58 protein-coding genes and 1 pseudogene (2 of these 59 cut by a window edge) are annotated in these 57,671 nt (G+C 40.2%); 45 read left to right on the forward strand and 14 right to left on the reverse strand.

Going from position 1 to position 57,671, the window contains the following annotated elements; genetic code table 11:
• The 18 genes from A3I9_RS0100595 to A3I9_RS0100680 all read left to right on the forward strand — a co-directional run.
• Positions 1–522: the final stretch of a glycoside hydrolase family 1 protein gene (locus A3I9_RS0100595; protein WP_018377140.1), read on the forward strand. The gene continues 855 nt to the left of window position 1, outside the view; 522 of the gene's 1,377 nt are visible here — the last part of the coding sequence; its start codon lies beyond the left edge, outside the window; the stop codon is at positions 520–522.
• Between the two features lie 13 nt (positions 523–535).
• Positions 536–1,648: a DUF871 domain-containing protein gene (locus A3I9_RS0100600; RefSeq protein WP_018377141.1), complete on the forward strand. Its 1,113-nt coding sequence runs from the start codon at positions 536–538 to the stop codon at positions 1,646–1,648.
• Positions 1,635–3,626: a BglG family transcription antiterminator gene (locus A3I9_RS0100605; protein ID WP_018377142.1), complete on the forward strand. Its 1,992-nt coding sequence runs from the start codon at positions 1,635–1,637 to the stop codon at positions 3,624–3,626. Before A3I9_RS0100600 ends, A3I9_RS0100605 begins: the two co-directional genes overlap by 14 nt.
• 14 nt (positions 3,627–3,640) lie before the next feature.
• The gene (locus A3I9_RS0100610; protein WP_026217270.1) at positions 3,641–3,952 is read left to right on the forward strand and encodes a PTS sugar transporter subunit IIB; all 312 of its coding nucleotides are present in this window, start codon (positions 3,641–3,643) and stop codon (positions 3,950–3,952) included.
• 8 nt (positions 3,953–3,960) lie between these two features.
• Positions 3,961–4,284: a PTS lactose/cellobiose transporter subunit IIA gene (locus A3I9_RS0100615; protein WP_018377144.1), complete on the forward strand. Its 324-nt coding sequence runs from the start codon at positions 3,961–3,963 to the stop codon at positions 4,282–4,284.
• A gap of 1 nt (position 4,285) precedes the next feature.
• Positions 4,286–4,723, forward strand: coding sequence for a DUF3284 domain-containing protein (locus A3I9_RS0100620; protein ID WP_018377145.1), 438 nt, complete (start codon positions 4,286–4,288; stop codon positions 4,721–4,723).
• A gap of 18 nt (positions 4,724–4,741) precedes the next feature.
• On the forward strand, positions 4,742–6,118 hold the full coding sequence (locus tag A3I9_RS0100625) for a PTS sugar transporter subunit IIC (RefSeq protein ID WP_018377146.1): 1,377 nt from the start codon (positions 4,742–4,744) through the stop codon (positions 6,116–6,118).
• Between the two features lie 13 nt (positions 6,119–6,131).
• Positions 6,132–6,296, forward strand: coding sequence for a hypothetical protein (locus A3I9_RS13315; protein ID WP_018377147.1), 165 nt, complete (start codon positions 6,132–6,134; stop codon positions 6,294–6,296).
• An 85-nt stretch (positions 6,297–6,381) separates the two neighbouring features.
• The gene (locus tag A3I9_RS0100635) at positions 6,382–7,407 is read left to right on the forward strand and encodes a Gfo/Idh/MocA family oxidoreductase (RefSeq protein WP_018377148.1); all 1,026 of its coding nucleotides are present in this window, start codon (positions 6,382–6,384) and stop codon (positions 7,405–7,407) included.
• A 156-nt stretch (positions 7,408–7,563) separates the two neighbouring features.
• Positions 7,564–9,690, forward strand: coding sequence for a Tex family protein (locus tag A3I9_RS0100640; protein ID WP_018377149.1), 2,127 nt, complete (start codon positions 7,564–7,566; stop codon positions 9,688–9,690).
• Positions 9,677–10,111 (forward strand): SprT family protein, encoded by a 435-nt coding sequence (locus A3I9_RS0100645; protein WP_018377150.1) that lies wholly within the window; start codon positions 9,677–9,679, stop codon positions 10,109–10,111. Before A3I9_RS0100640 ends, A3I9_RS0100645 begins: the two co-directional genes overlap by 14 nt.
• A 67-nt stretch (positions 10,112–10,178) precedes the next feature.
• Complete coding sequence (locus A3I9_RS0100650; RefSeq protein ID WP_245538918.1) at positions 10,179–10,949, forward strand: hypothetical protein; 771 nt, start codon at positions 10,179–10,181, stop codon at positions 10,947–10,949.
• Positions 10,933–11,202 carry a PspC domain-containing protein gene (locus tag A3I9_RS0100655; RefSeq protein WP_018377152.1) on the forward strand — a complete coding sequence of 90 codons (270 nt, stop codon included), beginning with the start codon at positions 10,933–10,935 and terminating at the stop codon, positions 11,200–11,202. Before A3I9_RS0100650 ends, A3I9_RS0100655 begins: the two co-directional genes overlap by 17 nt.
• A complete protein-coding gene (locus A3I9_RS0100660; protein ID WP_018377153.1) occupies positions 11,202–11,708 on the forward strand; it encodes an NUDIX hydrolase in 507 nt (168 codons plus the stop codon). The genes A3I9_RS0100655 and A3I9_RS0100660 overlap by 1 nt, the downstream gene beginning before the upstream one ends.
• An 86-nt stretch (positions 11,709–11,794) precedes the next feature.
• Positions 11,795–12,736, forward strand: coding sequence for an HPr(Ser) kinase/phosphatase (gene hprK, locus A3I9_RS0100665; RefSeq protein ID WP_018377154.1), 942 nt, complete (start codon positions 11,795–11,797; stop codon positions 12,734–12,736).
• Entirely contained in the window at positions 12,733–13,512 is a 780-nt protein-coding gene (gene lgt, locus A3I9_RS0100670; protein ID WP_018377155.1) for a prolipoprotein diacylglyceryl transferase, read from the forward strand. The genes hprK and lgt overlap by 4 nt, the downstream gene beginning before the upstream one ends.
• A 14-nt stretch (positions 13,513–13,526) precedes the next feature.
• Positions 13,527–13,928 carry a DUF948 domain-containing protein gene (locus tag A3I9_RS0100675; protein WP_018377156.1) on the forward strand — a complete coding sequence of 134 codons (402 nt, stop codon included), beginning with the start codon at positions 13,527–13,529 and terminating at the stop codon, positions 13,926–13,928.
• A 1-nt stretch (position 13,929) separates the two neighbouring features.
• On the forward strand, positions 13,930–14,364 hold the full coding sequence (locus tag A3I9_RS0100680; protein WP_018377157.1) for a YtxH domain-containing protein: 435 nt from the start codon (positions 13,930–13,932) through the stop codon (positions 14,362–14,364).
• Between the two features lie 169 nt (positions 14,365–14,533).
• Here A3I9_RS0100680 and A3I9_RS0100690 read toward each other — a convergent pair whose 3' ends face one another.
• Entirely contained in the window at positions 14,534–14,848 is a 315-nt protein-coding gene (locus A3I9_RS0100690; RefSeq protein ID WP_018377159.1) for a DUF3270 domain-containing protein, read from the reverse strand.
• Between the two features lie 159 nt (positions 14,849–15,007).
• On the opposite strand from A3I9_RS0100690, the gene A3I9_RS0100695 reads away from it, so the two are divergent.
• Positions 15,008–15,937, forward strand: coding sequence for a peptidase U32 family protein (locus A3I9_RS0100695; RefSeq protein ID WP_018377160.1), 930 nt, complete (start codon positions 15,008–15,010; stop codon positions 15,935–15,937).
• A 219-nt stretch (positions 15,938–16,156) separates the two neighbouring features.
• The gene (locus A3I9_RS0100700; protein ID WP_018377161.1) at positions 16,157–17,443 is read left to right on the forward strand and encodes a peptidase U32 family protein; all 1,287 of its coding nucleotides are present in this window, start codon (positions 16,157–16,159) and stop codon (positions 17,441–17,443) included.
• Between the two features lie 251 nt (positions 17,444–17,694).
• Here the strand turns inward: A3I9_RS0100700 and A3I9_RS0100705 are convergent, their stop codons facing one another.
• Entirely contained in the window at positions 17,695–18,015 is a 321-nt protein-coding gene (locus A3I9_RS0100705; protein WP_018377162.1) for a hypothetical protein, read from the reverse strand.
• A gap of 89 nt (positions 18,016–18,104) precedes the next feature.
• Between A3I9_RS0100705 and A3I9_RS0100710 the strand changes: the two genes are divergently transcribed.
• Positions 18,105–18,320, forward strand: coding sequence for a YdbC family protein (locus A3I9_RS0100710; RefSeq protein WP_018377163.1), 216 nt, complete (start codon positions 18,105–18,107; stop codon positions 18,318–18,320).
• A gap of 31 nt (positions 18,321–18,351) precedes the next feature.
• On the opposite strand, the gene A3I9_RS0100715 is transcribed toward A3I9_RS0100710, so the two are convergent.
• The gene (locus tag A3I9_RS0100715; RefSeq protein WP_042361575.1) at positions 18,352–18,834 is read right to left on the reverse strand and encodes a biotin transporter BioY; all 483 of its coding nucleotides are present in this window, start codon (positions 18,832–18,834) and stop codon (positions 18,352–18,354) included.
• 139 nt (positions 18,835–18,973) lie between these two features.
• On the opposite strand from A3I9_RS0100715, the gene A3I9_RS0100720 reads away from it, so the two are divergent.
• Entirely contained in the window at positions 18,974–19,555 is a 582-nt protein-coding gene (locus A3I9_RS0100720; protein ID WP_245538919.1) for a GDSL-type esterase/lipase family protein, read from the forward strand.
• Between the two features lie 194 nt (positions 19,556–19,749).
• On the opposite strand, the gene gorA is transcribed toward A3I9_RS0100720, so the two are convergent.
• Positions 19,750–21,099: a glutathione-disulfide reductase gene (gene gorA / locus A3I9_RS0100725; RefSeq protein ID WP_018377166.1), complete on the reverse strand. Its 1,350-nt coding sequence runs from the start codon at positions 21,097–21,099 to the stop codon at positions 19,750–19,752.
• A gap of 246 nt (positions 21,100–21,345) precedes the next feature.
• Here gorA and A3I9_RS0100730 point away from each other — a divergent pair, with 246 nt between their 5' ends.
• The 4 genes from A3I9_RS0100730 to A3I9_RS0100745 are packed head-to-tail and all read left to right on the forward strand — an operon-like array spanning position 21,346 to position 24,874.
• Entirely contained in the window at positions 21,346–22,506 is a 1,161-nt protein-coding gene (locus tag A3I9_RS0100730) for an efflux RND transporter periplasmic adaptor subunit (RefSeq protein ID WP_018377167.1), read from the forward strand.
• Positions 22,487–23,182: an ABC transporter ATP-binding protein gene (locus A3I9_RS0100735; protein ID WP_018377168.1), complete on the forward strand. Its 696-nt coding sequence runs from the start codon at positions 22,487–22,489 to the stop codon at positions 23,180–23,182. The genes A3I9_RS0100730 and A3I9_RS0100735 overlap by 20 nt, the downstream gene beginning before the upstream one ends.
• Complete coding sequence (locus A3I9_RS0100740; RefSeq protein ID WP_018377169.1) at positions 23,183–24,436, forward strand: ABC transporter permease; 1,254 nt, start codon at positions 23,183–23,185, stop codon at positions 24,434–24,436.
• 39 nt (positions 24,437–24,475) lie between these two features.
• Positions 24,476–24,874: a hypothetical protein gene (locus A3I9_RS0100745; RefSeq protein WP_018377170.1), complete on the forward strand. Its 399-nt coding sequence runs from the start codon at positions 24,476–24,478 to the stop codon at positions 24,872–24,874.
• A 39-nt stretch (positions 24,875–24,913) separates the two neighbouring features.
• On the opposite strand, the gene A3I9_RS0100750 is transcribed toward A3I9_RS0100745, so the two are convergent.
• Positions 24,914–25,408 (reverse strand): DUF2798 domain-containing protein, encoded by a 495-nt coding sequence (locus tag A3I9_RS0100750; RefSeq protein WP_018377171.1) that lies wholly within the window; start codon positions 25,406–25,408, stop codon positions 24,914–24,916.
• A 192-nt stretch (positions 25,409–25,600) separates the two neighbouring features.
• Between A3I9_RS0100750 and A3I9_RS0100755 the strand changes: the two genes are divergently transcribed.
• Positions 25,601–26,650: an LLM class flavin-dependent oxidoreductase gene (locus tag A3I9_RS0100755; protein ID WP_018377172.1), complete on the forward strand. Its 1,050-nt coding sequence runs from the start codon at positions 25,601–25,603 to the stop codon at positions 26,648–26,650.
• Between the two features lie 141 nt (positions 26,651–26,791).
• Here the strand turns inward: A3I9_RS0100755 and A3I9_RS0100760 are convergent, their stop codons facing one another.
• A complete protein-coding gene (locus A3I9_RS0100760; RefSeq protein WP_018377173.1) occupies positions 26,792–27,412 on the reverse strand; it encodes a TetR/AcrR family transcriptional regulator in 621 nt (206 codons plus the stop codon).
• A gap of 636 nt (positions 27,413–28,048) precedes the next feature.
• Here A3I9_RS0100760 and A3I9_RS0100765 point away from each other — a divergent pair.
• From A3I9_RS0100765 to A3I9_RS0100790, 6 genes and pseudogenes are all read left to right on the forward strand, one after another.
• Positions 28,049–28,735: an XRE family transcriptional regulator gene (locus tag A3I9_RS0100765; RefSeq protein ID WP_018377174.1), complete on the forward strand. Its 687-nt coding sequence runs from the start codon at positions 28,049–28,051 to the stop codon at positions 28,733–28,735.
• A gap of 1 nt (position 28,736) precedes the next feature.
• Positions 28,737–30,152: a Y-family DNA polymerase gene (locus A3I9_RS0100770; RefSeq protein WP_018377175.1), complete on the forward strand. Its 1,416-nt coding sequence runs from the start codon at positions 28,737–28,739 to the stop codon at positions 30,150–30,152.
• The gene (locus tag A3I9_RS0100775) at positions 30,149–30,526 is read left to right on the forward strand and encodes a hypothetical protein (protein WP_026217271.1); all 378 of its coding nucleotides are present in this window, start codon (positions 30,149–30,151) and stop codon (positions 30,524–30,526) included. Before A3I9_RS0100770 ends, A3I9_RS0100775 begins: the two co-directional genes overlap by 4 nt.
• Positions 30,504–30,777, forward strand: a pseudogene (locus A3I9_RS12315) (DUF5960 family protein); the annotation flags it as partial. The gene A3I9_RS0100775 and the pseudogene A3I9_RS12315, both read left to right, overlap by 23 nt.
• 133 nt (positions 30,778–30,910) lie before the next feature.
• Positions 30,911–31,216 (forward strand): type II toxin-antitoxin system RelB/DinJ family antitoxin, encoded by a 306-nt coding sequence (locus A3I9_RS0100785; RefSeq protein WP_018377177.1) that lies wholly within the window; start codon positions 30,911–30,913, stop codon positions 31,214–31,216.
• Positions 31,213–31,542: a type II toxin-antitoxin system RelE/ParE family toxin gene (locus A3I9_RS0100790; protein ID WP_018377178.1), complete on the forward strand. Its 330-nt coding sequence runs from the start codon at positions 31,213–31,215 to the stop codon at positions 31,540–31,542. The genes A3I9_RS0100785 and A3I9_RS0100790 overlap by 4 nt, the downstream gene beginning before the upstream one ends.
• Positions 31,543–31,881: 339 nt before the next feature.
• Here A3I9_RS0100790 and lysS read toward each other — a convergent pair whose 3' ends face one another.
• The 4 genes from lysS to A3I9_RS0100810 all read right to left on the reverse strand — a co-directional run bounded on the left by lysS (position 31,882) and on the right by A3I9_RS0100810 (position 35,739).
• A complete protein-coding gene (lysS, locus tag A3I9_RS0100795) occupies positions 31,882–33,372 on the reverse strand; it encodes a lysine--tRNA ligase (protein ID WP_018377179.1) in 1,491 nt (496 codons plus the stop codon).
• A 109-nt stretch (positions 33,373–33,481) separates the two neighbouring features.
• Positions 33,482–33,955, reverse strand: coding sequence for an aminoacyl-tRNA deacylase (locus A3I9_RS0100800; RefSeq protein WP_018377180.1), 474 nt, complete (start codon positions 33,953–33,955; stop codon positions 33,482–33,484).
• Positions 33,952–34,794, reverse strand: coding sequence for a DUF368 domain-containing protein (locus tag A3I9_RS0100805; protein WP_018377181.1), 843 nt, complete (start codon positions 34,792–34,794; stop codon positions 33,952–33,954). Before A3I9_RS0100805 ends, A3I9_RS0100800 begins: the two co-directional genes overlap by 4 nt.
• A gap of 90 nt (positions 34,795–34,884) precedes the next feature.
• Entirely contained in the window at positions 34,885–35,739 is an 855-nt protein-coding gene (locus A3I9_RS0100810; protein ID WP_026217272.1) for a glycoside hydrolase family 25 protein, read from the reverse strand.
• A gap of 119 nt (positions 35,740–35,858) precedes the next feature.
• Between A3I9_RS0100810 and A3I9_RS0100815 the strand changes: the two genes are divergently transcribed.
• The 10 genes from A3I9_RS0100815 (at position 35,859) to A3I9_RS0100860 (ending at position 51,061) form a co-directional block, all read left to right on the forward strand.
• Entirely contained in the window at positions 35,859–36,371 is a 513-nt protein-coding gene (locus A3I9_RS0100815) for a hypothetical protein (protein ID WP_018377183.1), read from the forward strand.
• Positions 36,340–36,723: a DUF4430 domain-containing protein gene (locus A3I9_RS0100820; protein WP_245538920.1), complete on the forward strand. Its 384-nt coding sequence runs from the start codon at positions 36,340–36,342 to the stop codon at positions 36,721–36,723. The genes A3I9_RS0100815 and A3I9_RS0100820 overlap by 32 nt, the downstream gene beginning before the upstream one ends.
• Positions 36,724–36,838: 115 nt before the next feature.
• Complete coding sequence (gene ftsW / locus A3I9_RS0100825; protein ID WP_018377185.1) at positions 36,839–38,050, forward strand: cell division peptidoglycan polymerase FtsW; 1,212 nt, start codon at positions 36,839–36,841, stop codon at positions 38,048–38,050.
• Between the two features lie 25 nt (positions 38,051–38,075).
• The gene (gene ppc, locus A3I9_RS0100830; protein ID WP_018377186.1) at positions 38,076–40,907 is read left to right on the forward strand and encodes a phosphoenolpyruvate carboxylase; all 2,832 of its coding nucleotides are present in this window, start codon (positions 38,076–38,078) and stop codon (positions 40,905–40,907) included.
• Between the two features lie 362 nt (positions 40,908–41,269).
• The gene (locus A3I9_RS0100835; protein WP_018377187.1) at positions 41,270–41,770 is read left to right on the forward strand and encodes an RNA polymerase sigma factor; all 501 of its coding nucleotides are present in this window, start codon (positions 41,270–41,272) and stop codon (positions 41,768–41,770) included.
• Positions 41,754–42,839 carry an anti sigma factor C-terminal domain-containing protein gene (locus A3I9_RS0100840; protein WP_018377188.1) on the forward strand — a complete coding sequence of 362 codons (1,086 nt, stop codon included), beginning with the start codon at positions 41,754–41,756 and terminating at the stop codon, positions 42,837–42,839. The genes A3I9_RS0100835 and A3I9_RS0100840 overlap by 17 nt, the downstream gene beginning before the upstream one ends.
• 127 nt (positions 42,840–42,966) lie before the next feature.
• Positions 42,967–44,163, forward strand: a complete 1,197-nt coding sequence (gene tuf / locus A3I9_RS0100845) for an elongation factor Tu (RefSeq protein ID WP_018377189.1) — start codon at positions 42,967–42,969, stop codon at positions 44,161–44,163.
• Positions 44,164–44,441: 278 nt separating this feature from the next.
• On the forward strand, positions 44,442–46,670 hold the full coding sequence (locus A3I9_RS12950) for a GBS Bsp-like repeat-containing protein (RefSeq protein WP_018377190.1): 2,229 nt from the start codon (positions 44,442–44,444) through the stop codon (positions 46,668–46,670).
• Between the two features lie 82 nt (positions 46,671–46,752).
• Positions 46,753–47,505: a triose-phosphate isomerase gene (tpiA, locus tag A3I9_RS0100855; protein WP_018377191.1), complete on the forward strand. Its 753-nt coding sequence runs from the start codon at positions 46,753–46,755 to the stop codon at positions 47,503–47,505.
• A gap of 82 nt (positions 47,506–47,587) precedes the next feature.
• Complete coding sequence (locus tag A3I9_RS0100860; RefSeq protein WP_018377192.1) at positions 47,588–51,061, forward strand: GBS Bsp-like repeat-containing protein; 3,474 nt, start codon at positions 47,588–47,590, stop codon at positions 51,059–51,061.
• A 29-nt stretch (positions 51,062–51,090) separates the two neighbouring features.
• Here the strand turns inward: A3I9_RS0100860 and A3I9_RS0100865 are convergent, their stop codons facing one another.
• Genes A3I9_RS0100865 through A3I9_RS0100880 form a run of 4 tightly spaced genes read right to left on the reverse strand, consistent with a single transcriptional unit; the run spans position 51,091 to position 55,652 of the window.
• Complete coding sequence (locus A3I9_RS0100865; RefSeq protein WP_018377193.1) at positions 51,091–52,326, reverse strand: aminoacyltransferase; 1,236 nt, start codon at positions 52,324–52,326, stop codon at positions 51,091–51,093.
• A complete protein-coding gene (locus A3I9_RS0100870) occupies positions 52,323–53,540 on the reverse strand; it encodes an aminoacyltransferase (RefSeq protein ID WP_018377194.1) in 1,218 nt (405 codons plus the stop codon). Before A3I9_RS0100870 ends, A3I9_RS0100865 begins: the two co-directional genes overlap by 4 nt.
• Positions 53,540–54,349 (reverse strand): sugar-phosphatase, encoded by an 810-nt coding sequence (gene yidA / locus A3I9_RS0100875; RefSeq protein ID WP_018377195.1) that lies wholly within the window; start codon positions 54,347–54,349, stop codon positions 53,540–53,542. Before yidA ends, A3I9_RS0100870 begins: the two co-directional genes overlap by 1 nt.
• Positions 54,339–55,652: an HD domain-containing protein gene (locus A3I9_RS0100880; RefSeq protein WP_018377196.1), complete on the reverse strand. Its 1,314-nt coding sequence runs from the start codon at positions 55,650–55,652 to the stop codon at positions 54,339–54,341. Before A3I9_RS0100880 ends, yidA begins: the two co-directional genes overlap by 11 nt.
• 128 nt (positions 55,653–55,780) lie before the next feature.
• Between A3I9_RS0100880 and A3I9_RS0100885 the strand changes: the two genes are divergently transcribed.
• Positions 55,781–56,179, forward strand: a complete 399-nt coding sequence (locus tag A3I9_RS0100885) for a YwiB family protein (RefSeq protein ID WP_018377197.1) — start codon at positions 55,781–55,783, stop codon at positions 56,177–56,179.
• Between the two features lie 249 nt (positions 56,180–56,428).
• A protein-coding gene (locus tag A3I9_RS0100890) for a cation-translocating P-type ATPase (RefSeq protein WP_018377198.1) crosses the window boundary here: on the forward strand, positions 56,429–57,671 show its 5' portion. It continues 1,445 nt past the right edge of the window; only the first 1,243 of its 2,688 coding nucleotides appear in the window; the start codon lies at positions 56,429–56,431; its stop codon lies off the right edge, out of view.

Genomic DNA, 57,671 nt, shown 5'->3' on the forward strand with positions numbered 1-57,671 from the left:
AATACGGTCGATTATCTCGGTGTGAATTATTATCAGCCTTTACGTGTTGCAGCACCGAAGCATCAAGCACATCCAGACTCACCATTCTTCCCAGAGTTTTATTATGACCACTATGAAATGCCTGGTCGTAAAATGAATCCTCATCGTGGTTGGGAAATCTATGAGAGAGGAATTTATGATATTGCTAAAAACCTCGAAAAAGAATATAGCAATATTGAGTGGATTCTCACCGAGAATGGTATGGGTGTCGAAGGTGAAGAAAAGTTCCGTCAAGATGGCATCATTCAAGATGACTATCGAATTGAGTTTATCAAAGGACATCTAAGTGAATTGCACAAGGCAATTGAAGAAGGTGCGAATTGTCAGGGATATTTACTGTGGACCTTTATAGATTGTTGGTCTTGGCTTAATAGTTATAAAAATCGCTATGGCTTGGTTGAGTTGGATTTGGAAACTCAAGAACGTCGTATTAAAAAATCAGGAAAATGGTTTAAAGCACTTAGTCAGAACAATGGTTTTTAGAAGAAGGTGAAAAATGTCAAGATTAGGTTTCTCTTTGTACCCTGAAGGTCACGATTTTGAGGAAATAAAGGCTTATATTGACCGTTTTCGCCCCTACCAATGTCAACGCGTCTTTCTGAGTCTGCTACAAATTTCACCAGATGATATTGATACGCTAATGTTCTATCGTCAGATTGCTCAATACTGTCAAAGTCTAGGCTTGGAAGTATTTGCAGATTTGAACCCTAGCTTTATTCAAGCTCTTGGTTGGGAAGCGAACTTAATGGAAGAGGCACATCGCTTTGGTGTGAGAGGAATACGGCTTGACGAATCATTTGACGATGCGCAGATTGCAGCTTTAACTCATCATCCACTTGGGATAAAAATAGAACTTAATATGAGTACGGAACCGACATTGTTGAGACGTTTAGTTGGCTTAGGTGCAGATTTATCACGCATTACTGCTTGCCATAATTTTTACCCTCATCAATTCACGGGTTTATCAACTTCTTACTTTCTTGAAATCAGCCGAGCTTATCGGGAGTTTGATGTTGAAACAGCAGCTTTTATCAATGCACAGAGCGCAACGACTGGCCCTTGGCCTGTTTCTGAAGGGTTGTGTACACTGGAAGAACATCGCTCAAAAAGTTTGAATGCGCAATATAAATGGTTGCTTGCAACAGGGTTGATTGACCACATTATTATTGCCAATCAATTCGTTTCATCAACTGAATTGACAAGTATAAGTCAAACTGATGCATTGGAATTTGATGTTCAGCTTACTGAAGAGGTCACAGAGGTGGAGCGTGCAATCCTTGCTGAAAATCATGTTTATCGTGGAGACATTTCTGAGTATGTAATTCGTTCAACGGGTCATCGTAGTCAATATGCCACTGCAAAAATTTCCCCAAGAAGGCAGGATAAGCTAGTCCACCGTGGTGCTATTTTGATTGATAATCAACTTTATACTCGCTACTGTGGGGAATTGCAACTAGCGTTAAGAGATTTTCAGATAGGAGAAAAAACTAATATTGTTGGTCGTATCGTAGATGAAGATTTGGCCTTACTTAATTTGTTGCAACCGTGGCAAGGTTTTCGTCTCAATATTGTGACTGCGTCGGATAGGAGGGACCATGTTAACGAGTAAAGAGTGGAAGATTCTGCAAGTACTCTATGAACATCAATCTACCTATCACACTAGTCAGGCATTGGCTGAACAACTCGGTGTATCAGACCGAACGGTCAGAAAATATTTGAAAAATATCGGAGAGCAAATCCAAGAATATGGTGCTGAACTTGAGATGAAGCACGGCCATGGCTATAAGCTTATTCTTAAAGAACCAGCTTCTTTTTTAAAGATGCTTCAGCAATTGACAGCTAATAAGTCGAATTTGAATGACCTACCTGCTATTTCAGAAAACGATGATAGGATACATTACGTCTTACAACAGCTTTTCTTTGAAAAAGAAAATACAACTACACATGATTTAATGCAGAGGCTTTATGTAAGTCGTACAACAATTTCCAATCTTTTAAGCGATGTTCGCCAACGTTTACTTTCGTATGATTTATACCTGGAAAGGGCTGATGACGGAAAATACTATGTGAGTGGGAAAGAGCAAGACAAGCGACACTTTATTGTGGATTATTTCATATCAGAAGAGTTCATGCTCCCGCTATTAACTAACGTTAAATTTCAACCCTTGACAGAGGAGGCTGATATTCCCAAAATTGCACATATTGTTCTTGAAGCATGTAAAACAGGGCATTTGCAGATTTCAGACTTTGTTTTAACAAATTTAATTATTCATATTGCCTTGACATTGCATCGAATTCGTTCAGGACATGTTATCAGTGATTATCCAGAGGATAGTTCAATATGTGCACTGCAAGAATATCAAATTGCACAGACGATTTTGAAACGATTGTCGCAAGAAACAGGGCTTTCGTTTCCTGCGAGTGAAACCTATAATGTGGCGTTGCATCTATTAACGAAATCGCAGTCAGAAGGCAAAGTTTCTAAGTCAATGGAACAGATTACGAAAGAAGTACAGGAGATTATCAAGGTCATTGATGTTGAAATGGGAAGTCAGTTATCCTATGACCAAGTCTTGCTAAAAAGTTTAATTGCACACTTAGAACCTTTATTTTTGAGATTAAAATATGGCGTCCGTATGGAAAACCCTTTAACAGATGAAATTAAGATAAATTATCCAAATTTTTTTGAGATGACGAAACACTATTTTAGTCAGCTTAAAAATCTTAAAGATCATGTCCTTGAAGACGACGAATGGGCCTACATCGCCTTACATTTAATTGCAGCTTTCGAGAGGCAGAGGCAGCATCAGCAAATCAAGGTTTTGGTTGTCTGCGCAACAGGTTTTGGAAGCGCTCAAGTTTTAAAAAATAGATTGACTTATAATTTTGGTCATAGAATCAGCATTCTTGACTGTATTAGTTACCATGAATTAACTAATATAGATATGGAAGATATTGATCTTATCATTTCCTCTATTGACCTCAAGGATTTATTTTTCAAAGTTCCGGTTGTCACTGTAAATGTTTTTCTCAATGATGCTGATATTGCTAAGATTAGTCAAGCTATAGGAGAGGTTACGACAACCTATCATCATTATCATTCTAATGACGATAAGGTAGATGGTGAAGTAGAAAACCATTTTGATGCTTGCTTCACAGCAGAGAAGTTCCTAGTTTGTCAAGAACCCCTTGATAAAGCTTCGCTGATCAAGATGATGATTGCTTGCTTGGAAAGTGTTGATGATAATATTAGTCAGACGGATGTTTATCATCAAATTACAGAAAGAGAACTTCTAAACTCAACAGCCTTTAGTGAGAAAATGGCTTTTCCACATGTCATGCAGGCAATTGGAGAGCAAGAAGAAGTAGTAGTTGCAGTAACAAGTACACCTGTCACTTGGGATGAACAACATGACCAGATTCAAATTGTAGTGCTACTATCGCCATCTAAATATCAGAATACGCATTTAAGATGGCTTTCACCACGATTAGCCAAACTAGCAGATTGTCCCGAGTTGCAGGAAGAACTTATCAAAAAACCTAGCTTTGTACAATTTCAAAAAGTATTCAAAAAATTATTAAAATAAAAAGGAGAAATCCCATGAAAAGAATAATGTTAGTATGTAATGCAGGTATGTCCACCAGCATGCTTGTTACTAAAATGCAAGCAGCTGCAGAAGAACTTGGTCAAGAATTTGACATTTATGCTGTGCCTGTTTCAGAAGCAGATCGCGAATTAGAAACTAAGGAAATTGACATAGTTTTACTTGGTCCACAAGTTAAATTTTTATTGAACGATTTTAAGGCAAAATGTGAGCCTAAGATTAAAGTAGATGCTATTAATATGATGGACTACGGTGTGATGAATGGTAAAAATGTTTTGATGACCGCCATTTCTATGCTGAATGAATAGGTGGTTTTATGGACGAACAATTTTTAGAAACAGTCATGGGGCTTATCATGCACGGTGGTGATGCCAAAGGGAAGGCTGTTGAAGCAATTGCTGCTGCAAAGAAATTTGATTTTGAGGGCGCAGAAGCCAAGCTCACAGAAGCACAAGCAGCTCTTGGTCTAGCTCATAAGTCTCAGACTTCTCTCTTAGCAAAAGAAGCAGGTGGTCAGTCAGTGCCTCTCAGTTTATTGATGGTACACGGACAAGACCACCTGATGAACGCCATTACTTTTATTGACATGGCAAAAGAGGTTGTAGAAGTTTATCGACAACTAGAAACAATGAGGCAGTAGTATGGAAGTCTCTAATGTTTATAATGCACACGCATCTACAGTTTTCGATTTTTTAATCAAATTGTTTATTGAAGATTTTAAACAAAACACTTCTAAGGATATTGAACCGGAGCAAATCGTACCTGGTTTGAAGTACACAAAGGTTTTCAAGACACATCATCAAGTACAAGTTGAAGTCTTAGAAGTATCTGCACCTCATATTTATAAAGTTCAAATCACATCTTCACGTGGTCGTCAAGTGATTCACTATGACTTGAAAGAAATATCAGAGGGACAGTTGCAGATAGTTTATCGTGAATTAAATGAGCCAAGTGGTTTCTTTGGCACATGGAATTACAAAATTTTACGCTTTTTCCTTAAGAAGCGTCTAGAAAGGCGGATGTTATTACAAATAGATAAACTTGTAGAATTTTCAACAACGGATACATCAATTCAATAAAATAGGAGTTTATGACTTATGTCAAGTGTATCAGATAAATTTATGGCATTTGCAGGAAAAATGGGGTCGCAGAAGCACTTAGTTGCTGTACGTGACTCATTCATCGCAATGATGCCACTTACAATGGCAGGCTCTATCGCAGTCTTGCTGAATGTATTTTTTAGGGATATCCCTACAAACTTAGGTTGGGAAGGCTTTGCGAAAGTAGCCGCACCACTGATTCAAATCAATGGTTATGTATATTTTGGGACGATTGCAATTTCAGCGCTCATCTTTGCGTTTTCAATCGGTTACAACCTTTCTCAAACCTATAAAGTCAACCCAATTGCGGGAGGACTTGTCTCATTTGCTTCATTTGTATCCATCATTCCCCAAACTGTAAAAGTATCAACAGCGATTGCAGGTGCAGATAAGGGGCTTGTTGATGGGCTAATGAAATTGGGCTTGCAAGTGACAGGTAATGGTGATGCTTTAGCGCTTCAAACTTCATATGATGGGGCGATTACAACAGCATATGCTGGTGCAACAGGTTTGTTCACTGCATTGATTATTGGTTTCTTGTCAACCATGATTTACTGTGGTTTGATGAATAAAAACATTATCATTAAAATGCCTGATTCAGTTCCACCGGCAGTTAATAAAGCATTTGCATCCATTATTCCAGGAACAGTTGCTATTTATGCATCTGCTATCGTGGGTTACGTTGCAGTTGCTTTAACAAACCAGTCCCTAAATGATTTGATTTCATCATATATTCAAAAACCTTTGATGGGTCTCTCTCAAGGTGTGTTTAGTGTTGTTATCTTATCTTTCTTGGTGCAGTTGTTCTGGTTCTTCGGTTTGCATGGACACAATGTTTTAGCACCAATCATGGATGGTATTTATGCTCCAGCTTTACTTGAAAATACAGATGTATGGCAAAAGACACACGATATTAGCCAGTTACCTTGGACTTGGACACGTGGATCATTTGATGCCTTTGCACAAATGGGTGGTTCAGGTGTTACCATTGCCTTGATTATTGCAATCTTTATTTTCTCAAAACGTGATGATTATAAAACAGTCGCAAAATTATCTGCCCCAATGGGTATCTTTAACATCAACGAACCGATTACTTTTGGTATCCCAATGGTATTAAATCCAATTTTTGTAGTGCCATGGCTCATTGTACCGCCAGTATGTGCAGCAATTGCCTATGGCGCAACATCGGCAGGTCTCATTCCACCAGTCTTCTTGTCGGTTCCATGGATTACACCTCCGGGCTTGTATGCTTTCCTTGCAACAGGTAATAACTTGATGGCAGGTTTGGTATCGCTCTTTAACGTGTTTGTCGCTTTCTTGATTTGGACACCATTTGTCATTTCAGCTAATAAAATTAAAACAGTTGCAGAATAGGAGGACTTAAGATATGTTTAATAAAGGTAAAGGTGGAGAATGGTATCTCTTTCTCATTGCACTGGGCTTGTTCTTTGTGATGATGGCTCCTACCATGCGTTACCCTTATGTAAACATTATCGGTGGCCTACTTGTTGCTGGTTTTGGTTTTAGACAACTGTTAAAAGGACGTAAGTAACTATAGAATCTCCACTTCATCTTAGTAGGTGGAGATTTTTTATATCGTGCTATAATAGAATTGAAAAAGTATGAGGAGGACCGTTATGTTAACTATTGCATTTATCGGAAATGGAAAAAGCACCAATCGTTATCACTTACCTTTTGTTCAAAAATTGCCAGATAAAATTAAAGTCAAAACGATTTATTCTCGCTCTGAAACACCTTGGAAGAAAAGGAGTGATGTTATTTACACCAATCACCTTGAAGATGTTTTAGTTGACCCAGAGATAGATTTAGTTGTCGTGACAACTCCAGCTAGCGCACATTATACGCTTGCAAAGCAAGTCCTAGAAGCAGGCAAGCATGCCTTGGTGGAAAAACCTTTTACAGAGACTTTAACAGAAGCAGAAGAACTTTTTAAACTTGCAGCCTCTAAAAATTTGATAATTCAAGCCTACCAAAATAGGCGATATGATTCAGACTTTCTAACAGTTCAGCGTGTTATTGAAAGTGGAAAACTCGGTGACTTGCTTGAAGTAGAGATGCACTATGATTACTTTCGACCAGAAGTGCCTGAGCAGGTTACAAACTTTAGCAAAGATACGAGTTATCTGTATGGTCATGCTTGTCATACTATCGATCAGGTGGTCTCTTATTTTGGTTTGCCTGACCATTATCATTTAGAAGTTAGAGCTCTTTTGGGTCAAGGAAGAATGAATGATTATTTTGACCTTGATTTTTTCTACGACAAGTTAAAAGTATCTATCAAATCAAGTTATTTCAGAATCAAACCTCGCCCATCTTTTGTTTTGTATGGAAAAAAAGGGATGTTTATCAAAGAAACAAAGGACAGGCAAGAAGAACATTTGAAACTTTTTTACATGCCAGACCATACAGATTTTGGACTTGATTTACCCGAACACTATGGAACCTTAACCTATATGGATGAGTTGGGGCATTATCATGAAGAAAAGGTTATCTCGGAAGTTGGTGATTACAGTCGCGTTTATGAAAGTTTGTATCATGCGATTATGAATGGAAAGCCCAAAGTAATAAAAGACGAAGAAACTCTTTTTCAACTCAAAGTACTCGAAGAGGGGGTTCAACAAATGAAAGAATCGAGATACTAAAAGGAGAAATTGGTACCGTAAAGTTGTGATTATCAAAATCAACATCAATTTATGGAGTAATGCCATTGTTACGACAGATATCACCTGACAAGTTCCAGAACTGAAAAAATTTAAAAAGCCTTACAATCCCTGTAGGACTGTGCTATAATAAGATTTATGGATAAGAAATATACAAAAATCGTTCAAGATTTGGGCGTTAGTTTAAAGCAGATTGATACGGTCTTGTCTTTGACAGCAGAAGGCAATACCATTCCTTTTATTGCCCGTTACCGTAAGGAAGCAACTGGAAACCTAGATGAAGTTATCATCAAATCCATTATTGATTTAGATAAGTCTTTGACAGCTCTTGCTGAGCGTAAGGAAGCAGTTCTAGCAAAGATTGAAGAACAGGGCAAATTGACCGACCAACTTCGTCAAGCCATTGAAGAAGCTGAAAAGTTAGCCGATGTGGAAGAACTCTATCTTCCTTATAAGGAAAAACGTCGTACCAAGGGGACAATTGCTCGAGAAGCAGGTCTTTTTCCTTTGGCTCGTCTCATTTTGCAAAATGTCCCTGACTTAAAAGCTCAGGCAGAAAGCTTTATCTGCGAAGGCTTTGATACGGCAGAAGCCTGTCTAGCAGGTGCAGTGGATATTTTGACAGAAGCCATTTCAGAGGATATCAAACTCCGTGCATGGACCTACCATGAAATTATGAGCAACTCAACCATTCTATCCAGTCTCAAAGATGAAACAGCAGACGAGAAGCAAATTTTCCAAATCTATTATGATTTCTCTGAAAAAGTGGCAAAAATGCAAGGCTATCGCACCCTTGCCCTTAACCGTGGGGAGTCGCTAGGGGCTCTCAAGGTTTCTTTTGAGCACAATTTGGATAAAATCATTCGCTTCTTTGAAGTGCGTTTTCCACAGAAAAATACTTACATTGCAGAAGCTATTAACCAAGCAGTAAAGAAAAAAATCATTCCAGCTATGGAACGTCGTGTGCGGTCTGAATTGACAGACAGTGCAGAAGAAGGGGCTATCGCTCTCTTTTCAGACAATCTCCGCAATCTGCTCCTCGTACCACCTCTTCGTGGAAAAATGGTCTTGGGCTTTGACCCTGCCTTTCGGACAGGAGCTAAGTTAGCAGTAGTAGATGAGACAGGAAAACTCTTGACCACACAGGTCATTCATCCTGTTAAGCCAGCATCTGCCAGTCAGATTGCTCAAGCTAAATTGGATTTAGCAGATCTCATTCGTCAGTACAATGTCGAAATCATTGCCATTGGAAATGGTACAGCCAGCCGTGAGTCAGAAAGTTTTGTGGCTGACATCTTGCAGGATTTCCCAGAAGTGAGCTATGTTATTGTCAATGAAAGTGGGGCATCTGTCTATTCGGCTTCTGAGTTGGCCCGTCATGAATTTCCAGATTTGACCGTTGAAAAGCGCTCTGCTATTTCCATCGCCCGTCGTCTCCAAGATCCGTTGGCTGAATTGGTTAAAATTGATCCTAAATCTATCGGTGTCGGTCAATATCAGCACGATGTTAACCAGAAAAAGCTTTCTGAAGGCTTGGACTTTGTAGTTGATACGGTGGTCAACCAAGTCGGTGTCAATGTCAATACAGCCAGTCCGTCTCTACTTTCACATGTGGCTGGACTCAATAAAACCATTTCTGAAAATATCGTGAAATACCGTGAAGAAAATGGAGCTCTGACCTCTCGTGAGCAGTTGAAAAAAGTACCACGCTTGGGTGATAAAGCTTTCGAGCAGGCAGCTGGTTTCTTGCGCATTCCTGATGCAGAAAACTTCCTTGACAATACAGGAGTCCACCCAGAATCTTATTCAGCAGTTGAGACATTATTTGAACTACTTGGGGTTTCGAATGTCGCAGAGGCATCTAGCCAGCTCCAATCGCTCAACATTACAGAAACAGCTGAAAGAATTGGTGTTGGTCCAGAAACCTTGAAAGATATTGTAGCTGACCTGTTGAAACCAGGGCGCGATTTGCGAGATGAGTTTGCAGCTCCTGTTCTCCGTCAAGATGTCTTGGATTTCAAAGATTTACAGATTGGTCAGAAATTAGAGGGTGTTGTCAGAAATGTAGTGGACTTCGGTGCCTTTGTTGATATTGGTATCCACGAAGATGGTCTTATCCACATCTCCAATATGAGTGAGAACTTCATCAAGCATCCAAGCCAAGTGGTATCGGTTGGGGACTTGGTGACGGTCTGGGTGCATAAGCTGGATACTGCGCGTGAGAAGGTCAATCTGACCTTGGTGGCCCCTCGTGAATCTCACTGAGTATGTTAAACAAGTCTCATTAGAGGACTTCGGAAAAGAGTTTCAGCACCAAGCTGTTTGGAATCCACGTCTTCGATCGACCGGTGGGCGTTTCTTTCCCAAGGACGGTCATTTGGACTTCAATCCCAAACTCTATGAAGAACACGGATTAGAGATCTTCAGAAAGATTGTCCGCTATGAGCTCTGCCATTACCATCTTTATTTTGAGAAAAAAGGCTATAAGCATGGTGACCGTGATTTTAAGATGTTACTCAAGCAAGTGGGTGGGCTTCGCTATGCGCCAAGCTCAAGAGAAACGGGGAACTTCCTTACGTATCAGTGTCAATCTTGTCGACAACTCTACTACAGAAAACGCCGTATTCATCTTGAAAAATATCGCTGTGGCAAGTGCCGGGGTAGATTAGTATTACTAAGTAGTTAGAAATCAGTCCTTGGGCTGATTTCTTTTTGTCGAAACATGGTATACTAGAGTTACGAATAGAGGTGAGATGATGGTATCAGAAAAACAAAAGCGTTTGTTAGAATTATATGAAAAAGGAGTATTGACCAAGGAAGAAGCCAAGGCCTGTTTTATGGAATTAGAAGAAGAGTCAGACTTTCTTTTTGTAGAAGAAAAGGAGCGCCTCTCGTTTACTCTACCAAGTTTCAAGGTTTTTTCATCTAATAAATTAAAACAGAATTTTCGCTTTTCGGATATTGAATCGATGAATATTCGGTTGAGAGAAGGTAAAGTCAGCTTTCAAAAAAATAAAGGCGCAGAAATCCTCTTTTCAATTCTCTATCCTCAAAAACCCGAGGGTGAAGAATTACCTCAAATCTATGTCGAAAAAAAGGCGCTGCATTTCGCCTCAGCTATCCCTTGTCAATTGACTGTCTTATTACCAGAACGGTGGATGTCTGTGTTGGATTTGGACATTGGTCAGGCTGATACCCGCTTGGACTACCTTCCATTTGAAGATGTTTCTGTGCATAGTCATTCTGATAAAAAACAACAGGATATCCGAGTGACTTCTTATCAGGGATTTTCACAACATCTTCATTTCGAAGTGATGCAGGCTCCGATTCATATGGTGATGTCCAAGCACCAGGGATTAAAGGGACGATTTGAAAGCAATCAAGGAACCGTTGAAATCAATCGAAAAAAGAAGACGAGCCCTTGTGTGTGTGAAAAAGCAGGTGACAAGATTGTGTATTTACAAATTCAAACTGAGTCAAGTCCTCTGATTATGAAAGGAATAAAGAATGTACGGATTTTATAGAACAAAAAGAAATCGTTTATTGACAGGAGTGCTTGCAGGGGTAGCTGATCGTTTTGATTGGGATACGCGAATTGTTCGTGGTATCTTTTTGGCTATCGTCATTCTCACCAAGGTTGGTTTATTAGCGATTGCCCTCTATGTTTTAGCTGCTGTTTTTCTTCCTTATAAGGAAGATGTGGATGCAGAACGTTATGGCACAGGTCCTCGTAAACGAAAAGAGGCAGAAAAAGTTGAAAAGGAATGGTTCTTTTAATGGGACCTGAAATTTGGAATGCTTTTGATAAAAATAGGCAGCTGCTTTCTGACCAGATTTTGGAACGGGACAAGTTTCCCGCTGCTTATCCCGAAGAGCTTTACCATTTAGCTGTTAATGTCTGGGTTAAGCACCGAGATGGTGATTGGCTCTTGATGAAACATTCTGCCGAAAAACAGCATTTTCCAAATGTCTATGAAGTAGGTGCAGGTGGATCGGTTTTCTATGGGGAGACTTCTCAAGAGGCTGCAAAGCGAGAATTAATGGAAGAAACAGGACTGGTAGCCACTAGCATAGACTATTTGTTTTCCTTTACAGAAGAAGAGCATCGCACCCACTTTGATGCGTATTTGGCACTGATAGACGGTGATAAGGCGCAAATTATCTATCAGATGGAAGAAACGGATGCTCATATATGGGTGAAAGAGGCTGATTTACCAAATTTTTTGGCTACTCATCCAGTCTTTGAAAATCAAAAACAACAAGTCCTGGCTTACTGCCGATAAAAAAGCGAGCAATCGCTTTTTTTCGTACCTCAAAAGTAAACGGTTTTATGTTATAATAAGGGTATTAGAAAGTACGAGGTGGCTGCATGACAGTTTTTGTCAAAGATTTAATTGATCATGTTCGAGTGGAATGTGTTTATTGTACGGAAGAACTACTTCAAAAGGAGATTACGACAGCTGATATTACACGTCCAGGCTTAGAGATGACAGGATATTTTGATTATTACTCGCCAGAGCGAATTCAGCTGATTGGGATGAAGGAATGGTCCTATTTGATGTCGATGACATCGCACAATCGTTACCAAGTCCTATTGCAAATGTTTCAACCAGAAACACCAGTTGTGATTGTGGCCCGAGGCTTAGCCATTCCTGAAGAAATGCACAGAGCTGCCAAAGAGAATAAGACAGCTATTTTTCAAAGTCAATCTGCAACGAGTCGACTATCAGGGGAAATTTCTTCTTATTTGGATTCCCGTTTAGCACAACGTACTAGTGTTCATGGTGTCCTGATGGATATTTATGGCATGGGTGTTTTGATTCAAGGGGATTCTGGCATCGGGAAGAGCGAAACTGGTCTTGAATTGGTTAAGCGTGGGCACCGTATTGTTGCGGACGACCGTGTAGATGTTTTTGCCAAAGATGATGTGACGCTGTGGGGCGAGCCTGCTGAGATTTTACGTCATTTATTGGAGATTCGCGGTGTTGGAATCATTGATATTATGAGTCTCTACGGAGCCAGTGCAGTGAAAGAATCATCACAGGTTCAACTAGCCATCTATCTGGAAAATTATGAGAACGGTAAGATATTTGACCGACTAGGAAATGGTGGTGATACAGTTGAATTTGCTGGTATTGAAATTCCACAAATTCGTATTCCAGTTAAAACAGGTCGAAATATTTCGGTGGTCATCGAAGCGGCTGCTATGAACTATCGTGCGAAGCAAATGGGCTTTGACGCAACCAAAGATTTTGAAAATCGGCTGGCCCGTCTCATTGAAAATAATAAGGAAGCAGAGGGAATCGAATGATTGATCCGATTGCTTTTCAGCTAGGGCCCTTTGTGATCCGTTGGTATGCCCTTTGTATCGTAGCAGGGCTAGCTTTAGCTGTTTATTTAGCTTCTAAGGAAGCTCCACGTAAGCGCATCTTACCAGATGATATTCTAGATTTTATTTTAATTGCATTTCCGATTGCGATTATTGGTGCCCGTCTTTACTATGTCATTTTCTCTTGGGATAGTTACAAGGACAACCCCATAGAGATTTTTGCGATTTGGCATGGCGGAATTGCCATTTACGGTGGCCTTCTAGCCGGACTTTTGGTACTAATTTTCTTTACTCGGCATCGCTTTATCGAAACATGGGACTTTTTAGATGTAGCTGCTCCCTCCGTCATGATTGCACAGGCGATTGGTCGATGGGGAAATTTTTTCAATCAGGAAGCTTTTGGTGCTAAAGTTAGCCAATTGAATTATCTTCCTTCCTTCATCCGTGAGCAGATGTTTATTGATGGCAGTTACCGTGTTCCTACCTTCCTCTATGAGTCTGTTTGGAATTTACTTGGTTTTATTCTGATTTGTATGCTTAGACGACGCCCTCGTTTCTTAAAACGGGGTGAAGTGACTATTTTTTATCTTATTTGGTATGGAGTGGGACGATTTATCATTGAGGGAATGCGCACAGATAGCTTGATGTTTGCGGGATTGCGTGTATCACAATGGTTATCGGTATTATTGATTTTAATTGGAATTGGTCTATTTATTTATCACAGGAAGCAAAAAGACTTCCCTTATTATCAATCCTAAGAAAGGGGATATGCATGTCACTTGAATTATTTCTATTGGTGATTGCTATTGCGGTCATTGCAGTTGCAGTTTATCTTGTTCTGTTTTTGAAAAAGGTCACAACCGTAGCAGAAGAAGCACAACAAACGCTGAAAGTTTTGACCAGCGATGTGAATGTTACGCTTCATCAAACCAATGAATTGTTGGCTAAAACGAACATTTTGGTGGAAGACGTGAATGGCAAGGTCACAACCTTAGATCCATTCTTCTCAGCGGTTGCGGATCTGTCCGTTTCAGTTTCTGATCTCAATGCCTCGGCGCGTGACTTTACAGTGAAAGCAAAAAGTGCTGGAAAAAGTACAGCAAAAGCTGGTAGCGCATTGACAGTCTTGAATCTATTATCATCTATCCTAAAAAAGGGAAAGAAAGGAGCATAATATGGCTAAAAAATTAGGTGTGTTTACAAGTGTTCTTCTAGGGGTTGCAGGAGGAACAGCTGCAGCTGTTTTCTTAGCAACTGAGACGGGTAAAACTGTTAAGGATAAGGTTTCTAAGTTAGTAAAAGATTATCAAGATAATCATGAAGAAATCAATGCAAATTTGATGAATAAAGCACAGGACTTGAAAGATCAAACTGTGGGAAAATATGAAGATGTGAAAGGACAACTGGAATCTGGCGAGCTGACTCTTGACGACTTGCTTCGTTCAGGTAAAGAAAAGGTTCAAACTTTTGCTGAGCAGATTAAGGAAAAAATGCAAGAAACAACTGTAGAACCAGCTGACTTCCAAGAAGATGGTCAAAAAGACGCGACTATTATCGAAGTCCCTGAGGAAGATGTTGTCGTACAAGATGATATTGAAATTGATTTGTAATACCTCTGAGCAAAGTTAACGTAACTTCTATAGCAAAAGAACAGTGAGATGTCTGCATCAGAAGACTACACTGTTCTTTTTAATGGTATGAGACTTGTTCGAGTTGAGAAACTCTGGTCCCCTCAAGAGTTAAAAAGTATCCGCTTACAAACACTAAAAAAAGAAACGCTTATTTAAAGCGTCTCTTTGGTTTCATTCGAACATAATGATTTCTCATTGCAATTTGAATCACTCTTAACCCGATAAAACCAGTCGCAGTACCTAAGATAAAGGCTAGAAAAACTGGAATTTTCATTGAGAGATAGACATAAGTTGTCATGACGGTCAGAATACTGAAAATTGCAATGTTTAGGAAAAACAATAAATCCCTAAGTCGATTTTCATGGGGTTTTCTTGCTTGATACGCTTGATAAGTGGCCTGTTTCTCTTTCGGGATATACTCTTCGTAGTCATATTGTTTAGGCCGATAGTCTCTAAGTGCCATACGGTCTCCTCTTTCTGCCTATCAAGGATATCATAATAATGATAGGGTTGTGTAACAGAAGTATTACAAAACCATTACAAAAAAAAATGAGAAAAGTCAGAACATTAAAGTTCTGACTAGCACTTAAAAAGAAAGAATTATTTTGGTATAATAAACGTTATGGATAAAATAATCATAACAGCTACAGCTGAAAGTATCGAACAAGTGAAACAATTATTAGAAGCAGGGGTTGACCGTATCTATGTCGGTGAAGCAGACCATGCCCTCCGAATTCCACATCAATTTTCCTATGATGAATTGCGTGAGATTGCACAATTGGTCCATGGAGCAGGTAAGGAGCTGACTGTTGCAGCTAATGCTCTGATGCATCAGGAAATGATGGATAACATCAAGCCCTTTATGGAATTGATGCAAGAAATCAAAGTAGATTATCTTGTTGTTGGGGATACTGGTGTGATTTATATTAACAAACGAGATGGCTATCATTTTAAACTGATTTATGATACATCTGTGTTTGTTACCTCGAGTCGTCAAATCAATTTTTGGAAGGATCATGGGGCAGTGGAGGCAGTATTAGCCCGCGAAATTCCTTCTGAAGAGTTATTTGAAATTGCTGAAAATTTGGAAATTCCTGCCGAAATCTTAGTATACGGTGCCTCTGTTATTCATCATTCCAAACGTTCGCTTTTGCAAAATTATTATAATTTTACGAAGGCTGACGAAACAGATAAATCCAAAGATCGTGGTCTCTTCTTGGCAGAGCCAAGTGATCCAGATAGCCACTACTCCATTTTTGAAGACAAACATGGCACCCATATCTTTATCAATAACGATATTGATATGATGACCAAGTTGCAGGAATTGTATGATCACGGCTATCACAACTGGAAATTGGATGGCATTTTCTGTCCAGGAGATAACTTTGTTGCGATTGCTCGTCTATTCGTTCAGGCACGTGATCTCATAGCAAAAGGGGAATTTAGCTATGACCAAGCCTTTCTCTTCGATGAGCAGGTGCGCAAACTTCACCCAGTGCAGCGTGGCTTGGATACCGGTTTTTACGAATTTGCTCGTAATAAGGTCAAATAATAGATAAATAGGATGAAGAGTGAGTTTACTATTTCAGGGCTTCATCTTGATTGAAGAAAGCATTTCTCTTGTAACGAGGCAAATCAAAGACCAAGATAACATCTTAAAAGGGTTATTTCTTGTAAGATATGCAAGTTGCGAAAGTCAATGCTTGATGCTTGTTTTTGTATCATTGAAAAAAATATGAACTACTATCTTGAAAATAGAGGAAATTGAATTATGTCAAAAACATTGAAACGTCCAGAGGTGCTATCACCTGCGGGGACTCTTGAAAAATTAAAAGTCGCTGTAGATTACGGTGCAGATGCTGTATTTGTAGGTGGTCAGGCTTACGGTCTGCGTAGTCGTGCTGGAAACTTCTCTATGGAAGAAATGAAGGAGGGCATTGACTATGCCCATGCGCGTGGTGCCAAGGTTTATGTGGCGGCCAATATGGTTACTCATGAAGGCAATGAACAGGGTGCTGGTGCTTGGTTCCGTGAGTTGCGCGATTTAGGCTTAGATGCAGTTATTGTTTCAGACCCTGCACTTATCGTAATCTGTGCAACAGAAGCACCTGGTTTGGAAATTCACTTGTCAACTCAGGCCTCTTCAACCAACTACGAAACGTTTGAATTTTGGAAAGAGTTAGGATTGACCCGTGTCGTCCTCGCACGTGAAGTGACCATGGCTGAACTAGCTGAAATTCGCAAACGCACCAGTGTAGAAATTGAAGCTTTTGTACATGGTGCTATGTGTATTTCCTACTCAGGTCGCTGTGTACTCTCTAATCATATGAGTCATCGTGATGCCAACCGTGGAGGTTGTTCACAATCTTGTCGTTGGAAATACAATCTCTATGATTTACCGTTTGGCGAAGAGCGACGTTCCATTAAAGGACAAATTCCCGAAGAATTCTCCATGTCAGCGGTGGATATGTGCATGATTGACCATATTCCAGATATGATTGAAAATGGGGTGGACAGCCTAAAAATTGAAGGCCGCATGAAATCTGTCCACTACGTATCAACGGTAACGAATTGTTACAAAGCTGCAGTAGATGCTTACTTGGAAAGTCCAGCAAAATTTGAAGCAATTAAGCAAGATTTAATTGATGAATTGTGGAAAGTTGCCCAACGCGAGTTGGCGACAGGTTTCTACTACAGTCCACCAACGGAAAACGAGCAGTTATTTGGCGCACGTCGTAAAATTCCTGAATATAAATTTATCGGAGAAGTGGTTGCCTTTGACCAAGTAACAATGACTGCGACGATTCGCCAACGAAACGTGATCAACGAAGGTAATGAAGTAGAATTTTATGGACCAGGTTTCCGTCATTTTGAAACGACCATTCAAGATTTGACGGATTCAAATGGTGTTGCGGTTGAACGTGCAAACAAACCAATGGAGCTTTTGACCATTACAGTGCCACAGGAAGTCTTTCCAGGTGATATGATTCGCGCTTGTAAATCAGGATTGATTAACCTTTACAAGGAAGATGGTGCCTCTATTACAGTACGGGCATAATGAACTGAGGCTAGAACAAAAAGATTTTTAGTTTAGAAAATCTATACCAATAAATCTACTTTTCTAATAAAATGTACATAAAAACGAACAAAGAGACTCTTTAAATATATAAGAGATAACCTTTGTTCGTTTTTTGTTTTATTGTTCAGAGTTTTGTCCCAGCCTCAGGCTACTAGTTGGATTAGTCACTATGACGAAATTTACAAAAACTAAAATAAGCTACCTCTAAAAGATGGAGATAGCTCTATGTATTATGTTTTTTGTGATTTGGTAATGGCATCAGGAACGAGTGATATTTTTTGAATGTCCTCTAGACGGATAATGGCACTTAGATTTTTTTTGAAATTTTTGATAACAAGCTGCTGTCGTTTATCATCCCATTTAAGAATTTCTCCTGTAATGCTTTTTTGTCTAGAATAAATAACATGGATAGCTGCTTTTTTATATAAAGCTAATTGAAGAGTAGCAAGAATATCTGCATTGGTATGATCCTCGTCAAGGATTGGTTGATGAACGGTATTACCTAGAAAGACATTTAACTGCTCTTTTAGGAGTTGCACAAACTTTTTCATGGTAAAATCCTTTCATCCTTGATACAATTATCTTAACGAATTTTTGTCAAAAAGACAAGCACTTGCGAATAAATAATGAGGAGGTCAGCATGGCAGAATTTACATTTGAAATAGAAGAAAAACTCTTGGTACTCTCAGAAAATGAGAAGGGGTGGACGAAGGAACTGAATCGTGTATCCTTTAATGGTGCACCTGCTAAATACGATATTCGAACTTGGAGCCCTGATCACACGAAGATGGGAAAAGGGATAACATTGTCCAATGAAGAATTTCAAGTGATGCTTGATGCATTTGCTAACAGATAAAGAACTCGGCAGTGCGGACAAGCGCGGTCCATCACTTGAGTACTTTTTTGAGTGTAGGACGAATGATGGTCACCAGTGTTATCTTAGCTAAATCGGGCAATAAGAATGGAATGGTTGTCCAAGCAAGGGTATCTGCCCAAGTCGCTTGGGAAATGATTCGAAAGACGAAGACTCCTATCAGGAAGCAAGTACTATCCCCTAGTAAATTGGCAAGAAAAATCCAGATAGCTTGCTCTTTATGATTTACCAAGATAGCTGTGATAGCACCATAAGCTAGGAAACCCCAAAGGAATCCTGCAGTGGGTGATACCAAGGCAGCAAAACCGCCTGAAAATCCAGCGAAAACTGGGAGACCAATAGCTCCGACTAGTAGATAAAAGCAGATACTAGCGATTGTTTCTTTCAGTGGATAGAGACTTGCTAGTAATCCAATCGCTAGCGTTTGGAGTGTGAACGGAACGGGTCCAATCGGAATGGAGATTTGTGAGAGGACAGCGATTAAGGCTGCTCCCATAGCAATGTGTGCGATGGATCGCGTGGTTGTTTGTTTCACGATTGTTACCTTTCTTTTTAAAAGTGGTTAACAACACTATAAATGCTTTTGAAAGAAAAGTCAAGGCTTACTAATTCGGCTGGTACATCTTAGGGAGGGAATGATGAAGATTATTTTACTTGGAGATAGTTTATTTGCAAGGGATGAGGGGAAAGTAGAGCCTCATATCAATTTTTCATTGAAACGATTGATCCCAGATCTTGTCATTACAAATCTGGCGGAGTCAGGTGACAATAGTATTGACTTATTAGCTAAGCTAGCAAAATGGGATTTTCCGGTAGTGGATAAGGTATTTGTTTGGATTGGAACCAATGATTTGGCAACTCACAAACAGATTTACCTAGGTGAATTTCAAGAAAATATGAGACAGATTTCTTCGATACTTTTGGAACGATACCAACCGTCACAATTGATTTTTTTAGGTCCAACACCTGTTGATGAGACCAAGCAACGTTACCGAACCAATCGATTGGTTACTTATTACAGTGAAATTGTGGAGAAGGTAGCTAGAGAAGCCAAGTGTGATTTCCTATCAGTTCAAGACCTCATGACAGATTCCCCAATTCCCCTTCCAGAATTGTTAAGAGGAAGTATGGATGATGGGCTGCATTTTGGAAGTGTAGGCTATGAATTATTAGCTGAGAAATTAGAGGAATATATAAAGAAAAAACCAGGTCTATAGACTTGGTTTTTCGTTATGACTTTAAATTCGAATGATGAACAGTTCTTAATTTGGTAATTATCTCATAGTGACTCTTCTTCTGAACCAGTTGGGTGAATAGGTCAAACAATCTTGGAGATTGTTTGAGATTGGAGATGAGAGGCATTTATCCAACCAATTTACAATCTGTCTTTTTGTAAAATGTGTACTTTTTCTTATCTCATCGTTACAAACTCTTCTGAACCAGTTGGATGAATGGCTACCGTCGCATCAAAATCTTCTTTGGTTGCCCCCATCTTCATAGCGACAGCGAAGCCTTGAATCATTTCATCTACGCCATAGCCGATACCGTGCAGACCAATCACTTTTTCGTCAGGACCGGCTGTGATGAGTTTGAATTTAGCCATTTGTCGATGACTTCCGAGTGCTGTGTACATTGAAGTAAAGGCAGAAGTATAGACGTTGATGTTGTTTTCTCCGTATTGGCGAATCGCTTCTGGTTCTGTCAAGCCGACTGTTCCGATAGCTGGGTGTGAAAAGACGACTGTTGGAACTAGATTAAAGTCCATTTTAGCAGTGGTTTTCCCATTAAAAAGCCTCTCGGAAAGGAGGCGTCCAGTTTTGATAGCTACTGGTGTCAATTCGATGTGTCCTGTCACATCACCAAGGGCGTAGATACCTGGAGTCGATGTTTCTTGGTATTCATTGACCTTGATATAGCCTCTTTCTGTCAATTCAACGCCAGCAGCTTCAAGGTTTAATTGGTCGATATTTGGTTGGCGACCGATTGCCCAAAGGACTTGTTCAGCTTGGTGGGTGCTACCATCTTCAAAAGTAATTTGGAGCAGACCGTTGTCTAATTTATCTACACGACTTGGAACTTTATGGGTATGCAAGGCGAGGCCTGTTTTTTCCATTTCGTCTACGAGAGCTTCAACGATATAAGGATCAAATCTACGCAGAGGGGATTCCTTACGTACAAATAGATCTGTCTTGACACCGAGATTGTGGAGAACGCCAGCAATCTCAACAGCAATGTAACCAGCGCCCATTACTGCAATAGAAGCTGGTAGACTTTCCCATGCAAAGACATCATCAGACACAATTCCTAATTCTTTTCCAGGGATATCTGGGACAGATGGGCGAGCCCCTGTTGCGATGACAATGTGGTCTGCTTGTATCAATTCGCCATTGACTTCAACAGTATTGGCATCTACAAAACGGGCGTAGCCTTCAATTAATTCAACGCCGTTTCGCTTAAAAGAGCCATCGTATGAATTGCGGGAACGTTCAATATAGGCTTCGCGATTTTGGCGAAGAGTGGCAAAATCAAAGGTTACATTTTCTGCTGTAAAACCGTATTCTGGACCATAGTGGTGAATGGCTTCTGAAATATTTGCCCCATACCACATGATTTTCTTAGGGACGCAGCCGATATTGACACAAGTACCGCCGAGTAGGTTACCTTCAATAACAGCTGCTTTGGCTCCATGTTCACCAGCGCGATTCATGGTGGCAATACCACCTGACCCTCCACCAATGGAAATAATGTCAAATTTTTTCATTCTTTTTCCTCATTTCATTCTTGTTTTTTTCATTGTAGCGTTTTTTGCTGATTCTCGCAAAAATTTGCTACGCAGGGCTATTCTTACAAAACTGTAAGGCTTGTTTTACAGAAAAAGGATGCAAAATACAGAAGATTTTTATAAAATAATACCAAAGAACACTTGCAAATATTTTTGTATTGATGTATTATATAATTAACACAAAAAGGATGTGTTAAACATCTTCAAATAAAAAGGAGAACAAATATGTTTAAGACGAAAAAAGCGAAGATTGCTTTGTTTTCTGGTTTAGGCCTTGCAGCAGTTGCGTTAATTGGTGGAGGTCTATTGTACGGAAGTATGGGAAATACAGCTTCAGAAACGAAAACAGGATCAGCACAGTTATTGTATACCAAGGCAAGTGAGGGTTCCATTGCATCTTCTACGCTGTTATCTGGAACGGTAGAAGCTGCGGATGAGCAATATGTCTACTATGATCCATCTAAGGGAGATATTTCTGAAATCAAGGTGAAACAAGGAGATCAAGTACAGCCTGGTCAAGCTCTAATCCAGTATGATACTGCAGAATTGCAGGGAGCTTTTGATACCGCTGTGCGTGCACGTGATAAGGTTGGACGTCAAATTTACGAGTTAAAAACCTATGGGAAGACAGTTGATTTGACAGGTGATGAAGCTGTAGATGGAGAAGTTGTTTCTTCTACTCAAAGATCAATGGATATGCAGTTGCAGGATTTGAATGATGCTTATGCTGACGCTCAAAATGCAGTTGATAAGGCACAAGGTGCTTTGAACGAAGCGACGGTTAATAGTACTGTATCAGGAACAGTTGTAGAGGTAAATCGCTCTGTTTCTAAATCCAATACAACAACTAGTCAAACTGTGGTTCATATTGTTAACCAAGGAAGTCTTCAAGCAGTGGGAACACTATCTGAATACGATTTGGCAAATATTTCAGTGGACCAAGAAGTGAAATTAACTTCAAAAGTATACCCTGATAAAACATGGAATGGGAAAATTGCCTATGTTTCGAATTATCCAGAAAATCAACAAGCGACTACCGCTACTCCTGGAGCAAGTTCAGGTGGGGCACATTATCCATTTAAGGTGAAATTAACGAGTGAAATTGGTGAGCTAAAACAAGGCTTTACAGTCAACATTGAAGTGGTCAATAAAAGTAAACGGATCTTGATTCCTGTATCAGCAGTTGTCGCAGATGGGGATAAAAACTTTGTTTGGACGATTGTGGATGGTAAGGCTAAAAAGGTTGAAGTCACTTTAGGAAGTTCCGATGCTACCCAACAAGAAGTGGTAACAGGACTTAAAGTAGATGACCACGTTATTTCCAATCCGGACGATAGCCTAAAAGATGGAAAAGAGGTTGAAGCCGATGAAGAAATTACTGATTAAGTTGACCGATATCAATAAGAGTTATAAAAATGGAGATCAGGAATTACGCGTTTTAAAAGATATCAATCTTGAAGTGGAAGAAGGAGAATTTCTGGCAATCATGGGGCCATCAGGATCAGGAAAATCCACCCTGATGAACATCATTGGCTTGTTAGACCGTCCTACTTCAGGGGAATACGTCTTAGAAGGGACAGAAGTTGGATACTTATCAGAAAAAAAATTAGCAAATGTGCGGAATGCTCAGATTGGTTTTGTCTTCCAGCAGTTCTTCCTATTGGCAAAATTAAATGCTCTCCAAAATGTAGAACTTCCTTTGATTTACGCTGGCGTTCCTGCCAATAAGCGAAAAGAATTATCAAAGCAATTTCTTGAAAAGGTCGAGCTAGGTGAGCGGATGCACCATCTGCCATCTGAATTATCTGGTGGTCAAAAACAACGGGTGGCCATTGCGCGTGCTTTGGTCAATGCGCCTTCGATTATCCTTGCTGACGAACCAACAGGGGCATTGGATACAAAGACAGGTGATCAGATTATGGAATTGCTGACAGAACTCAATCGTGAAGGCAAAACCATTATCATGGTTACGCATGAACCAGAAATTGCGGAGTATGCCACGCGTAAGATTGTTCTTCGAGATGGTGTCATTACGGAAGATAGTCGAAAGGAGGTCGTGTAAATGGAAAATTGGAAATTTGCACTGAAATCCATCTTAGCCCATAAGATGCGTTCCCTCCTTACCATGCTTGGTATTATCATCGGTGTAGCTTCTGTTGTGGTTATTGTTGCCTTGGGTGAAGGGATGAGAAGTAGCCTTGCTGATGCACTTGGTGGCGATCAAAAAGATGTTCAGGTTTACTTTTCAAATCAGGTCATGGAAGAAGGAAGAGACGGTCTGTTCTCCTACTCTGCTGTGACAGATGTCTTGCCAGAGTCAGAACCTGTCCTATCAAATACAGTCTTGGAAGGATTACTTTCCATTGATGGTGTAGATAATTATTTTACGACGAATAACACCAGTGCTGAAGTGAGTTTTGGTAGTAAAAAAGCAGACAATACTTTCATTACAGGTGTCAGTCAATCTTACTTTGATGTAAAAAAATATAAGATTCTAGCTGGACGTAAATTTACTGCTGACGATTATAGTCGCTTCTCTCGCATTATCATGCTAGATAAAAAATTGGCTAAAAAACTTTTTGGCGATATTCAGTCTTCTTTGAATCAAACCGTCAGTGTCAAAGACCATGCTTACCTGGTGGTTGGAGTCTATGAAGATCCTAATGCAGGTTCCCCACTTTATGGTGCTCTTTCTGAAGGGAATGCTGTGATGACCAATACACAGTTAGCCGCTGAAGAAGGTGGAGCAGTTAGTGAAAACGCACAAATTATGGTCCATGTTGAAGATGTGCCCCGTGCCAGTGAAGTAGGTCAGGCGGCAGCGGATTATCTGACAAAGGCAACAGGCCTCAAAGAAGCACGCTATGAAATCTATGATTTGTCTAAGATGTTGGATGAATTCAATCAGCAAATGGCGGGTGTGACCCTCTTTATCGGAGCGGTTGCAGGGATTTCTCTGCTAGTAGGTGGTATCGGTGTCATGAATATCATGTTGGTATCCGTAACAGAACGGACCCGTGAGATTGGCTTGCGAAAAGCGCTTGGTGCGACACGAAGCAATATCTTGATGCAATTTTTGATTGAAGCCATGGTATTGACGACTTTGGGTGGTCTGATTGGCCTTCTCATTGCACAAGGAGTTGTGGTTCTTGTCAATGTGACACAAGTCATGGGACAAGGTTTAACAGCAGTGATTTCAGTACCAGTTGTACTTGGTAGCCTTCTCTTCTCAGCCATTGTCGGTGTTGTCTTTGGGGTCCTTCCTGCCAATAAGGCTTCTAAACTTGATCCAATCGAAGCACTGCGGTATGAATAATTTTTTAAAACGGAGTTGATTGTTATGAGGCGCACTCTGTTGTTTATATTAAGTTTATGTACTTTATTTACATTGATAGCTTGTGGTAGTCGGGAAGTAGATGACAGGACTTATTCAAAGAAAGAATCTGTTGTAGTTTATGATCAGAACCATAAAAAAATTCTCAAAACTGATAATAAGACGGTCCTTGATACCTTTGCAGAATACGCAAGTGACACAGAGGTTGAAGGAACAGAAGTACTTGAAGAAGTTCCAAAAGATGCTCAGGTAGCCTATAACTATGATCTTATAACTCGCTCTGGAGATACGGTACAAGTAACAGTGTATGATAATTACGACTACCTAGTATTTGAAGATTTTCCGATTATTGGAGACATAAAGTTGATTCTTCCAAAGGAAAAAGCAGATTGGTTCAGAAATCCTCAAGACTGGGAATAAAAAAATAGGCAGGAGTTCAAATTGAACTTCTGCTTATTTTTATAATTTTACGGCTGATGTTCGGTCAATCCACACTTGAATTTTACCAAGAAGGAAGCGGGAAATGTTTCCAACCAGTAGAAGGTTAAGTGGGACTGCCATGATGAAGTTTGTTCCCCATGCCTTGAAGTAGGCAGTGAGATTGAGACCTGCTAAGCCTTGGCTCATGACTAAACCATAGAGGGACATACAAGTAACCATACCAAGCACCATACAACCTGAAATAGCAAGGATAGGGACGATTTTAGGAACATGTCCTTGATTTTTGCGAGCAGTTGGCTGGATAATATAGTGAGCAGCAGCTTTTTTAGCAATGGGACCAACGATATACCAATCCAGTAGAAAGGCAACTAAAAATCCAGGTAGAAATCCTAGAAAGACGTGAGGCCAGGCGAAATGTCCTACAACGAAAAGATTCCAGCATGACATGGCAAACACCATCATAGAGCACATGAGAGTCGTAAAAATAAGTGATTCTTTTAATGAACGTGGCAAAAGTTTTCTCCTTAAATAATCTAATAGAGTCACTATGAAAGGATTTTCAGTGAGTAACGTTTTTTAGTATAGCATAATTTTGAAAATCTTGTAAGCGAAATTTGAAAATTTCAGAAAGAAAAATACAAGCAAATTGATTGAAAATAAATACTAATTAGTGATAAAATAACATCATAGAAAGTGAGGAGTTAGATGATCGAATTAGGAATTTCCACCTTTGGAGAAACAACTTTATTGGAAAAGACAGGACAGGCTTATAGCCATGAGGAGCGGATACGCCAATTAGTCAAAGAAATCGAATTAGCTGACGAGGTTGGCTTAGATGTCTATGGTATCGGAGAACACCACCGAGAGGATTTTGCGGTCTCTGCTCCAGAGATTGTACTGGCAGCAGGAGCTGTTAACACCAAGCAGATTAAGTTGACATCTGCTGTGTCTATCCTGTCTTCGATGGACCCAGTTCGTCTTTATCAGCAGTATACGACCATTGATGCTTTGTCAAATGGCAGAGCAGAAATCATGGCTGGTCGTGGTTCCTTTACAGAGTCTTTCCCATTATTTGGTTATGACTTGGCGGATTATGAGGAACTCTTTGATGAAAAATTGGACATGCTTCTAAAAATTAAAGAAGACACCAATCTCAATTGGACTGGAAAACACACTCAGACAGTTCACAATAAGCCCATCTATCCTCGTCCAGTACAGGAAGATTTCCCTATTTGGGTGGCAACTGGTGGCCATGTTGAATCTACTATTAAGATTGCTCAGCAAGGACTTCCAATAGTTTATGCGGTTATTGGAACAGCAGCCAAGAACTTTAAACCATTGGCAGATGCTTACCGTAAGATTGCCACAGAAGCGGGTCACCCAAGTAGTCGCATCAAGGTTGCAGCCCATTCTTGGGGGTGGATTGCTGAAGATCAAGAACAGGCTGTGGAAGAGTATTTTTACCCAAATAAACAAACAGTTGATAATATTGCGAAAGACCGTCCGCATTGGCGGGAGATGACGAAGGAGCAATATTTGTATTCTCTATCAGATGAGGGAGCTACAATTGTTGGAAATCCGGAACACGTAGCCAACAAAATTATCGCGACAATTGAAGCCTTGAATTTGGATCGCTTTTTCCTCCATCTTCCAGTTGGTTCCATGCCACACGAGGAAGTGTTGAAAGCTATCGAGTTATATGGAAAAGAAGTAGCACCTCGTGTACGTCAGTATTTTAATAATCAGTCGAAATAGAGTAGGTGCTGGTTCGTTAGTGGCCAAGAAAAGGTTTGGAAGTAACAGATCCAAACCTTTTTCTAGTGGCTTCACTTTCACTTTTGAGGTGAAAAGAAAACCGCCAGCGTAGCTGATGGCTGAGCGATGCATCGCTTTCTTTTATTTGATTTCTATAGTCTCTTCCTTGTCTGTAGAAAGTTCAGCTTTTGCTGGTGATTCTATTGGGGACAGAATCGTCTGATAGATACTAAACATAAAATCAGCCAGCTGTTCAATATTAGCTGTATCTGCATGATAAGCGATATATTTAGTAACTAGCAGGGCATTAGCAGTATATAATTCAACCGCTAATGCTTCAGGAATACAGTTTTGAGCAGGATTGCTGTCCAATAACAGCTTGTATTTCCGTGCCAGCATTGCCCGGACATCCCCTTCAAAATCAGCATTTGGGAGATGAACTGAGTAAAGGGCTTGGATGATTTTATGGTATTCCACAATAGTATGGTAATCTCTTAAAAGATTGGCGTGAAGATCTAAGTGATCTTCTGTCACAAAAGCTGCATATGTAGTATCATTAGCAATGCGACTATAAAATGAGACAACATCTTCGAGTAGAGCGATTTTGTCTTTGTAGTGGTTATAGAAAGTCGAACGACCAACATTTGCCTGCTGACAAATATCGTTAATGGTAATTTTACTAAAATCTCTTTCTGATAATAATTGAATCAACGCTTCTCTCAGAGTGATTTTGCTTTTTTCTAGTTTGATATTTTTTTTCATTGGTTTTACTCCTAAAAAATAGATAAGTAGGCAAAGGAGAGCCACAATTTTATAATGGTTTTACACTAGCTTGGTTACATATATATATTACCATTTAGAAATCGTACTTTCCAGTGGTAAAAAAGGATGATATTTCGTATGGTTAAAGTTTTGCATAATTGGAATGGATGCTATTAAATGAACATGACAGACAAACTATGCGATCGATTTTTTTAGAATTGTACAATGGCAGAGTATTGTTCATCACTTTCATTGCCATTAAATCGTTTGCACTAACGGGTAAAAACTATGTGAATAGTATAACAAAATAAGGCTATTTTTGCTTCTAATATGCTCATAGCTAGAACAAGGAAGCAACCTTGTTATTTTACAGACTAGTATACCAATTTTAAAAATTCATTCTGACGTTATTATAATCTAAAAAGTACTATTTGTATAGTTCGAAATAGTAGTGAGGAAGAAGAGTAGAGTAAGTTTGTGTAGGATAGAATAATACCAGTAGACAATTATTCTCTTTTTTTATATAATATAGTCAGTTGAATAACTGACTGCAATTGAATGGTAGTGAACAGTCTCAAATCGAGATAGACGATGCTTCTAACGACCATAGAAAGTTGCTAAAAAAGAGGGCAAGAGATGTATTATCCTGAAAAATTAAGACAAAGACGGCAAGAGATGCACTTGAAACAAACAGATGTAGCAGAAGCTGTGGGCGTTTCGAAGCAGTCTTATTTTGCTTGGGAAAAGGGGACTTCTCAACCGACGAAGGCGAATCTCATCAAACTAGAGCAACTTTTAAAGGTTCCGATGGGCTATCTGACTGAAAATCAAATTTCTAGTCTATATCGCCAGCTAAATCAACCCAATCAAGTCAAGGCTCTGACTTATGTTCAAGGACTTGTGGAAGAGCAGACCAAAGTGGTCCATATTACTAGCAAAGAGCCACGGTATGCTTATCGAGTCTACGAGCGACTTTCTGCAGGGGTTGGTTCTGCTGTCTATGATGATCGGGATTATGATACCGTTTATTTTGATCAGGAATTGGCACATGATTTTGCTTCTTGGATAGAAGGAGATTCGATGGAGCCGACCTATAAAAATCATGATGTAGCCTTGATTCGTGAGACTGGATTTGATTATGACGGAGCCATTTATGCAGTTGTGTGGAATGATCAGACCTATATTAAGAAAGTCTACCGAGAAGAAGATGGTTTGCGTTTAGTATCCATCAATACAGATTATCAGGATAAGTTTGCTCCTTACGATGAAAATCCTCGTATTGTTGGGAAGATTGTAGGAGCCTTTACACCATTGGAGGTGTGAGATGGGCTATTTTGATTATTCACGAGAGCCACAATCAGATATTGCCTTTGTGGATATGAAATCTTTCTATGCCAGTGTGGAGTGCGTGGCGCGTGGCCTCCACCCCCTAAAAGCCTCTCTGTGTGTGATGAGTCGAGCAGATAATGCCAATGGGTTAATTTTAGCTTCTTCTCCGACTTTTAAAAGGGTTTTTGGGAAATCAAATGTGGGGCGGAGTTATGACTTGCCCTTTGATATTCATACGCGAAAATTTTCTTATCGAAATGCCAAACGACAAGGGTTACCTATGACGCCAGAGTATGTCTATTATATTGAGGAGTGGGCAAAGGTGACATTTATTGTCCCTCCGCGTATGGAACATTACATCGAGAAGAATATGGAAATCCAGCACATTTTTCAAAACTATGCTGCTCCTGATGATATTCTTCCCTATTCGATTGATGAAGGATTTATCGATCTTACCTCTTCCTTGAATTATTTTATTCCAGATAAGACAATGTCACGTAAGGAGAAGCTAGATAAGATTTCCACTCGTATCCAGAGAGAAATTTGGCGGAAGACTGGAGTTTATTCAACCGTGGGAATGTCCAATAGTAACCCTCTTTTGGCCAAGTTAGCCTTAGACAATGAAGCTAAAAAAACAGCGAATATGAGGGCGAATTGGTCTTATGAGGATGTCGAAAGTAAGGTTTGGAAGATCCCTCATCTGACAGATTTTTGGGGAATTGGACGCCGTACGGAAAAGCGACTGAATAAACTGGGGATTCATTCTGTTAAGGAGTTAGCTAATTTCAATCCTGATGTGTTGAAAAAGGAATTAGGAGTCATAGGTGTCGATCTCTTTTTTCACGCAAATGGCATAGATGAGAGCAATGTCCATCAGCCTTATAAGGCAAAGTCTCATGGATTAGGGAATTCTCAAGTCTTACCAAGAGATTATACCAGGCAATCGGATATTGAGCTGGTGCTGCGAGAAATGGCGGAGCAAGTGGCCATCAGACTGCGGCGAGAGCATAAGAAAGCAACAAGGGTCTCCATCGGAGTAGGTTATTCAGCAACTGAAAAGAGACCGTCCCTTCACGCTCAAATGACGATTAAACCAACCAATCTGACAAAAACATTAGCGGATTATGTCATCACACTATTTCGAAAAAAATATTTTGGTGGTGCAGTTAGGAATATTTCTGTCTATTATTCGGGATTTGTAGACGAATCCTTTGGTCTTATTTCCCTCTTTGATGATGTGGAGAAATTAGAAAAAGAAGAGAGGCTCCAATCAGCCATTGATAACATACGAAATCAATTTGGTTTTACGTTGATACAGAAGGGAAATTCTCTCCTGAAAGCCTCTAGAAGTTTGGAGAGAAGCAAATTGATTGGCGGACATTCGGCTGGTGGATTAGATGGACTCAAATGATTGATCGAAACTACCTTCCCTTCCAATCTACAAGGGAACACCATGATAGGGGGATGCAGAAGTGGATGGGCTTTTTCTTGTCAGAGCATACGACATCGCTGGGTGAAGACAAAAGCAAGGTTGAAATGAGTCAAACATTGACCAAGCTAGAAAAGCTGACCTTGATTGGCCAGCTCTATGCAAGTGGTTTAACAGGAATGTTTGTGGTTAAATCTAGCAAAGTGAAGGAAATCTACACAGGAAAAGTCTCAGAAATTGGATTGCAAGAAATCACTATCAAATTTAGAGACGGGTATCGTATGATTCAGGTAGACGATATTTTAGAAATCAGCTTGATAGAGGAACTGGATGATGAGCAGAAAAGAAATCTATGAGTGGAAATTGCGGTTTGTCTATTTCTCAGACTCTTACCACAGGTTTGAGGAGGGCTGTCTATCGTTATTCCGTACTAGGAGAGCCGTTAACAACTCATAATGATAATATTCTAAGAGCAACGGCAACGAGCCAGAAGAACTATTTCAAGCTGAATAAGGAGAATAGTAAGGATGGGTTGGAGCATTATTTTCAATTTAAGCTAGTCAAGGAACCTGATTATAAAAATAGTTGGAAGTTTAGATATACTGGTCAAAGTACTACTAATTTAGAAGCAAATCGCTGTCATTCTTTTCAATTTGATACCATGTTATGTGGGATAATTTTTAAATTGACATTTCACGCAAAACGCTATACAATAGCTTTACAAATAAGAGGTGGCTAATATGGGAAAAACAGCAACAATCAACGTTAGAGTTGATGAATCGGATAAAAAATCAGCAGAACAAGTTTTGAAACAACTTGGGATGCCAATGTCTACGTTGATCACTCTACTGTTGAAACAGGTTTCACTAACAAAGAGTGTTCCTTTTGACATTACTCTGCCAGAGGCACCTTCATCAGTCAGCGTTGATCAAATGAGCGCATATGAATTTGGACAGATGATGGTCAAAGCATACCAAGAAGCTGAAAGTGAGCAAGGTAGACCAGCAAATGAATTCTTTAAAGAATTTAGGGAACGGCACACATGAGTAAAGTTGTCATTAATTTTTTAAAGCGTGCTGAGGAAGATTTGGAAGATATTTACCGTTATATAGCGAAAGAACTTCAATCACCACAAGCGGCGATGAGGCAATTTGATAGTATCGCAGAGGCGATACAAACTTTAGAAGTCTTCCCAGAAAGATGTGCAATCGTTGAGGAATTACTTGTTTTAGGAATCAAAGTTAGGCGATTATTGGTGAAGAATTATTCTATCTTTTACCGTTTTGATAATGATACTGTGACCATATTAAGGGTACTTCATCAATCAAGAAATGTAGACAGGTTGATTGATGAAATTGGCAAAGACCAATAGCTATGCAACCAGGTCTAACTAAAAAATTATAAAAAACAGAACTGGCAGTTGGCATTCTACTGTCAGTTTTCTTGTCTAAAAAGTAAAAAAACTTCCCTTGGAAAAGTCCAAGAGAAGTTGTAAGTCTTTATAGGATTTTACAACCCAATAGACAAGAATGGTAAATTTTGGGTAAGTTGGTAAGTTTACCAGTCAGAAATACCGTTAAATCAGCGTTTTCAAAGTCAATTACTTCATCGTAGGGAGTGAAACAGTACAGTGTACGGTTTCAGCCCATGGCTTGAAAACGAAAGAGCTGTGGTTTAAATGTGAATCCTTCAACAAGCTGTTAGCTCATTCTTACTTCATAGTAGGAAACAGCAATACATCTCGAATGGTTGTGGTATCTGTCAAGAGCATGCAGAGTCGGTCGATACCGATTCCGAGTCCGCCTGTTGGTGGCATACCGTATTCGAGGGCTTCGACAAAGTCATAGTCGATGCCAGTTGCTTCGTCGTCGCCGAGTTCTTTGGCAGCAGCTTGGGCTTCAAAGCGGGACAATTGATCGATTGGATCGTTCAATTCGGTGAAGGCATTGGCATATTCTTTGGTCATGATGAAGAGTTCAAAGCGGTCTGTGAAGCGTGGATCTTCATCGTTTTTCTTAGCAAGTGGAGAAACTTCCACTGGGTGACCATAGACAAAGGTTGGTTGGATCAAAGTTTCTTCAACGAATTCTTCAAAGAAGGCATTGATGATGTGGCCAACAGTTGTGAAGTGGTTTTCAAGTGGTACCTGTTTTTCTGCTGCAAGAGCGCGTGCTTCTTCAACGGTCATTTCTTTCCAGAAATCGATACCTGTGATTTCCTTGATAGCATCCACCATGTGGACGCGCTTGAATGGTTCATTAATACGGATTTCATTACCTTGATAATTGACAGGGCCGTCCCCATTGACAGCAAGCCCAGCATGTTGGATAATGCCTTCGGTCAAGTTCATGATATCTTCATAGTCTGCGTAGGCTTGATAAACTTCAATAGAAGTGAACTCAGGATTGTGCGTAGCATCCATTCCTTCATTACGGAAGATTCGGCCAATTTCGTAAACGCGTTCCATACCACCGACAATTAGACGCTTCAAGTGTAATTCAGTCGCAATACGAAGCACCATGTCAATATCTTGTGCATTGTGATGGGTGATAAATGGACGCGCAGCAGCACCACCAGCTTCATTATGAAGGACAGGTGTTTCCACTTCTAAGAAATCAAGTCCGTCCAAGTAGCGACGAATTTCAGAAATGATTTTTGAACGAGTGACAAAGCGGTTAAAGCTTTCACGGTTAGAAATCAAATCCAAGTAGCGTTTGCGGTATTTCGTTTCAATATCTGTCAATCCGTGGAATTTTTCAGGGAGCGGGCGGAGCGCTTTTGACAGGTGAGTCAACTTCGTTGCTTTGATAGAGAGCTCGCCCATATCTGTCCGCATCACTTGTCCTTCAACACCAAGGAAGTCACCGAGGTCTGCTTTTTTAAAAATCTCGTAATTTTCTTCACCGACTTCATCTTTACGAACGTAAATCTGGATTTGTCCTTCACGGTCTTGGATGTGAGCAAAACCGACTTTTCCCTTCCCGCGTTTTGTCATCATCCGTCCAGCGATAATAGCTGTTTCATCTAAGTCGTGCAATTCTTCTTTTGATTTATCCGCATATTTTTCTTTTAATTCGCCAGAGTTTGCAGTGCGTTCAAAACGTTTTCCAAAAGGATCAATTCCTGCTTCTGCTAAGGCCGCCATTTTTTCACGGCGAACAATTTGCTGGTCATTTAATGCTTCAATATGTTCGTTCGACATCTTTTTTTATTTCCTCCAAAGTCTATTCGTTCTATTTTATCATAGATTAGCGAAAAAATCAGCTAGGTAGCTGTTTTCCAATAAAAAAGACAGGACTGGCCTGTCTTTTTTATTGGCATAAGTCTGCAAATTCTGCCTGCACGAAGTCAGCAAGAAGCTGACTATCTATACGAATAGAGCGCCCGACTTCCCCAGCTGAGACAATTATTTGCCCTTTTTCTAAAGCTGATTGGTCAATGTAAATTGGAAAGTTGTGTTTTTGGCGGATACCGACAGGATTATTGGCACCGTGAATGTAACCAGTCGTCTTTTCCAAATCCTTTTGTGGAATCATGCTAACTTTTTTATTGCCAGAAATCTGTGCTAATTTTTTTTCAGATAAGTGTTCTGTAATGGGGAGAATGCCAATGATTGGCCCCGTCTTATCTCCTGAAAGAGCAAGTGTTTTAAAGATATCAGACCGTTCAATATTTTCTGGTAAGTTGCCTTCTAAGGCATTGATAGCTAAACTATCGTGTGCAATCTTTGCCTTGTCTAAGATTTGGTCTACTAAGTTTTTTTTGAGTTTAGTTTTTTTACTCATTTGTATTTTTCCTCAAGTTTGCTCATCCAAAGACCTAACCAAGTACAAAGAACAAAGAGTAGAAGGGCCATAACCCATGTACCCAGTCCTGCCCCAGCATAAGAGATGGCTTCTTCGCTACTAGGATTTGGTAAAAGAATCAGAATGGTACTAGATAGGACAATCCCGATGATGAAATGGTAAACCCGTGAATGGTAATGTTGTAAAGCATAATCCATAGCTTTTGAAAATGCTAGAACTGCAAGCAAGCCACCGATAGCAATTGGAAGGAAGGTTCCTGTCAAATCGAGTGATTTAAATCCCTTGAGCATAGGCGAATAGAGACCTAAAATGAGCAAGAGGTTGGAAGGACTCAGACCAGGGACAAGGATACCAAGGGCAATCAAGGCACCAGCCAATACAAATCCTGCAAATCCTGCTGGAATTGTGCCGACAAGGTCGTTCAAGAAATAGAGTAGGAGACCAGACAGTATAAAGGTTGCTATCAACCAAATCCAATCAGCTTGATCACGAGATGATTTTTGAGTAGATTCTTTCAAGAGGCTAGGAATTGTTCCAATAATCGCTCCTGCAAATCCCCATAAAACGGGTACTTGGAAGTGTTCCAATAAAAATTCTACCGGGAAAGAAAAGAGAGCAATTCCTAAAATACCACCAATTCCAACGGGGATAAAAAAGAGGACATTTTCTACAAAATTTTCACGTATGTGGGCAAGGAATCGAATGATGCGTTCGTAAATTCCTAAAATAGCAGCCAAAACACCACCAGATACGCCAGGTAGGATGAAACCTAAGGCAATAATCATCCCTTTAATAATTCTTGAAATCCAAGATGTCATAAAAACCTCCAAAGATAGTAGTGGTCTCATTATACCATTTTTTAGGCAGAAGAAAAACCCTCAATATGTGAGGGTTTATTGGGGTTGAGCTTATTCAGCAGGAACTGTAAAGAGTTTTTGATAAATTTCATTCGGTTCCTTAAGTGTCGTAATAATATTTAAGTCCAGTGCATGGCTAAAACCATTCAGATGACCTTGAGAAGTGTATTGATGTAAGTCGTAATCTAAGTCTGTATTTGGTGCTGCATTGTAATAGCCAGAATCTGTACCGTAAGTTGGAATCCACACGGAGTCAAAATTCTCAGTAGAAATACTGTGTTCTTCCATGAAGTAGGTCCCAATGTAAATACCAATGTTCTGTGCCCCCAAACTTTCCAGTTTTTGACGGAAGGCTTCAACCCCAGCATTCATATCTTCCATTGTCTTTTCTTCAACGTCAAGCCAATAAAAGGTCGGTTTGTACTTGTAAGAGGCCTTGTAAAAGGATTCGGCCTCTTTTTCCATTGATTCAATGCTGTTGCCGGTCACATAGGCATAGACGGCTACGGGAATTCCTCGAGATTGAAACTCTTTGATGTGCGTCTTATACGATTTATCAATTCCCTTTGCATCAGAAGCGTTATTTTCCTTCTTAGTGTGCGAGCCACTTTGAACGCGGACAATAGCGCCAGAAATATTTTCTGATAAGGTATCGTAGTTAATATCTGAAGGCAGCTGCCAACCTGATAAATCGATAATCGGCTTCATTTCTAAAGAATTGGTGATCGGTTCTGAACTAGAAGTCGTCGTAGTGGACTCCGTAGTGGAAACAGAAGTCGTTGTAGTGTTGGTGGTTGTGTTGGCTTTTTTACTCGTTTCTTGAGCCAGTGCTCTTGAGAAGAGAATGAGTCCGATAAACGAGATGAAAAAAATCAGGACAACCACAGGTTTTATTTTCTTTCTCATCCCCACTATTTTAGCGTAAAAGCCGAAAAAAATCAAAAAAATTGAATGCATTTAGTACTCTTGACAGAAAAAATAGAATCCGTTAGAGTAATAATAGGATTTTTTAGAATGGAGTACAGATGCTAGCAAAAAAAATGAGCCATATTGCCATGTTGGCAGCCCTGTGCATTGTGCTCAGGTGGGGGTTTGCTCCCTTTCCAAATATAAAGCCCATCACTGCCTTTTTTCTTGTTAGTCTGTCCTATATGGAGCTTGGTTCTGCACTCCTTGTGATGCTACTGACGATGCTGGGAAGTAGTCTTATTTTTGGGTTTAGTCTGGTTGTCGTGTGGCAGATTGTCAGTTTTACGGTTTTGATGTGTTGTTGGCGTTTTGTTATCCTGCCCATTACGAGACGATTACCACAGGCAATTTGGTGGGAAAGTATCCTGGCTGGTCTGGTTGCATTTTCCTATGGTTTTATCATTAGTATTCCAATTGCGATTCAGTTTGGAACGAATAACATTTTATATTGGTTAAATGGGTTGATTTTTGATGGCTTGCACGCAGTATCCACTCTGTTATTTTATCCAGTCATATTACAAATAATAAGGAGATTTTATGATGAAGCAAAAACTAATTTTAGGAGTTAGCACTCTATCTGCTTTGATCTTGCTGGGAGCTTGCCAAAGCAATGCCAAACCGGCCGCACCTCAGACAGAAGAAACAATGAAGGCAACATTGACCGTCAAGTTTGAGGGCAAGACAGATACCAAAGAGGTAACCTTTGAAAAAGATGACAGTGTCATGGACGTTTTGGAAGAAGCTCATGATATTGAGGAAGAGGAAGGGATGGTGACCGCCATAGATGGTGTTAGCCAAAATGCAGCCGAGAATACGTATTGGATGTATGATGTCAATGACGAATTGGCTCCAAAAGGAGCAGAAGAAATGACACTATCTGATGGAGACACGGTGACATTTTACTTAGAAACATTTGACTAAGGAGTGGGAGTCCGCTCTTTTTTGCTGGGGTTGCATAAGAAAATTCTCCACTGAAATAAGGAAATTATGGTATAATGACTAAGATATTCTAAAACACTAGAATTTAGGAGTTTAAATGAAAATTGACAAACGGCATTTTTTGAATTATTCCATTCTAATTCCCTATCTGCTTCTATCGGTTATCGGTTTGATTGTGGTGTATTCAACGACTAGTGCCTTACAAATTCAAAATGGGGGAAACCCTTTTCGATTAGTCGTGAACCAAGCGGAATTTTGGCTCATCAGTTTGCTGGTTATTTTAATTGTATATCGGATGAAGCTGAGTTTTTTACGAACACGCTCTGTGATGACATTGGTTATTCTAGGTGAAATCTTCCTATTAGCGATTTCTCGTTTCTTTGAACCTGTCAATGGAGCTTATGGCTGGATTCGTTTGGGACCGATTGGATTGCAACCTGCAGAGTACTTGAAACTCATAGTTGTCTGGTTTTTGGCCTATAAATTTTCACAAATTCAACAAGATGTTCGAACCTATGACTATCAAGCTTTAACAAAAGGAAGTTGGCGACCGCATCGGATAAATGACTGGCGACTGGTTAGTTTGCTTTTTCTGGGCTTAGTAGCGAGTTTGCCGGATTTGGGAAATGCAACAATTGTTGCATTGATTATCGTGATTATGGTGGCAGTTAGCGGAATCGGCTATCGTTGGTTTTCAAGCATGCTACTAGCAATTGTTTCGGTAGGAACCGTTGTGCTAGGTTCCATTCGTTTGATTGGTGTTGATGTTGTAGCGAAAATCCCTTTGTTTGGATATATTGCAAAGCGTTTTGCGGCTTTCTTTAATCCATTTGAAGACTTAACCGACGCAGGACACCAGTTGGCTAATTCATACTATGCCATGAGTAATGGTGGTTGGTTTGGATTAGGATTAGGGAATTCTATTCAAAAAAATGGCTATCTTCCAGAGGCGCACACAGACTTTGCTTTTTCGATTGTCATTGAAGAATTAGGTTTTATTGGTGCCAGTCTGATTCTAGCCTTATTATTTTTCTTGATTTTGAGAATTATTGTCGTTGGAATTCGTGCTAGAAATCCTTTTAATTCAATGATGGCTTTGGGCGTAGCTGGTATGTTACTGGTACAGACCTTTGTCAATATTGGTGGAATCTCAGGATTGATTCCAGCGACTGGAGTAACCTTTCCATTTCTTTCACAGGGTGGAAATAGTCTCCTAATTATTTCGATTGGAATTGCCTTTGTGCTCAATATTGATGCCCATGAGAAGCGTCAATTATTGGTAGAAGAAATTGAGCAAACTATTGCCTAAAAGCCTTAAAAAATGAGGAACAGTCATGTCGAATCAAAAATTAGAAAATTACAGTAACAAAGAAACAATTTCAGAAGAAATTGCCATTCTAACAAATACGCTGCAAGATGTGGCACGTCGGATGATTCCTGAGGAAACCTTTGATAAAATGATGGCCTTGGCAGCTTTATCAACACAGGATCATTATCAAGATTTATTACAGATTATTAGCCAACTTTCCAATGATGAGTTGGCAGTGATTTCTCGCTATTTTACAGTTCTCCCTTTGTTAATCAATATTTCAGAAGATGTGGATTTGGCTTTCGAAATCAATTATAAAAACAATGCAGATGAATCCTATCTTGGTAAATTGTCGACAACTTTGAGTTTGGTATCGGAACGAAGCGATGCGGTTGATATACTGGAACATCTGAATGTCGTGCCAGTTCTTACGGCACACCCAACGCAGGTACAGCGCAAAACTGTCTTAGAGTTAACGAATAGAATTCATGATCTACTACGGAAATACCGTGATGTTCGTGCCGGTGTTGTCAATCGTGAGAAATGGCAGTCGGATTTACGTCGCTATATTGAAATCATCATGCAGACGGATATCATCCGTGAGAAAAAACTCAAGGTCAAAAATGAAATCACGAATGTCATGGAGTATTATAATTCTTCTCTGATTCAAGCAGTGACCAAATTAACAACAGAGTATCGTACATTAGCAACAGCTCATGGTTTAACCCTGAACAATCCAACTCCGATCACCATGGGGATGTGGATTGGTGGCGACCGCGATGGGAATCCCTATGTCACTGCAGAAACTCTGCGATTGGCAGCGACGATTCAGAGTGAAGTCATTCTGAATTACTATATTGAACAGGTAACTGAGCTCTATCGGACCTTCTCACTCTCTACAACCTTGACGGGCATTAGCCCAGAAGTAGAAGAGTTGGCGCACTTGTCTGGAGACCAATCGGTCTATCGTGAAAACGAGCCCTATCGGAAAGCCTTTAATTATATCCAATCGAAGCTGGTTCAAACCCTCATCGATTTAGGTGGACACTATATCCGTCCATCCCTCATTGAACAGACAGAGGAGCAGGGGAATTTTACAGACATTAATACCAGTGGCAATAATGCAACAGTTGTTGCTAAGTTCTTGCAACATCGGATGGAAGCTGTCCATTCAGAATTGCAAAATAGCCAAATGCCAAGCTACAAAACGGCCCAAGAATTTAAAGCGGATTTACAAATCATTGAAAAATCCTTATTGGACAATGGGGACGACGCTCTACTGACGGGTGAATTTAGCGAATTATTGCAAGCTGTTGATATCTTCGGTTTCTACCTAGCCAGCATCGATTTACGTCAAGATTCTAGCGTGCAGGAGGCATGTGTAGCTGAATTACTCAAATCAGCTCATATTGTGGACGATTATTCTGCTTTGTCAGAAGAAGAAAAATGTCGTGTTCTCTTAAAAGAATTAGAAGAAGATCCACGTACGCTTTCTTCCACCCATGCTGAAAAATCAGAACTACTTCAAAAAGAATTAGCCATTTACCAAACAGCGCGTGAGTTGAAAGACAAACTTGGCGACGAGGTCATCAAACAACATATCATTTCCCATACGGAAAGTGTGTCGGATATGTTTGAGTTGGCCATCATGCTGAAAGAAGTGGGCTTGATTGATACAGAGCAGGCGCGTGTGCAAATTGTTCCTCTCTTTGAAACCATTGAGGACTTGGATAATTCACGGGCCATCATGACCCAGTACCTTGAGTATGACGTTGTTCAAAAGTGGATTGCTTCTAAAAATGGTTACCAAGAAATCATGTTAGGCTATTCTGATTCAAACAAGGACGGAGGCTATCTATCATCTGGTTGGACCCTCTACAAAGCTCAAAATGAATTGACGAAGATTGGGGACAAACATGGCGTGAAAATCACCTTCTTCCATGGCCGTGGTGGAACGGTTGGCCGTGGTGGTGGTCCGTCTTATGATGCTATTACCTCTCAACCATTTGGTTCTATCAAAGACCGTATTCGTTTGACCGAGCAAGGGGAAGTGATTGGCAATAAATACGGGAACAAGGACACCGCCTACTATAATCTAGAAATGTTGGTATCTGCAACCATTGACCGGATGGTGACACAGATGATTGCAGATCCAAATGAAATTGTTGGCTACCGTGAAGTGATGGATGATATCGTTGCAGATAGTTATGATATTTATCGCGACTTAGTTTTCCGTAATCCCAATTTCTACGATTACTTCTTTGCGGCCAGCCCAATTCGAGAGGTGTCTAGTCTCAATATAGGTTCTCGACCAGCGGCTCGGAAGACCATTACAGATATTTCAGGTCTTCGTGCCATTCCATGGGTCTTCTCTTGGTCACAAAACCGCATCATGCTGCCAGGTTGGTACGGAGTTGGTTCAAGTTTCAAACGCTTTATTGACAAAGCAGATGGGAATCTCAAACTCTTACAAAAAATGTATGAAAGCTGGCCATTCTTCCGATCGCTCTTATCAAATGTGGACATGGTCTTATCTAAATCAAACATGAACATTGCCTTTGAATATGCGAAAATGTGTCAGGACGAAAAGGTGCGCGAGGTCTTTTATGCGATTTTGGATGAGTGGCAGTTGACCAAAAATATTATCTTGCAAATTGAGCAACAAGAGAGTTTGCTGGCAGAATTACCAACCTTGAAAGCGAGTTTGAATTATCGGCTTCCATACTTCAATGTATTGAACTATATCCAAATTGAACTAATCAATCGTCTTCGTCGTGGTGAACTGAGTACAGAACAAGAAAGCCTCATTCACATCACCATCAACGGAATTGCAACAGGACTTCGAAATTCAGGTTAAATTTTTAGATTATAAATAGACTCTATTGGCTCAATTAAAATAGCTATAGAAGCTCTGCAAATTCAATCATCTTCCTATTGTTGCGAGCGATAGCGAACAAGAGAGGGATACTTCCGCCGTGATGAACGTGTCAGAAATACTGAGTTTTAGCTATTTCTGACACTCGGAATCGCTGAGATTTCGGGCTCAGCGATTAGTCATGAAATTCCGTAGGAAGTTGCTGACGTCCGACATCACTTGAGGAAAGTATCGAAAAATTTTTTCTCCAAACTAAAAGTTTAGGTTTTTGCCTAAACTTTTTTCTTTTTGTGTAACCTTTTGTATCCTTCATTCGTTATAATAGTGAAAGAAGGGAGGGAGAGATGAGACTTGATCCGTATGAAAAAGAACTAGTACAGATTGCGCAAGAAATTGTCTATTATCTGCGAAAAGCTGGCGCCAGTCCAGAAAATAGTCATGATGTGACGCAAGATGTTCTGGTGAAAATGCTGGAAAGTGAATTAATCCTTCCCCGTGAGAAAATTCGAGCCTGGATGTATCGGACAGCAGTCAGACGGTATATTGACCTTTATCGTCGGGACAGCAAGTACTTGGAAATCGTCCAACAGGAGTTCTTTAACAAAGAACAGACGATTGCCTTTGAACAACCAGACTATGAACCGCTCTATGAGGCTGTCAATGGCTTGAAAGACCAATACCGCCTCGTCCTTGATTTATTTTATTTCCAAGGGATGAGCATCAAAGAAATTTCTCAGATTCTTCACAGTTCACTCAGCAAAGTAAAGGTGGACTTGATGCGGGGCCGTAAACAAGTCCAAGATAGATTAACGAAAGAAGGATACACTTATGAAGACTTCAAATGATTTTGAAAAAATTGCAAAGAAAAGTAAGAGGAAAAATGGATTAAAATTGGTTGCAATTAGTTCAATAGTTGCACTTACTGTAGCAGGAGGGATTTATTATTCTTTAGAAAAAGTAGCTAGCCATAATGCTGAAAAAGTTATGAGTCATTACACGAAACTATCGGAAATTGCTTATCCTAATATTGATTACATATCTTGGGGGTATAATGCGACGTCACATTTTTCAGGCAATTTTTATTCCAATCGTGTGAAAGATATTGATGGGATTATGGTTCCATTTGAAAAATATACTGGTAGTTACTCTATCCTTTTAAAGGATAGTTTTAATCAAGATGAGCGTCCGAAAACAGCAGATGATGGGCATTCCCAGTACACTTATGGCAATCAATATAAACTTCCAATATTCTACAATACAACCTCCAAAAATACGGAGTATATCAAAGTTACTCAAGATTTAACCTTGGTTCCAGAAATGACAAACAAAGCAGTGGAAGTAGCCATTACATTTGATAAACCTTATACATTGGCCGAAATTGAGAAAAAAATCCCAGAAAATCTTAAATTAAACTGGATTTGGATTGGGCAATACAACGTTTTTGAACCTTCCGGAGGTCCAGATACTCAATTTGGTTTTACGCCTTACTTTGATGCAGGGTTGAATGCTGAAGAACAAAAAGCTCTTGAAAAAGAAATTGATGAGGCAATGAAAAAGGATAAAGATGCTGATATATCAGCTATTTATGATAAATATGAAAAGAAAACTCAACTAACTCCTTTAAAAGGTATGGAAAACAGCTATAGTATTTTTCAAGAGAATGTGCAAGATTACTTGAAAGCAGGATATGGATTTGTATCAACAACAGATGAGGATGGACAGGAATATTCAACAGATCAGTTTTTAAAAGATTATTTAGAAGCCAACCCTGACCCTCAAACAGCCAAATTCGCTGGTGTCATCTTGACAGGTCGTGCTGAAAACTTCAAACAACTAGAAAATGCTGACTGGATTTATGCTTCAAATATTGGTCAAAGTGTCGAAATTCAGCCTTATCACCATCTGGAAAAGTAAAGTTCTAAAGGAAAAGACACAAAACACTTGCATTTCTGCGATAATTTGATAGAATAGTAAGGTAAAGTTAGACCGTATTGCCTACTGTCTATCTATAAAATATATTTTATTGGAGGCTTTTCCTAAAATGGCAAAAGAAAAATACGATCGTAGTAAACCACACGTTAACATTGGTACAATTGGACACGTTGACCACGGTAAAACTACTTTGACAGCAGCTATCACAACTGTATTGGCACGTCGCTTGCCTTCAGCAGTTAACCAACCAAAAGACTATGCGTCTATCGATGCTGCTCCAGAAGAACGCGAACGCGGTATCACTATCAACACTGCGCACGTTGAGTACGAAACTGAAAAACGTCACTATGCGCACATCGACGCCCCAGGACACGCGGACTACGTTAAAAACATGATCACTGGTGCTGCCCAAATGGACGGTGCGATCCTTGTAGTTGCTTCAACTGATGGTCCAATGCCACAAACTCGTGAGCACATCTTGCTTTCACGCCAAGTTGGTGTTAAACACTTGATCGTCTTCATGAACAAAGTTGACTTGGTTGACGATGAAGAATTGCTTGAATTGGTTGAAATGGAAATCCGTGACCTCTTGAGCGAATACGACTTCCCAGGTGATGATCTTCCAGTTATCCAAGGTTCAGCTCTTAAAGCTCTTGAAGGTGATTCAGCATTTGAAGACATCATCATGGACTTGATGAACACTGTTGATGAGTACATTCCAGAACCAGAACGTGACACTGACAAACCATTGTTGCTTCCAGTCGAAGACGTATTCTCAATCACTGGTCGTGGTACAGTTGCTTCAGGACGTATCGACCGTGGTACTGTTAAAGTCAACGACGAAATCGAAATCGTTGGTATCAAAGACGAGAAGAAAAAAGCAGTTGTTACTGGTGTTGAAATGTTCCGTAAACAATTGGATGAAGGTCTTGCAGGAGACAACGTAGGTATCCTTCTCCGTGGTGTTCAACGTGATGAAATCGAACGTGGTCAAGTTATTGCGAAACCAGGTTCAATCAACCCACACACTAAATTCAAAGGTGAAGTTTACATCCTTACTAAAGAAGAAGGGGGACGTCACACTCCATTCTTCGACAACTACCGTCCACAGTTCTACTTCCGTACAACTGACGTAACTGGTTCAATCAAATTGCCAGAAGGTACTGAAATGGTAATGCCTGGTGATAACGTAACTATCGACGTTGAATTGATCCACCCAATCGCCGTTGAACAAGGTACTACTTTCTCTATCCGTGAAGGTGGACGTACTGTTGGTTCAGGTATGGTTACTGAAATCGAAGCTTAATTCGATTACGTTCCCAAACTAACAATTTAAGTCAGACAACTTTAAATTGCAATCCACTGCCTTTATGGTAGTGGATTTTTATGTTTTTATCACTTGTTGTAGCTGTAAGCTAGTTTATTATGAGAGAAGGGGATGTTTTCTTCTCTTTTTTGTTTACTAGCTGATCAATTGGTGTGAAGAGAAGGGAAAAGAGGAAGAAAAATGGAAAGCAATCTATTTTATGTAACCATTTTCATATGATTTGCGTTATAATAAAAAGAAAGAGGAGGTAAAATACGATGAAAAAGTTTTTTAGTGTGGGACTGTTAATGGCAGGTTTTATACTATTTTGTTTAGACTCTGCGATTTTTGTCATGGCAGAAGAAAATATGACAACAGTGTCGACTAGTCCTTCAACGGGAACAAGTGCTGTAAATGTTTCTACAAGTGTGGAGGAGCCTTCTAGCACGATATCTACTCCTTCGTCGTCAGAAACTAGCAGTATACCGACTGATCCTACTACGAAGGAACCACCGACCACTAGTGAGAAGTCAACAAGTTCTGAAAAGGTATCTATAACCACTGCTAGTAATGGAGAGAAAGATGCAAATCTTTCGGGAAATGCACTTTACCGCCTTTATCATTCTGGTTTGAAGGTCCATCTTTATACGATGGATAAAAATGAATACAGTACTCTTGGAACGCGGGGCTGGAAACAAGAAGGCGTTGCTTGGAATACGTCTCCTGATAAAGGGGAACCAGTGTACCGACTCTATCATTCTGGTTTGAAGGTCCATTTTTATACGAAGGATGCGTATGAATATCGTGTTTTAGGAACACGAGGCTGGCGTCAAGAGGGGAAAGCTTTCCATTCATTCGGTGATGTTCCCGTTTATCGACTCTACCACTCAGGACTAAAGAGGCATCTATATACAAAAGATAACAATGAGTATAAGGTCCTTGGAACACGAGGTTGGCGCCAAGAGGGAGTGGCTTTTTATGCCTTGGGAAAACCGTCATCGACTCAATTACCAAGTCCTCCAGTTGAACCCCCAGTGACTATCGGAGGAGAAATAAATTTGATATCGGATAAACCAGGAGAGCTGACGATTGGAATTGATAAAGTCCGTAGTTCTGAAGCAATTTCTATGGTAAAAGTAGCGGTTTGGTCTGAAGTTGGTGGACAGGACGATCTGCATTGGTATAACTTAAATCCACAAGCAAGTGGAGTGTACCAATTGACTGTCCTCGCTAAACAGCATAAATTCTCATACGGGAACTACCAATTCCATTTGTATTATACTTTGGATAAAAATCAAACTGTTGGTGTAAAAGCGTTTCAGGCACAGATGAGGGAACCAATTAGCACTGGTCAGCTCCAAGTGCAAGACTACAATGATGCAAAGGGAGATTTTGAAATTGTTATCACGGGAGTAACTGCCCCTCGTGAATTGAAGGCCATCATGGTACCTGTCTGGTCTGAAGTGAATGGGCAAGATGATATTGTATGGTATCCTGCCAAAAAGATGGCAGATGGAAGATACGTGGTATCAGTTCGAGCAAGGAATCATCAATACAGCAAAGGCCATTATTTTATACATCTTTACTATCAATTCACAGATGGCAGTCAGGTGTTTGTAACATCAGCAAAGCAGTTGGTGGATATCAAGCAGAAGACGCCTGAGGGAAAACTGAGTATCGAGAATAGAGACGAACATAGAGGTAGCTTTGATGTTGTCATCTCTGATTTGTTTGTTCCGGCAGGAATTTCAAAAGTTGAAGTACCTGTATGGTCTGATGCAAGAGGAAAAGATGATTTGAGTTGGTATTTGGCCAGTCGGCAGGCAGATGGTCGTTACAGAGTAACTGTTAAAATTGCTGATCATGGTTATCAATCTGGCAAATACCATGTTCATGCCTATGTAACCACTAAAGATAGCGTCCGTTCTGGTCTTGGGGCGACAACCACAAAGATTCAGTTTAAGGGGCCGCAGTACAATGGGAACTATTATACCGTGCAAGGAAAGTATGGACCGATTATTATTGTGAATAAAAAACATCCTGTCAATCCCAATTATAATCCGGGAGAAAACAGGATAGCTGGTGTTCAGGTAAGAAAAATGATTGCAGATATGCAGGCTCAAGGGTTACCAATCAGTAGTGCTTATAGTGGATTTCGATCATATGCTTATCAAGCACAACTCTATCAAAATTATGTAGCTTCGTATGGACAGGCAGAGGCAGATAGGGTTTCAGCTCGACCAGGTTACAGTGAGCACCAGACAGGCTTAGCTTTTGATATTCTGAATTCTCAAGGTGGATTATTGACTTCAGGAGCAGTCAATTGGTTACACTCCAATATGCATCGCTATGGGTTTGTCTTACGATACCATCAAGGAAAGGAATCCATTACTGGTTATATGTATGAATCTTGGCATATTCGCTATATTGGGAAAGAGGCTGAAGATATTTATAAATCTGGTCGGACCTTGGAAGAGTATTTTGGTATTCCAGGGGGTGGCTATTAAATTTGCTTAGATGAGCCTTTAATATTTTTTAGAAATATGCTACAATAATGTTTGTAAAATAAAATAAGAAGAGGTATGTGAAATGTCACGTAAACCAATTATTGCCGGAAACTGGAAAATGAACAAAACTGCGGCTGAAGCACGCGAATTTGTTACAGCTGTTAAAGATCAAATTCCTTCATCAGATGTTGTTGAAACTGTTATTGGTTCTCCAGCTCTTTTCATCGAAGGAATGAAAAAAGGTGTGAAAGGAACTGACTTGAAAGTTGCTGCACAAAACTGCTACTTTGAAGATTTCGGTGCTTACACTGGTGAAAACAGCCCTGCAACTCTTGCGGCTTTGGAAGTGGACTATGTCATCATTGGTCACTCAGAACGTCGTGATTACTTCCATGAAACAGACGAAGATATCAACAAAAAAGCGCATGCTATTTTCAAAAATGGTATGACACCAATCATCTGTTGTGGTGAGTCACTTGAAACTTACGAAGCTGGTAAGGCAGTTGAGTTTGTAGGTGCACAAGTTTCTGCAGCCTTGAAAGACTTGTCTGCTGAGCAAGTCGCATCACTTGTAATTGCCTATGAACCAATCTGGGCAATCGGTACTGGTAAATCAGCTACTTCAGAAGATGCACAAAACATGTGTAAAGCTGTTCGTGATGTTGTTGCAGCTGACTTTGGTCAAGAAGTGGCGGACAAAGTGCGTGTGCAATATGGTGGTTCTGTAAAACCTGAAAATGTTGCAGAATACATGGCTTGTCCAGATGTTGATGGAGCGCTTGTTGGTGGTGCGTCACTTGAACCAGCTAGCTTCTTAGCATTGTTGAACTTCTAACCATTACGTTTATTATCAAAAACATCAAAGGACTTCTAACTGCAAAGCTAGAAGTCTTTTGACAATAAAAAAGGAGTATGTATTGAAATTTAAGAAAATCATGTACTTTACCTGTTTGTCAGCCCTTGTACTGGGAGGGCAAGTGGTTGGAGCAGATGAAATTGTTGCACAGCCGAAAGCGATTATCCGTCAAGAGCAGCAGTCTTCCTCTGAAACAGAGGAGAAATTATCCGTTTCTATGAAAGAGAAGAAGGCTGTTCTTCTTTTATCTGAAGAAAAAATAGTATTTCAAAAAGCAGTCGCAACCTTTTGGTCAAGAGAAGACAAAAGTGATGCCAAAGAGGTTGCCTTTGAAAGAGATGAGGCAGGACATTTTCAAGCCTTTATACAGCGTGAAGCAATTGCTTCTGAACGGATTTTTGTATCGGTAAAGGCAGAAGCAGTAGATGGAACTGTCTATGAAGTCACAGATTATCAGTTTGAATGGCGTGTGTCCCCTGAAGAAAGCACTTCATCAACTGTGGTCTCTTCAACGACGGTCACCTCTCAAGCGACTTCTCCATCAACAAGTACTTCCCAGACAAGCAAGAGCACTAGTGAGCCTATTCGTGCCATTTCAGAGTCTGCAAGTATTGCCAAAGGGCGGATAACAATTAAAAACCAGAATGTAAAAACAGGAACATTTGACGTGATCATCTCAAATGTGTCGTTGAGTACAGGCCTAAAAACGGTTAAAGTTCCGGTTTGGACAGACGAAAATGGTCAAGATGATATCCGCTGGTATACAGCAGCTCGTCAGTCTGATGGGACATATAAAGTAACTGTTCATAAGAAGGACCATAAAAATGGGGTAGGTTTATACCATATCCACCTTTATTATGAAAATACAGCAGGTAAAGTTCAGGGGGTAGCTTCTACAACGACTAGTTTGACCACGACTACTGGCAATATTTCTATTGAGAATATCAATAAAACCGTCGGCACATTCGATGTTGTCGTGAAATCAGTAGCAGCTCCGTATGCTGTTCAATCGGTTAAAGTTCCGGTTTGGACAGAAGAGAATGGCCAAGATGACCTCAAATGGTATGTAGCAACGCGTCAGTCTGATGGTTCTTACAAGGTATCTATTTCTAAAAAGAATCATAAAAATGGAACGGGTGTCTACCATGTCCATCTCTATTATGCCTATACCAATGGTAAGACAGAAGGGATTACTGCTACAAAGACAAGCCTATCTACTGCTCCTACAGGAAAACTGGTGATAAATGCGTTTAATTCCCAAACAGGAAGTTTTGATATTATCATTTCTCAAGTAGGTAGTTCAAATGCTATTCAAACTGTTAAGGTTCCTGTTTGGACGGATGAAAACGGCCAAGATGATTTGAAGTGGTACACGGCTACCAAACAAACAGATGGCACCTATAAAGTGACTGTTCAGGTTCATCATCATAAGAATGGCAAGGGATTGTATCATGCGCACCTTTATTACCAATATACAAATGGCAAATTAGAAGGAATTGCGTCTGCTCAAAAGATAGCAGTAGCAACAAAAGGAAAAATCACCATTTCTGCTGTGAATCAGCAGCCCACTGGTTTTGATATCCTCATCTCAGATATAGAATCTGCAAAATCAATTTCTGAAATAAAGGTTCCTGTTTGGTCTGAAGTAAATGGTCAAGATGATTTGATTTGGTATACTGCCAAGCGCCAATCAAATGGAACTTTCAAGGTTTCTGTTCAAACTAGTTCCCACAAAAATAGCATGGGAATCTATCATGCCCATCTCTATTATCGCTATCAGGATGGGGGCATGGAAGGGGTTGGCTCAACAAAGGTGAATTTAACTCAACCGAAATCTCAGCCAAAACCCATTACCACAACGAAAAAGCCAGTAACCACGACTCGCAAACCTGCCACTACAGTCCAACTGCCTAAGACAAGCCCGAGTCGCTTGACAGGAACATTGAAGATTACCAATGTGAATGCCTCTTCAGGGACGTTCGATGTCATTGTTTCGGACATAGTTGCACCTAAGACTATTTCAGAAGTGAAGATTCCTGTCTGGACAGAAAACAAAAACCAGGACGATATCATCTGGTATACGGCTAAAAAACAAGCAAACGGTACTTACAAACTGACGATTCACAAAAAAGATCATAAAAACGAGACTGGAGTGTACAATGTCCATCTCTATTATAAGTACCAAGATGGAAGTCAGACAGGGATCACTGCTAAACAAATAACTCTTCCTTTGGTAAATAAATCTCAAGAACAACCAAAAGTACAGAAATTAAATGGTACAATTTCCTTCCAAAATGTAAATGCAAGTCAAGGAACCTTTGATGTGATTGTATCGAATATTTCTGCGCCAAAAGAAATTGCATCTGTAAAAGTCCCAATATGGTCTGAAAAAAATAATCAAAATGATATTATCTGGTACGAAGCAAAACGTCAATCGGATGGTACCTATAAGGTGAGCGTTGCAGCAAAAGACCACCTGTATGAGACTGGATATTATCAAGTACACTTGTATTATTTGTACAAGGATGGAAGTCAGACAGGCGTCACATCAGCAAGAACACAGGTGACAATTCAAAGTAACACTCCTAGTGCTAAAATTGAAATCCGTGATGTAGACAACACCTATGGTCTCTTTGATGTTGTTGTATCGGATATCTTTGCGCCAGCAGGAGTCACTAAAGTGGAAGTCCCAGTTTGGTCGGATGCCAATGGCCGAGGAGATTTGATTTGGTATGAAGCTGCTAAACAGACAGATGGCACCTTCCGTATCACAGTGCGATTGGCGAATCACGCTTACGAAACAGGCGTATACAATGCTCATCTGTATGTGACAAGTGCTGGACAACGCTATGGGATTGCTGCGACAACTGCTCGTGTATCCTACACACAAAAATCTGGCAATTCCTTTATTGATATTAGTAGCCACAATGGTGCCCTATCAGTGGATGATTATCGGAAGCTAATCAATCAAGGTGTTGCTGGAGTTGTCGTGAAATTAACAGAAGGCAATTCTTATTTTAATCCATATGCAGAAGGTCAAATTCGCAATGCTCGTGCGGCTGGATTACGAGTTTCTGTATACCATTATTCTCACTTTGTGGATGCAAAGACTGCTAAAGAAGAAGCACAGTATTTTGTGGCAGCTGCGAAACGTCTTGGCTTACCAACAAATACAGTGATGGTGAATGATATTGAAGAACAGAAAACGAGAGCGAACATCAACGCCAATATGAAAGAATGGGAAAATGAGATGAAGCGTTTAGGCTACCATAATCTTATTCACTATACTGGTGCAAGTTGGATTGATAAGAGTGGGCTGGGTTATGCCGGACCGATTAAATCTGATCAATTTGGCATGAGTAACTTTTGGTTAGCACAGTATCCATATGTCAACGGTATGTCGGTGCAGCAAGCACGTTCAATGGCATTGCATGCGCGTGCAGCAGCGTGGCAATTCACGTCTAAGGCGAGATTGCTTTCAGGACGTTCTTATTTTGACTTAAATATTGATTATACAGGTCGTTTTACGAATTAAATAAAAAATCTAGGTTTAGGCCTAGATTTTTATTGTCTTCTTAAAAGCTTTTTAATGACTTGAATCATCTTATATTTGAGTGGATTTGGGTAATAGCGGAAGGTCCCCATTTTACGGACAATATGGCCGTTAAAGTTTTGTTTGAAGCGTAGCACCCCATCCGTACCATCAAACAGACCAGTAATTCCCAAGAGATTGTAGAAGGAAATTCCCCGTCTGAGGCTTTCCTGCATGACATGCTCTTGAAGGGCCATTGGTGCATAAAATTTGTTGAACTCTGTATAAGAACCGCTGAAGAGATAGACCGATTCGTGTGGTGTGTAGACAAAGAGGCTGCCTGCCAAGAGGACATCTTCAGAACCATGTTGTGCAATCAATTGCTCTGCTTCTAGGATACGAGTATCAAAAGTAGCAACCTGTTGTTCCAATTCCCTTTTCTGTGAGTTCAGTTTATTTGGATTTTGTCCCAGTTTTAGTTTCTCATCAAGAGTAGTAATGTCCTTTTCTAGCTTTGCCTTGCCAGCTTGCAAGTTTTGTAGATAATCTTGAAAATTGATGGAAGCAACCATAAATTCACAGTGATCACCAAACGCATCGTAAAAATCTTGGTAATAATCAAGAGATTTATCAGTGTATTCGCGACGCTCAGAGGTTGCTTCTGTGATTTCTTTGAACAAATGCAATTCCTCACGCTTGAGCTGACGGAGCTGGATACCAAAAGTTGATGTTTTCTTAGCTAAAGCTTTTCCTTTTTTGCTGAAAGAAGAGCGCAGTGTTGTAGGAGTAAGACCGGTTAAATCTTTGACATAGTGCCAGTCTGGTTCTCCACCTGGATAGCCTGTCTGGAGGCCGTCAAATTGGTAACCCAAATTGGTCAAATCAGTTATGAATTGTGTTTGCTCACTACTAGTTGGTTGGCCATTGCTATCAAAAGTTTGGTATGTTTGGTAGGGTTTGACAATCAGTTGGAGTGCCCCTTTTTGACGAGCATAGTCCTGCAGTAGCCGATAAAACTCTGGCAGGGATTCGGGATGAGAGGTGATAGGACCGCAATTGATTTCCATATGCAGACCACCTGTCATAGGGAGACTGTATAATAAGGCAGAAACGAGAACGGTATGATCTTTGACAAGTCCAATTCGTTCGACAGTCATGCCTCTTTTTTGCAGGAGTATAGCCATTTCCTCCGTTTGTAAAAAAGAGCGTTCGGAGACTGTCTTCGCGTGTTCTTGAAATGCTTCTAAAGTTAATAGTTGTAATGTCATGAGTGTTTACTTCTTAATTTTTTTCGTAGGGTATAGGCAAGATTGAAGAGAGGATAAAGAGGGCTAACAGGGAGATTAAACTCGCCAATAAACTCTTCAATCATAGGGTTCAGTTTGGATTTGAAATTGTACAGTCCACCGTCAAGTTGGTTTTCAATTCCTCCCATGTTCTGGTGTAGGATGCCCATTTCAAAAGCATGAAGGGCTGTTTTTTGCCAAGTGACGAGTGCCGATTGGTAATGTCTAAACTCTTCATCCATACCAGCGTAGATATTTTCCGAACTATCCCCAAAGTTGAGAGAGAGAGTAGCGGATAGAGGGATAACCGACTTGCCTTGATTGAGATGATTTTTTAAAAAGTCCAGTTCTGCTTGTAGTCGTTCAATCTCTTTCAAGGTTGTCTTAACCTTACTTTCACGCGTACTTTCTGTAAAAGCAGCTTGAATATTTTCTTGTTTTGCTAATTCTTCAGATAATTTTTCAAAGCGAGTAGCAATATCTAAATGTGCCATCGTAATGTAGGCGTCGTCGCCATAGGTTTTTAGGAGTTTTGTGTAATAATCTTGGTTGCGCAAGTGGATGCTTTTGCGAGCCTCTGTTTTTTTCATGAGATTAGCAAATGCTTCGACCATCTCCAAGTGTCCAAATTCAATCGTAACACCCTTATTTTCAGCAGTTCGTAAGAGTTGTTTGGTTTTTTTAGGGAGCTGATCTAGCTGAAAATCCTTAGCGTAGATATTCGCTTGGAAACGTGGTTGAATCGTCTCAGAAATATCACTAGTCCGCCCCACCCAGTGGCATCCTAATTCTGTAAGTAATTGAATGGTTGCGTGTGTCTGAGGATTGTCAACTCCCTCAAATCCCACAAGATGTTGCTGAAAATAGATGGAAGGATCAAATTTGATAAAAACAGCGCGATGTGTCTTAGCAATAGTTTTGAGAGAAGTGAGGACAAAGCTCACTAGCTCTTTGTCTGTATAGTCCATAATGGGCCCACGTGGAATATAAATCATGCTCCAGCCCAATGGTAGCGGTTGAATGAGGATAGAGGCAACAGCAACCAGTTGTCCATCCTTGTAAAAACCAATTCGTTCATTTCCCCAGTTGTCTTTTATTTGTGCCCATTTACTACTTTGTAAAAGATTCACCTGAGGATGTTGTTTGACAAATTCATCGTGTTTTTCTGCAGCAAGACCAGTCTGATATGTATACATTAGGCTAACACCCACTCTCTAAGGGCGTGTGCGACGCCACTTTCTTCATTTGATTTGGTAATGTATTTGGCAATTTTTTTCAATTCAGGATTGCCATTTTCCATGACAACAGGTGTTCCAACTACTTCTAACATGGAACGATCATTTTCCTCGTCACCGATGGCCATCGTCTCGTCTAGCGTTAGACCTAGGAAAGTTGCTAAGCGTTGGATTGCCAGCCCTTTATTGACTGTTTTTGGAGTGATTTCCAAGTAGAAGGCGGCAGATTTGGCGATGTTGTATTTGTCAAAGAAATCAGCAGGAATCTGCTTGATGGTTTCATCCAAGCGATCTGGTTCGTCGACCATCATCGTCTTGACGATTTCTTTGGTCTTCATTTCATCTGGTGTGCGATAGAAGATAGGAGCGTCCACCAATGTTGATTCGTAAATTGTGTATTTGCCGATATTCCGGTTCGCTGTATAAATACCTTCTTTAGTACTGGCATGCATCGGAACTGTTAATTTACGGGATAAGAGTTCGATATCCAAATAATCTTCGTAGCTCAAGGTTTCTTTGACAATATCCTTTTGACTGGCTACATCTTGGACCAATCCGCCATTAAAGGTAATGACATAGTCGCCTTCATCGGTCAGATTTAACTCTTTCAAAATAGCTCGGACACCAGTAATTGGGCGCCCAGTAGTGATAACAATTTTAACCCCAGCTTGTTTGGCCTCTTGAATCGCTTCAAAAACTTCTGGTGTAATTTCTTTTTGTGGATTGAGCAGTGTGCCATCAATATCAATAGCCACGAGTTTAATTCCCATGAGTTCCTCCGTAAGTAAAGTGTTCGTTGTGAATGTAGTGTGAAAATTCTTCGTTTTTATCAGCAAAAATGCCTGTTTCTTCTAACATTTCCTTAGGGAAATAGAAACGACTATTTCCATGAATGGTACCAGCTAGGGAGGCAACAATCGGGGACAGTTGGGACAGTTCTATGAGGCTATTATCCTTACGTAGAATTTCAATTTGGGTTCGTTTCTTAGTTGCTTCAGGCCGATACACATCATAAGGCAAATCAAAATTATGATGGATTGCTGTGTAATATTCTGGATCAAACCCAACATCAGCAACAATCTGACGTAAAACATCCAGTTTACCCTCTTCTTCTGGGTCAACAGTAATGGATTTGAAGACTTTACGATTGACATACCGTTGCGCCAAGTCGGATAAAATCTTATCAGGTCCATCAATCCAAGATTGGAAATAGGTATTCATCACGCCATCGTCCAAGGCTAAGTAATCTGATAAGGTCACCTGATGTTCAAAGAAGGGGATTAGCCGAGGTGAAGAAGTAGTAAAAAAGTCTTTTTCAGCGATATAGAGCATCTTTGCACGATTCAATAAATTTTGTAAGAGAACTTCCATGGAGCGACTGGCTGGATGAAAATAGACTTGCATATACATCTGATAGCGGCTTAGCACATAATCTTCGACAGCATGCATTCCTGATTCACGAAAGGCAATGCCCTTGTCAATAGGTTGGATGACCCGTAAAATTCGTGTCAGATCAAATTCGCCATAGCTTGCCCCAGTGAAATAGGAATCCCTCAGCAAATAGTCCATGCGATCAACATCAATCTGGCTTGATATTAATTGGACAACCTGCTTATTCGGATAGGTGTGGCGGATGACACTGGCAATCTTTTCTGGAAAATCAGGAGCAACTTGTTTCAAAATGGCATTGACTTCTGTCTCAGGACTGGTAATAATAGCGCAGGTCATCTCCTCATGATTGGTATCAAACAAACGTTCGAAGGTATGTGAATAGGCACCGTGTCCGACATCATGCAAGAGGGCACTCGTCATTGTCAGAAGAGATTCTTCTGGATTCCATTTATCTGGATAGTGCTCTTCAAAGGCTTCAACAATTCGACGGGCAATTTCATAAGCACCAAGACAATGCGAAAAACGGCTATGCTCGCCACCGTGGAAAGTATAGGAAGTGGTTCCTAACTGTTTGATGCGGCGTAGTCGTTGAAATTCTCTGCTATTGATTAACTGATAAATGACCTCATGGTCAACATGGATGTAATTATGTACGGGATCACGAAATACTTTTTCAATCATTCTACTATTATAGCAAATATCAGCAAAAAATGAAAAGATTGTCATACGGGAGGGGGAGATTCGTAAGAGTTTACGAAATACAACATTTAGCATATAATAAAAAAAGACAAAAGAAGGAGTAATAGAACGTGCAAATTCACTTGACAAATGAGATTGATTTAGATGGACAAATGGAGGTGGTTGATCAGGTTTACCCTGTTGAAGTCCTTCGTAAAAAGAATCAACTCTATCTAATGTATACGAATGAGGAGCAAGAAAAGGTGGTCATTAAATGTGATGACAAGGAGTTATCCATGACGCGATTTTCTTCACCCAAAACCTTGATGCGGTTTCTTTCGAATCAAGAAGCCATTGTGGTGGTGCCAACCCCAATTGGGTTGCAACATTTTGTAACGGTGACGAACGAATATCAATTGGACGAAGAAGCGCAGTCAATCCGACTTCATTATGATTTGAAGCAGCTAGAAGCAGAAGGGATTTTTGCTTCTTATCGAATGGAAATTTCTTGGGGAAATCCTCTTTTATAAAACGTTTTCAGAATTAATTTTCTTTGAAAAAACCTCGGAATTTGATATAATAGATGACAAATCGAGGGAGTAGCTAACGATTGTCAGTTTCTATTTCACTGTGTAACCCCATAGTGAAAAGCGGACAAGGTGAATCGTGTTTATGTCGTCATTACGAAATCTAGTATTTCCGGCATAATCTGAAATAGCGAGACTTGTTTGGAATAAAACAGGTCTTTTTGTTTGGAAAAGACCAGAGGAGGAGACGAAATGTCAAAGGAACAAAACCGTCAGGCGTACTATACGCAGACAGAAGAAGCTGTTCTTGAAGCCTTGCAGACCACTAAAAAGGGATTGACAAGTGACGAGGCAGCGCAGCGTTTGGCTACTTATGGCCGAAATGAATTGGATGAAGGTGAAAAACGTACAGTTTGGCAAAAATTCTTGGATCAATTCAAGGATTTGATGATTATCATCTTGCTTGCAGCGGCAGCACTTTCAGTGGTAACTGAGGGAACAGAAGGGTTAACAGATGCCATCATCATCTTGCTTGTAGTTGTCTTGAATGCTGCCTTTGGTGTTTACCAAGAAGGGCAAGCCGAAGCTGCGATTGATGCATTGAAATCAATGTCAAGCCCTGTTGCACGTGTTCGCCGTGATGGGCATGTGACTGAGGTTGATTCAAAAGACTTGGTACCAGGTGATGTGGTGATGTTAGAAGCTGGTGATGTTGTCCCTGCTGATATGCGCCTCTTGGAAGCAGCCTCGCTTAAGATTGAAGAAGCAGCCCTTACAGGAGAATCTGTCCCAGTTGAGAAAAACTTGGATGTAACCCTTACTGAGGATGCTGGTCTCGGTGACCGTGTGAATATGGGGTACCAAAACTCAAACGTCACTTACGGACGTGGTATTGGTGTGGTGACAAACACTGGTATGTTTACTGAGGTAGGTCATATTGCCAGCATGCTTGCGAATGCAGAAGAAACAGATACACCACTCAAACAAAACTTGCACCACTTATCGAAAGTATTGACGTATGCAGTTCTTGTCATTGCGGCCATTACCTTTGTCGTTTCTGTATTTGTACGTGGTGAAGCTCCTCTTGAAGCCTTGATGACTGCGGTAGCTCTTGCGGTAGCTGCTATTCCTGAAGGACTCCCTGCAGTTGTTACGATTGTTCTTTCAATGGGAACACAAGTTCTTGCGAAACGTAACTCCATCATCCGTCAATTGCCAGCGGTTGAAACACTTGGTTCAACAGAAATCATCGCCTCAGATAAGACTGGTACCTTGACCATGAACCAAATGACGGTTGAAAAGGTTTATTACAATGGTCGAGTATTTGATTCTGCAGATGATATTGCTGGAGACAATATGACCCTTCGTGTCATGAACTTTGCCAACGATACGAAAGTTGACCAAGATGGTAAATTGATTGGTGATCCAACTGAAACTGCCCTTGTTCAATTTGGTTTTGATCATGCTGTTGATGTACGTGATATGTTAAAAGCTG

The organism is Streptococcus ovis DSM 16829 (assembly GCF_000380125.1).
In the GTDB taxonomy this organism is placed as follows: Bacteria; Bacillota; Bacilli; order Lactobacillales; family Streptococcaceae; genus Streptococcus; species Streptococcus ovis.

Coding starts and splice junctions, on each gene's coding strand:
- A3I9_RS0100600 (WP_018377141.1), top strand. CDS start 536: ATGTCAAGATTAGGTTTCTCTTTGTACCCTGAAGGTCACGATTTTGAG.
- A3I9_RS0100605 (WP_018377142.1), top strand. CDS start 1,635: ATGTTAACGAGTAAAGAGTGGAAGATTCTGCAAGTACTCTATGAACAT.
- A3I9_RS0100610 (WP_026217270.1), top strand. CDS start 3,641: ATGAAAAGAATAATGTTAGTATGTAATGCAGGTATGTCCACCAGCATG.
- A3I9_RS0100615 (WP_018377144.1), top strand. CDS start 3,961: ATGGACGAACAATTTTTAGAAACAGTCATGGGGCTTATCATGCACGGT.
- A3I9_RS0100620 (WP_018377145.1), top strand. CDS start 4,286: ATGGAAGTCTCTAATGTTTATAATGCACACGCATCTACAGTTTTCGAT.
- A3I9_RS0100625 (WP_018377146.1), top strand. CDS start 4,742: ATGTCAAGTGTATCAGATAAATTTATGGCATTTGCAGGAAAAATGGGG.
- A3I9_RS13315 (WP_018377147.1), top strand. CDS start 6,132: ATGTTTAATAAAGGTAAAGGTGGAGAATGGTATCTCTTTCTCATTGCA.
- A3I9_RS0100635 (WP_018377148.1), top strand. CDS start 6,382: ATGTTAACTATTGCATTTATCGGAAATGGAAAAAGCACCAATCGTTAT.
- A3I9_RS0100640 (WP_018377149.1), top strand. CDS start 7,564: ATGGATAAGAAATATACAAAAATCGTTCAAGATTTGGGCGTTAGTTTA.
- A3I9_RS0100650 (WP_245538918.1), top strand. CDS start 10,179: ATGATGGTATCAGAAAAACAAAAGCGTTTGTTAGAATTATATGAAAAA.
- A3I9_RS0100655 (WP_018377152.1), top strand. CDS start 10,933: ATGTACGGATTTTATAGAACAAAAAGAAATCGTTTATTGACAGGAGTG.
- A3I9_RS0100660 (WP_018377153.1), top strand. CDS start 11,202: ATGGGACCTGAAATTTGGAATGCTTTTGATAAAAATAGGCAGCTGCTT.
- hprK (WP_018377154.1), top strand. CDS start 11,795: ATGACAGTTTTTGTCAAAGATTTAATTGATCATGTTCGAGTGGAATGT.
- lgt (WP_018377155.1), top strand. CDS start 12,733: ATGATTGATCCGATTGCTTTTCAGCTAGGGCCCTTTGTGATCCGTTGG.
- A3I9_RS0100675 (WP_018377156.1), top strand. CDS start 13,527: ATGTCACTTGAATTATTTCTATTGGTGATTGCTATTGCGGTCATTGCA.
- A3I9_RS0100680 (WP_018377157.1), top strand. CDS start 13,930: ATGGCTAAAAAATTAGGTGTGTTTACAAGTGTTCTTCTAGGGGTTGCA.
- A3I9_RS0100690 (WP_018377159.1), bottom strand. CDS start 14,848: ATGGCACTTAGAGACTATCGGCCTAAACAATATGACTACGAAGAGTAT.
- A3I9_RS0100695 (WP_018377160.1), top strand. CDS start 15,008: ATGGATAAAATAATCATAACAGCTACAGCTGAAAGTATCGAACAAGTG.
- A3I9_RS0100700 (WP_018377161.1), top strand. CDS start 16,157: ATGTCAAAAACATTGAAACGTCCAGAGGTGCTATCACCTGCGGGGACT.
- A3I9_RS0100705 (WP_018377162.1), bottom strand. CDS start 18,015: ATGAAAAAGTTTGTGCAACTCCTAAAAGAGCAGTTAAATGTCTTTCTA.
- A3I9_RS0100710 (WP_018377163.1), top strand. CDS start 18,105: ATGGCAGAATTTACATTTGAAATAGAAGAAAAACTCTTGGTACTCTCA.
- A3I9_RS0100715 (WP_042361575.1), bottom strand. CDS start 18,834: ATGGGAGCAGCCTTAATCGCTGTCCTCTCACAAATCTCCATTCCGATT.
- A3I9_RS0100720 (WP_245538919.1), top strand. CDS start 18,974: ATGATGAAGATTATTTTACTTGGAGATAGTTTATTTGCAAGGGATGAG.
- gorA (WP_018377166.1), bottom strand. CDS start 21,099: ATGAAAAAATTTGACATTATTTCCATTGGTGGAGGGTCAGGTGGTATT.
- A3I9_RS0100730 (WP_018377167.1), top strand. CDS start 21,346: ATGTTTAAGACGAAAAAAGCGAAGATTGCTTTGTTTTCTGGTTTAGGC.
- A3I9_RS0100735 (WP_018377168.1), top strand. CDS start 22,487: ATGAAGAAATTACTGATTAAGTTGACCGATATCAATAAGAGTTATAAA.
- A3I9_RS0100740 (WP_018377169.1), top strand. CDS start 23,183: ATGGAAAATTGGAAATTTGCACTGAAATCCATCTTAGCCCATAAGATG.
- A3I9_RS0100755 (WP_018377172.1), top strand. CDS start 25,601: ATGATCGAATTAGGAATTTCCACCTTTGGAGAAACAACTTTATTGGAA.
- A3I9_RS0100760 (WP_018377173.1), bottom strand. CDS start 27,412: ATGAAAAAAAATATCAAACTAGAAAAAAGCAAAATCACTCTGAGAGAA.
- A3I9_RS0100765 (WP_018377174.1), top strand. CDS start 28,049: ATGTATTATCCTGAAAAATTAAGACAAAGACGGCAAGAGATGCACTTG.
- A3I9_RS0100770 (WP_018377175.1), top strand. CDS start 28,737: ATGGGCTATTTTGATTATTCACGAGAGCCACAATCAGATATTGCCTTT.
- A3I9_RS0100775 (WP_026217271.1), top strand. CDS start 30,149: ATGATTGATCGAAACTACCTTCCCTTCCAATCTACAAGGGAACACCAT.
- A3I9_RS0100785 (WP_018377177.1), top strand. CDS start 30,911: ATGGGAAAAACAGCAACAATCAACGTTAGAGTTGATGAATCGGATAAA.
- A3I9_RS0100790 (WP_018377178.1), top strand. CDS start 31,213: ATGAGTAAAGTTGTCATTAATTTTTTAAAGCGTGCTGAGGAAGATTTG.
- lysS (WP_018377179.1), bottom strand. CDS start 33,372: ATGTCGAACGAACATATTGAAGCATTAAATGACCAGCAAATTGTTCGC.
- A3I9_RS0100800 (WP_018377180.1), bottom strand. CDS start 33,955: ATGAGTAAAAAAACTAAACTCAAAAAAAACTTAGTAGACCAAATCTTA.
- A3I9_RS0100805 (WP_018377181.1), bottom strand. CDS start 34,794: ATGACATCTTGGATTTCAAGAATTATTAAAGGGATGATTATTGCCTTA.
- A3I9_RS0100810 (WP_026217272.1), bottom strand. CDS start 35,739: ATGAGAAAGAAAATAAAACCTGTGGTTGTCCTGATTTTTTTCATCTCG.
- A3I9_RS0100815 (WP_018377183.1), top strand. CDS start 35,859: ATGCTAGCAAAAAAAATGAGCCATATTGCCATGTTGGCAGCCCTGTGC.
- A3I9_RS0100820 (WP_245538920.1), top strand. CDS start 36,340: ATGATGAAGCAAAAACTAATTTTAGGAGTTAGCACTCTATCTGCTTTG.
- ftsW (WP_018377185.1), top strand. CDS start 36,839: ATGAAAATTGACAAACGGCATTTTTTGAATTATTCCATTCTAATTCCC.
- ppc (WP_018377186.1), top strand. CDS start 38,076: ATGTCGAATCAAAAATTAGAAAATTACAGTAACAAAGAAACAATTTCA.
- A3I9_RS0100835 (WP_018377187.1), top strand. CDS start 41,270: ATGAGACTTGATCCGTATGAAAAAGAACTAGTACAGATTGCGCAAGAA.
- A3I9_RS0100840 (WP_018377188.1), top strand. CDS start 41,754: ATGAAGACTTCAAATGATTTTGAAAAAATTGCAAAGAAAAGTAAGAGG.
- tuf (WP_018377189.1), top strand. CDS start 42,967: ATGGCAAAAGAAAAATACGATCGTAGTAAACCACACGTTAACATTGGT.
- A3I9_RS12950 (WP_018377190.1), top strand. CDS start 44,442: ATGAAAAAGTTTTTTAGTGTGGGACTGTTAATGGCAGGTTTTATACTA.
- tpiA (WP_018377191.1), top strand. CDS start 46,753: ATGTCACGTAAACCAATTATTGCCGGAAACTGGAAAATGAACAAAACT.
- A3I9_RS0100865 (WP_018377193.1), bottom strand. CDS start 52,326: ATGACATTACAACTATTAACTTTAGAAGCATTTCAAGAACACGCGAAG.
- A3I9_RS0100870 (WP_018377194.1), bottom strand. CDS start 53,540: ATGTATACATATCAGACTGGTCTTGCTGCAGAAAAACACGATGAATTT.
- yidA (WP_018377195.1), bottom strand. CDS start 54,349: ATGGGAATTAAACTCGTGGCTATTGATATTGATGGCACACTGCTCAAT.
- A3I9_RS0100880 (WP_018377196.1), bottom strand. CDS start 55,652: ATGATTGAAAAAGTATTTCGTGATCCCGTACATAATTACATCCATGTT.